This window comes from Nocardia sp. NPDC051929 (assembly GCF_044548645.1).
Classification (GTDB): domain Bacteria; phylum Actinomycetota; class Actinomycetes; order Mycobacteriales; family Mycobacteriaceae; genus Nocardia; species Nocardia sichangensis.
This window is the reverse complement of the sequence record NZ_JBIUCG010000013.1, coordinates 229,977-276,054: the sequence shown is the minus strand read 5'-3', so window position 1 is coordinate 276,054 and position 46,078 is coordinate 229,977. Positions and strand designations below refer to the sequence as shown.

Below are 46,078 nucleotides of genomic sequence, written 5' to 3'. Positions count from 1 at the left end.
AGCCATGTACGGCAGAGCACGATTCGACCTACTCCGGCTCCGTGTCCTGGCCACCTCGTAGCAACCGGACCCATCATCGAAAGTGGGACAGAGCCGTTTTCGGCCAGCGCCATCACGAGTGCGCGGCCAGATAGGTCGCGACCGTGTCGACCACGGCGGTGGGGCTGGCGGCGATGAGAGCCAGTTCGGTGCCGCCGTGGCGGGTGAGGTTCGCGGTCCAGGCGAAGGTGTCGATCACGTCGCTTCTCCGTTCGATCGGTCCGAGTCGCAGTTTTCGGGAAACGGTTCGGTGGGCAACAGCCCGCCGACGAGGTGGATGTCGCGGGGCGAGGCGAGGGGGTGTTGTTGTGGTCCGCGATCAGGGTCACGACGCTTTGGGTCGGGCCGGTCCGGGGTGTTGTTCGCCGAAGGCAGTGATGGGGCGGCCCGAGCGCCAGTTGGTCCAGGCGTCGGCGATGTTGGGGCGGGATCCGCCCGCGGCCACGAGCACGGCGTAGGCGTGGGCGAAATCGACCGCCTCACCGGACCCGACCCCGGCGGCATCACACCAGCCGCGCACATAGCCCAGTGCCTCGGCGCATAGCCAATACGCCGTCCGGTTTCGAAGTGCCGCGTCGTACTCTTCGAATCCCGCCACCCGCTCGTCCGGTGACGGGGCGGGGGCGAGGTTCGCGGTGAGGTCACCGCTCACCCGCCACGCGACCCATGCATGCGCCAGATCGGGCACGAAAACACTCTCGCTGGTGAGGGCATCGGTGACGAGGTCGGCGTAGGCGGCTGCGAACGCTGTGGCGGTCTTCGCCTCGGGGGTGGTGGGGTGCTGGATGTGTAGCACGCCCCATACGAAGCCCTCGGCACGCGCTCGGGCGTTCTCGGCGCGGGCGCGCATGTCGGTGTCGGTGGTGGGCGGGTCGGCGGGCACAGGTGTGGACATGAGGCGATGGCTCCTTCGAAACGAACGACAACGCCGCACCTGGTGCAGGGTGCGGCGGTGTATCGGCCGGTCTGGCAGTGGATTTCGAGACATCCGCACACCGGCACGGTGAGTGCGGACTTATCGGCCCGCCGTCGGTAGTCGTCGGGGGTGTGCGGCGCGATGTCGTGGGGTTCGAGGAGCTCTTATGGTGTTCCGGAACCGCGCAGGTGCAGGGCTTCGACGATCTCGTGGGTGCTGGGACGGTCGGCGCCACGCAGGTCGGCGATGGTGGCTGCGACCGCCAGGGTTCGGTCCGCGCCGCGCGGGGTGATCCGGCCCAGCCGAAGCGCCGCCTCGAGCGGCGCCGCCTGCGACGGCGTCAACGGAAAGTGTTGGCGCAGCAGCGATGCGGGGACGCGCGCGTTGGTGGTGTAGCCGTGCTCGCGCCACCGTCGGGCTGCTGCCGCGCGGGCCGCGGTGACCCGGTGGCGGACCTCGGCGCTGGATTCGCGGGAGTCGTCCCCGAAACCGCCGCGGTCGTCGGGGTTGTCGTGGACGGTGATGTCGGCGCGTTCGGCCAGGACACGACGCAGGCGTTCCCGGTAGCGGTGCTTGGCCGCTGGTGGGCAGGCACACGCGGTGTCGCGTGCGGCGTGGCACAGGCATTCGGCCGAGGTCAGGACCGCGATGGTGTCGCAGGGCAATCGCAGCAGACTGTCCCGGTTGGCCACCACAACCTCGCCGTCGTCCAGCGGGGACCGCAACGCCTCGATCGTGCGATCGTGCAGGTCGGGATAGGACTCCAGATGCAGCACCCCGAGGTGAGCGCGGGCCAGCGCGCCGGGACGCCCCGAGGCGGCGCTGCCCAGCAACGCGCGTGCACTGGCGGAATGATGGACCTCGACATAGGGACGGCCGGTGATCGGTGCCAGCGGCCCCGCGGGCAGGGTGCCCGCCAGTGACGTGATTGCCCGCACTGCCAGCGACTCGGTCTCGGTCAGTCGCGGCAGCAACCCGGGCAGGCGTCGGGCGAGCGCGCCGAGCCCGGCCGAGGGTGGCCCGATCAGGCGCAGGTGGTGTCCCCCGGCGGCGGCGACCTCGAGCGCCCACCGTGCCCGGTAGTGACCACGCACATCGCCCAGTTCCACGCCGGTGAATTCCGGCGATACCGCGACGGCGGCCGAGCCGGTCAAGGAGCGGTCGGCTCCGCCGAGCCAGGCCAGCACAGCGCCCAGGTGCTCGGCGCCGAGAACGGTCATCCCCGGTGCGAGGGCGGCTTCGGCGAGGTTGGCGCGTGGCACGATCACGACGGTGCGCCCGCCCTCGCGGGCGGCTAACACGGCGGGCAGGATTGCGCGCACGGGTCGCAGACGGCCGTCGGGCGCGAGTTCACCGAGCAGCACGACCTCGGCCAGGCGCTGTGCGGGTGCCGTCGCGGTGGCGGCGAGTACCGCCACGGCCAGTGCGAGGTCGTGCATACCTTCGATGACCTATGAGGCCGACGGTGAGATCGTGAGTGTCACCCGCCCCGAGGGCCACGCCCACCCCCCACCGGCGACGGCGGCGCGGACCCGGTCGATGCCCGCGTACGGCTGATGCCCGGACGGACCGGACGCCGTGGTCGAATTCAGTCCCGGCGTGATCTGGGCCGCGATCTCGCTCAGCTGCCCGGTGGGCCCACGCACGATGACCGACCACGCCACCGCGCTCGCTCTCATTGCCAACCTGCCTGGTGGAGGTGGTGGTCGACGGGCAGGGGCGCAGGATCGGTCGAATCGCGGTTGCGGACAGGGGTGGACGGCATGGTGGTCTCCGTTGGTATGGGACGTGAATGGGTAGGAGGCGGGCGGGCAGGCCGGAACCGGTCACCGACAGTCGAACCGGGTCGGCGACGTCGAGCGAGCGGAGGCTGTTGTTGCACAGCGGAGTCGCCGAGAGCATCCGGACCGCGACGCGGCTCGCCCGGTATCGCCTGGGCGGTGTCGACGGGTCAGGAGGCGGGCAGGTAGGTGCGGGCCTCGACCAGGACACGGACCTGGTTGTGGACTTCCTCGGGCCAGCACACCGGCCCGCTGATCGGGAACCCGGTCACCGGGAGTTCGACCGGGTCACCGTGCACGCGCCCGATCGGGCGGCGCTGGGCGCGCAGGCGCAGCGTGCCCGGTTCGGTGATCGGTTCGGGTGGGGTGGCGTACCAGTGGGGCGGATGCGCCCACGTCGCGTGGTACTCGATGCCCTCGACCGTCCAGGACCAGTAATCGGCGTGCGGGCCGAGGTGGTGGTCGATTTTCGTCTTCCCGCCCCGGCGTTTCGGGCGCGGCGGGAGGCTGTTGGCGTCGAGGTCGGCGAAGATGTCGGGAAACCGTTCGCGAGCCTGGGCCTCGGTCATGACGGCGGTGATTTCGTGGAAGCGCACCGGGTGATCGGTGGTGATCCAGCGATGCCCGGTCATCTTCGCGGCGATGGTGTGCACCGCCAACCGGGACAGGGAAAAGTTCACCACCGAGACCGATTTCGGATTCACCCGGGTGATTTGGCGCCACGTCGACCCGCCCGCGCGCACGAAGTCCCCGACCGTGAAGTCCTCCCGGCCCTAGCCCGGGGTCAGCCCTTCATCGATCTGGGACTGGCGGACCTGCTTCCAGTAGGTGATATCGCGCTCGCGCTGGGTCATCCGGTCCAGCACCCGCGCCCGGTACTCGCCGGTCGCCGGCCGGGTGGTGTCGGTCTGATACACGTTGCCGTCGCTGTCGAGGAACCGGCGGGTGTGCCCATCGAGGGCGCGTTGATCGGCGCGCTGTTCGGCTTCCAGGACCTCGATCCGGTTGGCCACCGTCCGCGGGGAATACCGTTGCTCGGTGGTGTGGGTGGCGGCCTCGGCGCGATTGTGGGCGCGGGTGGCATCGCGGTCGGCTTCGACCGATCGTCCCCACGCCTTCCATGACTTGTCGATGGCGTTGCGGTGGCGGCGTTCGGAATGGTGTCCGATCTTGATCGGTTCCCCGCCCGGGGGCAAGGCGTCGTGGGCTCGCTGATGCGCGGCTTCTGCGGCGACGGCTTTCGCGTCTTTGCGGGATGCCTTGCTCTGCAACGCATCGACTCGGTCGGCTTGTCGGAGGGCGCGGTCGGTCTCGGCGTCCTCGGTGGCGCGCACGCTGCGGTCGATGGCGAGCTCGACGGTGTATCCGGCCTCGCGCAACTTCGTTGCGGCGTAGTCGATGTAGTACTGCTTGGGCTGGCGATCGCGGGAGGACACCACGATCCAACACCCCAAACTGCGCGCCCACCGCCAATGCCCGACCGCCTTGCGCACCGCGCACATGACCTCGTAGGTGCCGTCGTCGCGGACGGTACCGGTCAACAGGGTGCCTTCCTCGGCCGTGTGGGAAATCGTCAGCGCGGTCACGAGCATGACCTCCTTCCAAGAGTTGTCGGCATGCGCATCTACGCATATGTCAGCGTTGGGTCCGGCCGTTTTCTGTAGCCGCGGGGCAGTCGCGGCGGGATGCGGTTTCGGGCAGCTGGTAGTCGTGGGGGCCGGTGGGGGTCAGTTCGTCGCGGGTGAAGTCGTCGACGGGGGCGCCGATCCACTCCGCGGTCGGGCCGGGGAAGGTGGCCTCGCCGAGCAACCACGACTCGAGAGTGTCGCCGACCTCGAACAACCTGCCTGTCACGCGGTCGTCGACGCACAGCCGCGCGGCGTCACCGCAGCGCACGCGGATCAACGACAGTCCGGTCGCTTCCTCGATCGCGGCGAACAGGCCACCGATCCGCTCGGCGCTGACCGAGACCAGCGGTGCCGGGCCCAGACGTGTGGTGAACGCCTCGGGATCGGTGAACGCGCGCAGTTCGGCGGTGAGTTCGCGGCGGCGTCTGGCGATGACGGCGAACACCACATCGCCGAGCGAGTCACCGATACTCGAATTCCGGATCGCGGCGCGCACCTTGGGGAGTTCGGTGCGGGTGAGGCTGCCACCGACCATCGCCAGCAAATCCGCCACCGAGATCACCGCCGCCCCCGCCGCGGCACTCGCGCGCGCGGGCTCGACAGCGGTGCCCGACGGCGGTGCGATCTCGGTGTTGTCGTCGCATCCGCCGACCTCGAGATAGGCGCCGGTGAGAAGGTCGTCGTCGCCGACCTCCACCAGGGTGAGGCCCCCTTCGTCGATTCCGACGAAACCGGAGGTATCCAAACCCGACACCCAAGTACGTAGTTCCGGGACGGAGATCATGAGCGTCCTGCCTTTGCTGTTGTCGGAACAGAGTTCGTCGATTCGGCGACCGGGTCGCTCGGCAGCGTCGACCGCGGCGAGTCAGAGGAGGCGACGCGACCGGGATCTGTGCTGCCGATGTTGGAACGGCGTCGCCGCGGCGGTGTTCGCCGGAGCCGCTGCGGGCAGTGCGTGCCCTCTTCATGTCATGGGCTGTCAGAGACGACCCGTGATGAGGTGGAGCAGGCCGTTGGCGATCTCCACGATGTGTTCGAGGTGGAAACGGATTGCCGCGGCCGTCGAGAGTCCACTGTCAGGGAAGAGTATTTCGGTGATTCCGGTGGTCACGGCGACGCTTTCCTGCCCGCCGCTGTAGTTGCGCAACATGAGGGTGAAGCCGGGAAGCTGCGGTGTGTTGTCGTGGTCGACGAGGATTTCCAGCCGAGGGTCGCTGGTGAGAACGTCGGCATTGCGAGCGGCGTCGAGCAGTGCCACCAGGTCGCTGGCGGCTGCTCGTCGTGATTGCACGGGATGTTGCCCGCGATCTGATCCCCTTCCGCCGCGATCCAGCCCGCGAACGCGGCTTCGTCCAGAGCGAACGGGTACGGATCGTGATGGCCGATGACGAAGGCGGTCTCGGGAGAACCGCCCGCCGGTGCGTCGGCGGGGTCGTCGTCGCTGAGCAGCTCGTGTGCACGAGCCAGCAGAATCCTTCTGATACGTACCGGGGTGCACGTTTTGCGCGGACGGCGGTCGACTCCGGGCCGAGCCGGTCGCCGTGCCCGGGGCCCACCTGTGGTCAGCAGGCGTCGCGGTCCCGCATGTTGCAGGCGCTCGGTGTGTCAGTGCGTTCGGCTAGCGTGAGGCACTATGGGGTCTGTTGTCGATCGCGACAATCACCGCAACTGCGTCGGGGGATGCATGCTCACTCTGTCGGCGGCTGCGATTGCCAGGCGGGAGTCCACTTACAAGCTGGACTCGTTCCAGCTTGACGAACTCCTCACACTGGCCGGCGGGCTTTGCATGATCTGCCAGCAATGCCACGCCATGGTCATAGACACGACAACGCGCGCCGAGCAGCAGCGTCCCCGTGGGCTCGTGTGCAGGTTCTGCAAAGATCGAATCGCCACATACGAGGGCTCCTTCGGGGATGAGGTCCCCTTCTTGGCCGGGTGCAGGTGCATGCCTCGCGACGATCCCGAGTGGGAGCCACGGATCGCCGCCGCGACAGCGCAATACCTTCACCGGGCCGCGGCTCTGGACTCGTGCGCGACCAACGCTGAACGGTACGACATGCTGATTGGGGACCTGGCTGTACACGGTCGCGACCCGCACGGAGTCTGGAGCGGCACACCGCTGACCGAACTCCCGCCGCTGCCTGTGCGGAACAGATTTGTGCCCGATGACTACGGCGGGATACCCCCGCTGGCCCGCGACTGGTGCGAGGGCAGTTGCCGTGCTCACGCCGAGCACCTCTACATCGCATGCTTCGACGAGCCGACCATGCTGCGCGATGCCGACACCCGGAAAGCAGTACTGCATTACGTCGGATGGACACGGCAACATCCGCCGCTTCGGCGGGTCAACCAGCACGGCCCAGCGTGTCGCGAGTCTCTGGTGGCGATTTTGCCTGGCACCCTGGCGGAGGAAGCGCACCTCAAAGCCGAGGGGCGCTGCCCGAAATGCGGCCAGCCGCTGCGCTACCACTGACCGGACCCGAACCTGGCACCGCGCAGCGCCAATTCCACAGGACGCGCAAGGTCCGCCGTGCACCGGAACGTCAACTCGGCATTTCCGAGCGTTCCTGAAGCAGCCGCTCGACCCTGACCACATCAGCCTTGAGGCCGGACATCCAACTCTCGCAACCTCAACCGAAGCGTCGACGGCCGATCGACACCCCTGAACGCGGCCTCAGCCGCCAGCAAAGTCTGGGAACCGTCATTGGGGGCATAGCTGTGCGGCGCGGGCATTGCTTCGCTGGTCAACTATCGTTGAGATTGGTCAACTATCGCTGCGAGGCACAATGTTCGAGTGCCAGCAATCGCTCGTCGGCGTGTCCGCCCCAGCGGGTTTCGAACCCTGAACGTTTCTTCGGGTTGATTGTATTCGGGGCCGCGACGAAGAACTCCTCCAAGCGTGGATAGTGCTCGGTGTCGGTGGTCAGCCAAAGGCGGGCGTGCTCACCGTCGGTACGCACAGCGATCCCCAGGCTATCGGCGAGGTCGAAGACGAACCGCTCGGCTCCGGCCCGGTCGGCGCGGTGAGTGACCTCAACCGCGCGCCACGCTTTCGCGCGGGCGCTATAGCAGCGCCGCACCCGATACACCGCCCACTCACACGCATCCATCGCCGCCTCGGCCAGGGCGTGGACCTCGTACGCACCGTCCGCCCGCAGCCTGTCACGCAACGATTTCCCCGGCCCGAACAGCCCGCTGCGGTGGTTGAGCGCCAGCGCGCAGTATTCATCGACCAGATGCTTGGAGGCTTCCTCGGGATAGGCGCGATACCGGGCGAGCTGGTCGGGCCAACTGGGCACACTCACGAAGCAGCATTGGCGGCAGCAACTTTTCGGCCACCATACGCCGAACAGACCGTACAGGTAACCTTGGCTCATCGCGCGGCTCATCCCGGCCGCGTGCAGGGGATAGATCGGGTGGCGGCGCCCACCCATCGTCACCGAGGTGTCGCGGGCGATCCTTCCGGTCTCCTCGGCGGAGAACCCCACGGCGTGGATGTAGGGGCGCGGACCCAAATGTGTTGCCCGCCAGGCATCTAAGGGCTGGCCCTTAGCCTTGGCCGAGCAGGCGCGCCCGTTTAGGGTGGGCATGACCCCGTTGCCGCGATGCTCGGCCGAGAGCGGGTAGAAGCCGTGCTCGTCGGGATCGGGATGCAGACGCGTCGGGGTCCGGGTATCTTGCAGGACAACGATACCGTCGGCGACGCTGGGCCCGGCGCGGGCGACTTCAACGAAGCGCACTCTCCGGGCGGCAAGCAACGGCAGAATATGTTGCGCGACCAGGTCACAGGTCGACGACCACTCGTCCCCCGTCTGAGCGACCATTACCAGCAGATTCGACAGATCATCGAGCAACTGCGGTGGCCGGAAACCCGGGTCGAGCAGGGTACGGGTGACGCCCGCCGCGCTGTCGACACCGAGACCGAAGGACCAGCACACCGGCATCGCCTCGTCATCGAAAAGCGCTGCCAGAGAGAACAATCCCTCGGCATCCTCGACCATAGCGACCATTCCTTTCGGCAGATGACCCGGCCCGGCACTCACGGCCGGAACCGATGCCCCGGGCGCTGATGCGAACGAGCAGACCCCGGGTGCGCTCACGGCCCAGGGATGAAGGGCACTGCGCGCCGAGGGAAGGACTGCCACGACCGAGGGGCCGGAACCGAGGGCAGAGGCCCGTGGTCGGTGGGAGATCCGTGCCTCGGAATGCCGGTCTGTCAGCGGTCGACGGGGCGGCGGGCGTGCAGGAGCACGGTGTCGACTTCGGTGCCGGAGGTGGTGAATGCCCCGGCGGGCACTGTCTCGTAACCGCCGTGGTCGGTGATGAATTCACGCATCGCCCGGTGGTCGCGGTCGGTGCGGTAGGTGTAGTTGTTGGGTGCGAGGGCCAGGAGCTGTCCGCCGTCGTCGAGCAGGTCCCAGGCGGTGTAGAGGTGGTCCATCCACACCGTCGGGCGTCCCGGCAGCGCGAACGGCGGGTTCATCACCACGCCCGCGTACCCGGGTGTCGCTGTCGCGGCGAACTCCTCGAAACTGGCTACCACGATGGTGACCCGCGGGTCGTAGGCGATGGCCGCGGCACGCTCGCGGTCGGGTTCCACGGCGGTGACCTGCACGTTCGGGTTGGTGGCCAGGATCGCCCGCACCAGCGCGCCATCGCCGGCCGACGGCTCGAGCACATGCGCGCCGGGCGCGAGAGCGGCGATGCCGGAGTGCTCACCCGCGACGATGTGGCGGGCCAGCTGCTCGGGTGTGGCGAAGTACGCCTCCAACACTTTTCTGTCGGTGTTGGGGGTCGTGCCGCGCGCCACGGCGGCCGCGATGGTCTCGGTGGGGTCGTCGGGAAAGATGTGGGCTTGTGCGCGGCGGTTCCATTTTCCGCCCATGGATTCGATGACCCTGTTGATCTTGCGGTAGTCGGCTTGGCTCAGCTGCTGGGACAGGAACAGGTTGTTGCCTTCGATTCGTGACTCGGCCAGTATCTCGCGAGCGAACTCGGGCACGGACACCGAGGTTCTCACAGCCATCGATGATCACCTTTCACACAGAATCGACACAGACAGGGACAAGCACGCCCAGCGGCTGGTCCTGCGGGTCCAGGGATTCGAAGTGCGCGCCGTAGTCGGCGAGAATGCCGGTATGCAGAGCCCCCGCATAGGACCACACGTAGCGGCGGGGTTCACCGTGCAGACACCGCACGTGATGGCGGACGTGGACACCGCCAGGACCGACTGCGCGGACTCGGGGGCACCCCCAGCGGGCGGCTGGCGTGGTATGGCGTTGCGCGAACTTGGCGCCGTCGAACCTGGATCTCCGCATCGGTGCCGTTTGGGCAAGTTCGGCCGACCTCATCTCGACCGTCAGCACCCCCGCGGCGTCGCGCTGGCAGTCGATGCTCAGCAGCGGCATGCCGCCATCGCAGAGCACCTGCATACCGCAGTTCGTCGTCGTTTCGCGGTCGGCAGCCGACGTGCAGGCACAGCGTGGTCGCTGCGGCCGGTCATGTGGCGGCTTTTCGGGTGATGTGGGCGAGCAGGCCGCGCAGGCGTCCGCGCCGGGTTCGCATGTTGAGATAGGTCGACAGCTCGACTGCGGCGACGAAGGCGGCGACGAGCTTCTCACCGAGTTGGTCGACGTCACTCTTCTTGTCCAGGAGTTCCTGGACCTGCTCGCTGAGCCGCCTGATCTGTTGTCCGGGTCCTGCCATCCCGACCGGTACGAGATCGCAACCGAACTCGGCGGCCAGCATGTCGAGCAGTTCCCGGCCGCTGGGCATGTTCGCCCGGTCGGCGGCCTCGACCACCGCCAGGCCCTGCTGGGTCGAGCACACCACGCAATCCTGGCGTGGCTGCTCATAGCTGCACTGGGTCCCCCGCACTTCATCGAGCGGTTGGTTCTGGTGGATCGACGCGTCCAGATACCATCGGCCGTCCTCGAACACCAGATACACCTTCACCGCGTTCTCGACCCGATGCTCATCGGGCATGTACGGGTCGAAATCGGGATGATAGGCGTCGATCTCGTCGCCACTCACGATGTTTCCTTTCTGAGAGTTCGGGTGTGGTTATGCGCATATCCAGTCGCGTCCAGCCGTGTCGGGACACGATCGGAAGTCCGTCGGAGCCAGTGGGCTGGGAGAGACCGGGTTCAGTCGAGCCAGTCGGCGACCGGCACGGTGTCGGTATCGGTGGTGGCTTCGGCGATGACCTCCGCCATGGACACGTCCAGGCGGAAGCGGTGCCCGATACGGGCCTCGACCGCCGCGTACTGCGCGGCCAACTCCGGATGCAGGCGCGCGGCCCGCACCAGGCCCGACCTGGGCGAGTAGATGCAGAACACACACGATGCGCGCGGGAATCCTGCCCGGTAGGAAAAATGGGGCCGGGTACCCGCCGCCGCGATCCGCGCCCACACCGTGTCGAGGTCCCAGCCATGAAGCGGCAGCCAGGTGTCGACGATCCGCCGCGAGTTCGAGACGCTGCCGGTGGGCGGAGTCCCGGCGGCGCGGGCGGTACTGCACCGGGGGCACATACACGTCTTGCCGGGCTCGTGGACGAAGGCCGGTCGGCTTGCCCTCTCCGCGGATTCTTGGCCGCGGTGTCCCATGATGTTCAACACCCTCACCGGACGGTCGATGATCCCGGTGGCGCGGGATTCCGCGACGAGCATCGTGATCACCCGCCTGGCCGGTCCACGCTTAAAATCGCTTGTGCACCAACGTCTTCGATGAGAAGGCCATTTTCCGCGTTCGGCGACACGATCGAGTAGGTCGCCGCCGGTCCGGGCCACGACCTCATGGCGCAGCCCATAGTGCTCGGCGTGCTCTCGGGCGAGGGCGGCGGTGTGGGGCCAGTCGGACCGGCCCATGTCGGCATGGACGGTGGTGACCCGGTCCAGCACATCGAGGTGGTGGAACACCTCGACTAGGACATCGACCATTGCCTGGCTGTCTTTGCCGCCGCTTCTTCCGCTAGTGCGAGTGGAGCCGAGGGCTAGCTTGTAGATCGAATTATTGCAGGCCCACTCGGCAGTGTCGGAGCAGGGGTGGCAACAGACCTGTTGCACCAGGATCGCTTCGGGCGGGTGGGGTGATGGTGATGTGGGTGTCGCGGATGAGGCTTCCGATCGTCCATGCTGGCGGTGTTCGAGAACGGGGTCTCCTGCGCTTTGCGCAAGCACACCTTGCTGGGGCAGTTGAGGGGAGACTGGTAAGGATCAATATTGAACCGGTCTGCATCCCAGGGGTACCTCGCTTGATCGCGACCAGTGAGTTCTGAAGCCGTCGTTCCGGTTCGCAATGTGGACGCATGACCGGTTGTGAGGGAAATGGGTCTGCTCGGTCCCCAGACCTGCGGGTACTGTTGGTGAATCCCAGGTTCTCGGCCTTGATCCGGTTACGCTTTGGATGTGCTGTTCTTGCGGGCACTGGGCTCGATCACGGCCGAGGTGGACGGCTGTGTTGTGGATCTTGGCGGGCCGGTACCGCGGCGGTTTCTTGCGGCCTTGTCGATGGCGGTCGGCACACCGGTCTCTGATGCGGTTCTCGCCGAGTTGGTGTGGGGTGACGACCAGCCGCGGCAGCCATCGGGGACGCTGCGAGTCTTGGCCTCCCGGCTGCGTTCGGTGTTCGGTTCGACCGCACGAGAGCTGTTGCAACGCAGCGGGTCCGGGTATCTGCTCGCGGTGCCGCCGGAGCAGACCGATCACGGCCGGTTCACCAGGCTGACTACCGACGGTGTGCGCCTGCTGACCGCTGGCGACCATGTGTCAGCGGCACGATCGCTGAGCGAGGCGCTCGCGCTGTGGCGGGGTGAGCCGTGGCCGGAGTTGGATCAGGATCTCGCTCCGGTCGCGGAACGAACCCGGCTGGTCGAATTGCATGAGGTCGCGGTCGAGGAGCTTGCGGCTGCCAGGCTGGCGTGCGGCGATACCCCGACCGCGGTGGCCGACCTGAGCGAGGCCGTGACGGCCGCACCGTTCCGTGAGCGGCGTTGGGGCCTGCTGGCCCTGGGGTTGTATCGCAGCGGTCGTCAAGTCCAGGCGCTGGCCGAACTGCGGCGTGTGCGCGAACTGTTGGTCGAGGAGCTGGGTGTGGAACCCGGACCGGCGTTGCGGTTGCTCGAACGCCGGATGCTCGACCACGACCCCGGTCTGCTCGTGGAACCGCCGCGCGACCACCCGGTCACCCCGCCTGGACAACATCCGCCGCGGGTGCCGCTGTCGACATTCCTCGGCCGTGATCACGACATGAAGCTGTTGAGCGAGCTACTCGCCGACGAGCGCATGGTGTGCGTGGTGGGGCCCGCCGGTGTCGGCAAGACCCGGCTGGTGATCGAGCACTGCGCGACGGGCGGCGCGCCGGTCGACCGGTGGTTCGTGCGCCTGGGTGACGTGAACGACGGCGACAACGTGGTGACCGCGATCGCGACCGCGCTGTCGCTGGTCCACTACGGCGGTGATCCCCTTCCACTGGTCTGTCGGGCCCTGACGATGCAGCCCGGACTGCTGGTACTCGACAACTGCGAGCACGTGATCGAGCCGGTGGCCCGGCTGGTAGTAAGGTTGCTTGCCGCCTGCCGGGAACTGCGTGTCCTGGCCACCAGCAGACAGCCGCTGGGCGTCGATGGCGAGCATGTGCTGACCCTCGAACCGCTACCGGTGGGCAACGGCGGTGGTGGCGACGGCGCTGCGGTGCGCCTGCTGTTCGATCGGGTACGAGCGGGCCGTCCGGGATGGCATCCCAGCGCGGACGACCGGGCCGCCGCCCACGATATCTGCGCGATGTTGGACGGGCTGCCGTTGGCCATCGAGCTGGCCGCCGCGAGGGAGCGCGCGTTCGGGTTGACGGGGATCGCCACCCATATTCGCGACCGGCGCGACGTGCTCGGCTCCACCCCACGCGGATCGCTGTCGCGGCACCCCGATCTGCACGCGGCCCTCGGATGGAGCATCGACAACCTCGGCGCGACCGATCGTGCCCTGCTACTGCGGCTGTGGCCTTTCGAGGGCGGATTCACCTGGCAGGCCGCCGCGGCAACAGAACCAGACCAGCTGGGGGCGGGTGTGCTCGCCACGCTGGCGTCATTGGTCGACCGGTCCGTGGTCACCATCGACCGCACCGCGGCCGGCACCCGGTATCGCCTACTGGAAACCATCCGCGGCTACTGCCGCGAGGCCGACACCGACCCGCAGGCGAGCCTGGCCGCCCACGCACGGTGGGCACGGACGTTCGCCGCTGAGAAAGCGGTGTTGCTGACCGGGCATCACGCCGGAGACGCCTACCGGGCACTGGCCGACGAACTGCCGAACCTGCGCACCGGCATCGCCTACGATCTCGCGCACCAGCCCCGCGAAGCGCTACGCACGGTGGCGGCGCTGCAATTCGCCTGGAGCGTGCTCGGCATCGTGGCCGTCGGCCGCGCTCTCATCCGTGACGCCCTCGATGCCGCGACCGGCGCGACCGTCACCGAGCAGGCGTTCGGGCTGCTCGGGTTGTCGATCGTGTCGTTTCACGCCGGTGATGCCGACGAAGCGCTGAAATGTGCCGATGCTGCCTTGGCTTTGCTCGGCGGACCGGCCGAGGAACGTGAGTTGTGGCTGTACGCGTTGATGTACCGGGCGCTGGCGCTGACCGCGCTCGGCGACCCTCCCGCCGCGCGCACGGCGGTCGACGAACTGGTGGTCGAGGTCGACAGGCTGCCCACGCCGGATTGGATCCGAGGCTGTGCGCAGTTCGGCCAAGGGACGGTGTCGCTGCTGGAAGGTAGACGCGACGAGGCATTGCGCTGGCTGCGAGCATCGCGAGAACTTAGCGCCGACTGCGGTCACCTGTGGTGCCAGGGCATGGCCGATGTGGTGCTCGCCTGGGCGACCCTGGCAGACCCGGACAACGCCGACAGCGCCACCGAAGCCCTCGTCGCCATCGATCGCGCGCTGGCCGTCTTCGCCCGCCAGTCGAACATCGCCGAAGCGCTGAGCGCCGTCTACGCCGCAGCCTATGCCTTGGTCGTGCGAGGTGCCCCGGACCAGGCGATCCGGCTACGCGCGGCAGCGCTGCACCACTCCGCCCGCATCGGCGCCGACCCGCGCCGCTACACACAGTTCGCCCACCCCGCCGTCGTAGCCCGGATGGATCAACTGCTGGCCACGGACTTGCGTCCAGACGAACAACAAGCCGGTCGCGAGATGAGCTGGACGGCCGTCATCGACCTGGTCGACACAGTCACTCCTACTGATCAGCGAGAGCTCGGGGCCCAAACCTAGCCGTTGTAGCAGGACTGAAACACCGACGAGCGATAGTCGGTTCGAGTCAATCAGTACCGAGGAAGCAGATAAGTGGCGATGCAATGGCGCATTCCCGCCCCGACAACGTCGTCTATCTGCACTCGGAAACGTGGCTCCGCTCTTCTGCAAGTGTGTGCGGTTCGGCGAGGGCGATTCGGATCGAATTAGTCCCGCGATCCGGTCCAACCCGGAAAGAAATCCAAGAGTGTCGGAAACAAAATATCGGAAATAGAAAGGAATCTGGCATGTCCAGAGATGTACGAGGAAATTGGAGTCTGCACCAGAGCAACGGCTTCACTGTGCATGTGGAAGTGGCAGGTGAGGACGGAGATGGCACGTTCAACGGCAAGGGTAATATTCATGGCCAGCCCGGATTCATCGAATTCACTGACACCCGTGCGACGGATGACGAGATTACCTTCCAGATGGGCGATGGACGGTACGTCGGGCGATTCGACTTCCAGGGTCGGCTGACAGGAACAACGTTCGACCTGTCGCATCCACACAGTCACGCCACCTGGTTCGCCGACAAGCTGTTCGGATTTCTCTGAATTCAGCGCTTGTGCTCTCGGATAGTCGAGCAGTCGGCCCTGTTGATCCCCTGGGGTCGCCGATTGGGCAGGATCTACGGGATCCAACACGATCCCGATCGGCGGCCCCTCGGGGCGCGAGCACGAATATCGCAACGAGCAAGGATTTAAGGGATGCTGCCCAGAGATGTAACCGGAACTTGGAATCTTCACCAAGGTAACAGCTTCACTCTCCACGTTGACGTGGTAAGTGAGGACGGTGACGGCACGTTCAACGGCAAGGGTAATATTCATGGCCAGCCCGGATTCATCGAATTAACTGACACCCGTGCGACAGATGATGAGATCACCTTCCAGATGGGTAATGGGCGGTACGTCGGGCGATTCGACTTTCAGGGTCGGCTGACAGGGATGGTATTAGACTTGGCTCATCCGCACAGTCACGCCTTCTGGTTCGTCGACAAGCTGCTCGGATTTCTCTGAATTCAGCCCTTGTTGTGCGAGTGCTTTCGGATAGTCGAGTAGTCGGCCCTGTCGATCTCTGGGTGGGGAGTTGCCGATTGGGTTGTCGGGGCCGGTTCGGTCGACTGGGCCGAGTCGGGTATCGGTGCGTCGCTCGTAAACCAGGTGTCGCGGTATGCGCCACGTGAGCAGTTGAGCAAATGTCGAAATTCGAACAGCTCCGACTGCCCACTGGCTGGCGTGACAGAGGACCACGGCGGCAACGTCGCTCAGGTTCTGTCAGGTTCATTCACCGATTCGTCATTACACGAGGTCAGTGTCCGTGGACTATCCTGGCGCACAACCAACGAGGTGACTGAAGTGTCAGGGATTTGGTCAACGGCCCAGTGCTAACGCTCTGACTTTGGCGGCGTCGGCGTCGCGGCTGGCCAGGGCGGCGTTCTCCAAGGCGAGTTGGTTGAGGGCAACCGCGTATACCTCCAAACGCCTTTCCAGGTCACGGCAGTGGTGGTTCAGTTCAGCGTGTTTGCGTTTGAGGTCTTCGTAATCGTCGGCGGATCGGATGATCGCTGCGTGTTCGGTTTCTAAGTGTGCGATCTCGGCCTGGAACCGGTCTTTGAGGTCGATGTGCTGATGGGTGAGGCGCCACCGTTTGACGTCGGCTTCGACGGCGAGTTGGCAGATGTTCAGTCGCCCTCGAGACCGTTGGGGAGTGCCGGTCAGCATGCGGTTGATGGCGGCGATGATGTCGCGGCGAACCGGATCGGTCTCCCCGGCGAGGGACAGGACGCTCATTGCGGGGCTCCGGATCGGTGGTTGTCGATGATGGTGAGGAGTCGGTCGAGTTCGTGTCGTTCGCGGGCGTGGCGGATGGGTGGGGCCGGGGGATCGTCGACGATCTCGGCCAGCTCTTCGGCTGCCTTCTGCGCGCGGGCGATGTCGCGGTCGGTGCGGGCGATGTTGCGGCAGCGAGGTCGACAGTCGTCGGTGTCCGGGGTGACCATGGGGTCCTCTGCTGTGCCTCGGAGTTGGCAGGCCGCGGTGGTTGGGTCGAAGACGCAGGTGATCGCTTCGCCGTGATGGATCTGGAGCACAGGGTTGCCGAGCAGGTCGCGGGCGTGTCGTTCGCTGTGCAGGACGCGGCCCGCGAACTCGCGGGCGGCGGCGTGGACGCGGTAGCGGTAGGCGTCGGCGGCTGGTCCGCTGACGTGTTCACCGGCGAGGAGGCGCTGTTCGTCCTCGGCGATTCCTTCCATACGGAACAGCCAATCCTCGAAGGCGTAGTCGGCGAGGAATCCGGCCTCATACGAGCCTGCGTAGCCTTGCAGCATTCGGGTGTAGGTGTGTCCGTATTGGATCGAGGCGGCGATCACGCCGCGGGACTTGCGTCGGATGAACCACGCCAACGTGCGCCGGAAACGACTGGCAGCGATCGGCCCGCCCGGGTCGGCCGGGATGAGATCGGTGCGGTTCATGCCACGGCAGTACTCGTTGACCCACGCGGTGAACTCGGCGATATCCGCTGCGATGAGCCGGTCCGAGCGAGCCTCACCTCGCCGTTTGACCTCGTCGCCCATGTTCCTCGGCTTGAGCCGGTTCGGGAACAGCAGATGGCTTTCGTGTAGCCGCTCAAGGACTTCGGTGGCGTGGGCGACGAGTTCGATGACCACCCACGGTTCTTCGCGTATCGCGCCGTGGGGGATCTTGTTTCCGTCCTCGTCCTCGGCGCCTTTGAAATAGAGCCCTTCCATTAGCCACAACCCCGCGGCGGCGTCGAAGCTGACGCAGCCGCGCCGCAGGTTGAGAACCTCTCCGACCCGAGCTCCGGATAGGTAGGCCACGACCACGAAACAGGCGGTTTGCAGGAGCCTGGCCAGCAGGGGGATCTGATCGATGGTGATCCGGGGATGCCACGGGCGCCCGTCCACCTCCGCGGTGATCGTGGTGTCAAGGTAGATGTGTTCACCGATGGGCAGCCTGGATTCGGCGATCATGCGGCCGGAGGGAGTGAGCTGGAACGACGGCGCGCAGTGCAATTGGGCCGCGATGTGCCGCCAGGCTGGCTCCAGACTTCCGTCCTCGCGGCGTCTGCCGGGCAGGGGCTCACCGCGTTCCCGCAGCTGGGCGAGGTAGTCCGCGACCGCCTGTTGGAGCCCGCCGCGCGGGCGCCGGGAGTGCTTGGCGCGAACGTGTTCCGGGCGCAGGGCCAACAATCTTCGGTGCTCGTCCCACGCGGCCACGATGTCGTCGCTGAAGTCCTCGACGAACCGCACCGCCCAGGCCAGCAAAGTTTGCATCGTGTGCTCGCTGATCCGTCGGGTGCGGTTCTCGCGATCCCCGCGGCGTTGTTCGAGGAGGTCCTGGGTGTCCTCGCCATCCCACGGAGGCGCCTGCGGCAGCCGCAGCGCGGGCGGCAGGATCTCCCGGTGCGTCCAGAGCCGCCGGATCTCGGTGATGCGGCGGTAGCGTTGCGCGACCACGACCTGGTCCTGGTCGAGTGCGTCGAGGTAGTCCCACAGCATCTCCTCGGTGACCTCGCAGAACTGGGTGACTCCCTGGTCGGCGAACCAGTTCAGGACGTGCTGCAACGCCCCGTAGAACAGGATCTCGATCGTGTGGATCGCGATGCGACTGCCCGACTGGCGCAGGGTGCGGGCTCGGGGATGATTGATCAGCTGCCAGAGGTAGTGCTTGGCGGCCTGGCGCAGCGGTTCGGCGACGACCTCGAAATTGAGGGACTGCGAGCGTGCGTGGTCCTCGAAGACTGCGGGATTGAGGTCCCACCGGTCATCGGCGAAGCGAGACAGCCGCGCCGGGTCGACGTCTGGCCTGATCTGCCGATTCGCCAGCACCAGCGTGTGCGTGTCAGGCCATATCGTGCCGTCGGGCAGTCCGTGGGCAAGCCCGCTCGCCTCGCCGAGGAGGATGGGTTTCGCGGAGGTCATCGGATGTCGAGCTCCCTGTTCAGTAGGCGGTCCGCGAGGGCGTGTTCGGCCGGTCCCGCGCTGGCGCGGGCGTCCACGACGGCGGCGCGGTCGTGTTGTTCCAACAGATCGGCCAGTTGGGCGTGTGGCCCGGCGAAACGCTGCGCCCAGTGCAGCGCGTTCATCTGCTCACGGCGCTCGGTGAGCCGGTCATGGACGATCACCTGCAACCGAAGATGCCGCGGCAGCGCCCTGGCGCATTCGCAATCCAGGCAGAGCAGAAACGAGGCCCGACACGGTCCATCCGGGGTGTAGGGTCCGTTGTGGTTGTCGGTGCACGCGGCCAGCACCGTATCCAGTTCGCCGGCGAGCATCCGTTCGAGTACGACAGGCTCCAACTGCATCTGTTCGGCGGCCCGCTCGACGTTGTCTCTGGCGTGGGTCACCTGCTCGGTGGTCATCGTGGCGATCCTCGAGCGGGCTCGTGCCTTGGCCACTTCGCTGGTCAGCGTGTCGGCGACGACCTTGCGGTATTCGTTGATGTTGCCGCGGTTGCGGACCAGATAGCCAGTCGCCGCGGTCCGTTCGGTATGGGCGACCGGCTTCTGGTGCAGCTCGATATAGGTCATGCGCAGCGTTTCCAACCGCAGCGGACGCATCGGCACCGGGCGATCGTCCTCGTTCACCTCATCCGACGCCAGATTCCACGTTCTGCCCAGAGCGCTGATCAACGTCCCGTTGAGTGGCATCGCACGCCAGCCACGGCCTTTCAGGCTGCGTCCACCGCCGGCAGACATGTAAGCCACCAGCAAGCGGTCGCTGCCCGCGAACTGCCGGGCCCGCGCCGTCAGGTCGTGGACCAGCACGTAGAGGCCGAACGGCGTGTGCAGAGTGTCGCGGGTCGACACCTCGGTCGGCTGGTCGGGAATGCTGATCCAGTCCGGGACCTCCGACAACGCCAGATCCATGTAGGCGCGGGGCCCGCGGCGCGGTTTGTGCAGACCCACGATCGCCGTACCCGTCCTGGTGCCGCCGTCGGCGCGGTGATGGGTTGCGGTCATCGTGCGGATCACATCCGGGTTCTGCCCTGTCATGACACCGAACAGCACCGCCACGGCGTCGATCTCCTCCGGCATCAGATAGAGCCAGCCGACGATATTCTTGATTCTGCCGCGCAGCATCACCCACACCTCGGGAGCGTTGTAGACGCGTTTCCCGCAATTGCGAACCCGACGCGGGACGTCGCCGAGACGGTCCAGATGCTCGAGAATCTCGAGGCGGCGTCGCAGGTCGAGATCCGTGCTCACGTCGAGGTCCCCGGTCCGGAACCGGTCCAGCAGCTCCCTGTTGGCGCGGATGCGTCGCTCCGCCGAACGTAAAGTAGTTCTCGCGGCTTCGGCGATCCGCTTCAGTTCGGTCCTGGTGTAGCTGTGCGAGGGCTTGCTCGGGGGCAGGCGCGGAAGGGGTTGGGCCAGCCGAGCCGCCAGTGGGGCACTGATGCCGCTCGCGCGCAACAGCAGCCGACGCAGCTCGGCCAGCTGCCACCGAATCGACTTCACGCCCACGGCTTCGCGGTCGTCATGGAATCCGTCGAAATGCTCGGCACCGACCTCGGCCAAGCTCTGCGGGACCACGGCGAGTCCGGCGAGATAGCGATCGAAGGACACCAGCACTCGATAGACGCTCTCGAACGAAGGCCTGGACGTCAGTCCGGCGCCTGGTGCCGTGCGCGCGACAAGCGCCGCGATCATCGCCTCCCGCAAGGGTTCCGGCGTCATCAGCACCGACACGTCGAGGTCTCTGCGGTCCCGGCCGTCCTGGCTGTAGCAGCGCACGATCCGACGTCCGTCCTCGGACACCATGAGCCCATGACGAGTCCGGGCAACCGACGACGGGAGGGCGGCGCGACGTCCGCGGCTCACCGGGTGACCGCGAGCGGGTCGGTGCGAACCCACGGGTGGTCGGCGAAGACGTCGGCCATGAACGCCTTGACCAGAGAGTCGTCGGCGTGGGCCAGCAACGCTTCGACTTCCAGGCTTCGAAATGGTTCGAGGTAGACGTCTCGGGTTGTCTCGACGGTGCGGTGACCCAGCATGGTCTGGACCAGATGCCAGACATCGCCGATCTCCTCACGGAAGTCGCGCTGCTCGTCGGCGGTGAGATGACCCAGCCGCGAATACTTGATCAGCTTGCCCACCGCGAACCACCTCAGCGCAAACGAATGCCGCAGCATATGGGCAGTGCAGCCGAAGTTCTCCAGCCCCAGCGACTCGATCCGCTCATTGGCAGCGGCGAACGTGTGCTCCCACCCTCCCGGGTCACGCGGCAGGCCGTTCTCGTTCAACCACAAGGCCAACGGTTCCAAGCCCTGCGCACTCCGGCGAAACAGACCAAGCCGAGCATCCGGCCCCACATCATTCCAAAGTTCTCGCCGATACCGCCCGCTGGACAATGTCGTCACCGACCGGGTGTCGTGGACCTCCACCACCATGCTCAGGCTCTCGACCCGTTCATAGCGGCCTGCGGCTCGGGCACGACGCACCGCCGCCGCTCTGGCGCCCTCGACATAGTCCAACACGGTCCGCAAGGCCGGGCGAGGGATCCAATACTTGTGCCCGTAACCACCTTTCGCGCATCCATCGGCGAGTTCACAGGTGAAGAAACCACGCCGCCGCTCGTAGGCGGGCAACTCGGGCAATGCCACACTCGCCCACTCCGACACACGCAGACCACTCCCGTACAAGCCATCGACGAACGCTCGATCCCGCTGCTCGTTGCGCCCCCTCCACCACGGATCCGGGCGCCCCGTGAGATCGAACCCCCTGACCCCGACATCACGCCACCGCTCATAACCACCCGGGTCGAGCCACTTCACATCCGCGTGCCTGACGATCCGCGGCGGCTCCACGTCGGCGAACGGGTCGGCGACGCCGAATCGGCGTCCGACCAGCCTGTAGAACTTCTTCAGCCCGGCCAGATCCCGCGCGAAACTCCCCGACCGCACCGGCCGCTCGTTCGCGGGATCGGTGACCCGCCAGAACAAGAGCTCCGTCGCCACCTCGTCATCGACGTCCCACCAGTTCGAGTCGATCGTGGCCAGATAGTTCAACCACACCAGCAGCGAGTACGCGTAATCGCGCTGCGTGGTCCGCGCCATCCTCCGCCACTTTGCCGACCCCAAACACCAATTGACGCGGAGATCAGGCCGGCCATCGGGACCGATCACGAACCGCTGCCCATCCCGCAAACCCGCGTCCGGTAGGCCGCCGAAATTGCTCCGCTGCAACACATTCCCAAGCAACTCGGCCACACCATCGGCCGTGCGACTCCGGGCGTACCTGTACATCTGCCAACGCTCTTCGAGCACCCAGTTCACCTCAATCACGAAGGGTAACAACACCCCTCAGCAACAACACTCACTGGCTACAGAACGCCGCTGAGCGAGATGAGGTATTGGTCGTAGCTGAGCAAATCCGGGCCGGGCGCCAGCGCGAAATCGAGCTCGCCGCGCGGGAGTAGCAGTTCTGAGCACGGAAGAGGCTTTCGCGTCGGCCGGAGCAGATGGTCGGGGGTGGTCACGGAACCGGCTCGTCGCGGCGGTGCTGGATGCCGTAGGGCGCGGAGAGCGAGATCCGGTTCCAGCCTCGGCCGTCGGGACCGCGGGCCGGAGCTTCGCGGGCGGGCAGGTAGATAGGCACGAGCTTGACCTCTCTAAATGAGGAATTTCGCAGCCGCAGCGCGGGGTGAGGGTGCGCCGTGGCGCGCGAGCCACCGGTCACATGCAGTGCTGTTGTCAGGACGTCGGCTCACCGATGCCGATGCCGAGTTTCGCTGCGGCGGACACGCCGAGTCCGGCCAGGCGCCGAAGCTTTTCCGGTGCCACCCCAGCGTTCAGGGCTGCCCGCAGTGCCATGGCGGTAGCGTGGCGGGAATTCGTGGCCAGCGCCGTTTCCAATGCGACGGCGGCGAGGGTGCCCTCGCCGCGCAGGTAGGCGCTGTAGGCCAGCAACGTCGCGGATTCGGCTGCCGCCGCGCCGGGTAGGCAGCGTACGAGCAGTGTCCACAGCTGTTCGGCGGCGGCCGCGTCCTTGCTGATGGCGGTGGCGGGCAGGCAGTCGAGGACGGCTCGTTCACCCAGCGTCACCGCCAGCGCCGCCAACTGCGTTGGCACTGGAATGTCTCCGGCGGCGATGTCGGCGATCCGCCACAACACCGACTCCAGACAACGCCGGTGATAGCCGGTCAGATCATGGTGCAGCACGGCGCGGCGGCACTGCTGCCGGGCGCGTGCACTGGCTGCGGGCAGCAGCATCTCGATCTGCGCGGTGAGCGCCGGATCTGGGGCGAGGGTGTCGCGCAGTGCTTGGCGCGAGGGGTACACCGGCTGACCGGCAACCAGCCGGTCGAGTGCGATCGGCGACCGCGCCGGATAGATGAGAACACCGCGACCGGTGGAACCGATCAGCGCCCACCACGGTGACTCCGCGGCGATCTCCCGGGTTGCCCACCCGCCGATCAGAGGTGCGGAACTGTCGGCGAGGCGGTGAGCGAGCTCGTCGACCAAACGACGCCCAGCCGCGGGTAGGGCCGGTCCGAAGTCGGGGTCGCTGAGCCGGTCATCGACGATCACGGCCAAGGTCGCGGATGCGTCGATGCTTGCCGCAGTGCTACGCGCTCGCGCCGCCACGTCGCGGATCGGCATCGTCAGACTGCACGCCGCCACAACCGAACGCACCACGAGGTGGGCGGGCTCGGTGTCGCGGTCGGTGGTGACCTTGAGCATGGTCAGCACCAGTTGTCGGTGCGGGATGTAGCCGAGCCAGGCGGGTATGGAGGTGATCACTTGGGTCGGGTCGCGGACAATGTCGGTGAGCGAGTACACGTGAATGTCCTTTCTGATCAGTGGATTGAAAGGCGAGTTGGCGGGGACGCGGCGGCGAGACGCACCGCGAGCCACAGTCCGGGCGAGTACGATCGAGCGGGGAGAATCAGCAGGCGGGCCCAGAATTCAGGAGGCCGGCCATGTCGTCGCGTCGCCCGCCGCGCTCCCCGCGCGCGGCTCGATCCCCCGAAGTCGTTGTACGACTGGAACGCTCACGCGCCCGCAGCAAACAACGCCGTGAACTGGCACGCCAGCGCGAGCGCGCCATCCATGAGGCGGTGAAGCGGTACCTCACCGACTGGGCGGCGATCACCGCGTGCGAAACCACGCGCGATCAACACATCGCGGCGCTGCACAAGCAGATCAGCGACGTCGAGGCAGCCGCCGCGCAGGAGATCGCCCGTCACCGCGCCGACCAAGCCGAGGCCGCCGCCGTAATCCGTGACCACGGCGCCTCCGACGACGAGCTCGCGGACCTCCTTGAGATCAGCACCAAGCAAGCCCGGCAACTGATCACCACGGCCCGCGCCCACCGCGACACCACCTCACCGGAGGAAGCACCAGCCCCGACGGTCGCATCAACCGGGCGGCTCGAGCGTGCTCGCCACGGCATTACGGATTCCGGTCACTCGACAGAGCAGATCATCGAAGCAGTCGACACCGTCGAGTCTCCCGCGCCAGATGACTCGACAAACAACGGTGAGCACGCGAGGTGATCTGGCGGTGTGGCCGGGCTGGGAAGGTGAGCGTGCGCTGCTACGGATGTTCGGCGGGCACGGCGTAGGTGAGATCGGTCAGGAATGGATAGGTCTCGGGAGTGTTGGCGACCGCTTGCACGATCCGAGTTGGGTGTCGGCTAACCGGGTGGTGGCCGACAGCCGCACCCCGAGTGGGTTGGCGTGGCCGCAGCGTCGAGGGGGTGTAGCCGACACGGAAAGACACGTGTGACGTGAGGTTTCATGCACGACGGTGGGATATCGATCTAGCATTTCCGCCGTCTCGGGCGCTGCGTCCGTGCCCCGCGACCCGCATGAGGACGGAACTGTCCGGCAGCGATGCGTAGTAAGCACAGCCGCCGGGCGCGACCGACCAGCGCACCCCGTGATCCACATATCTCCACGGTGATGGCAGGCCCGCCTATCCAGAGCGAACCCTTCCGGGGCGGGTCTTCACACCTTTTCCGCGCCTACGCCGCCAGGTCGTCCCAGCTCAGCACTCGCCTGAGCATCCCCCATGAACCTCCGGTCGCACATTCGCAGCAAGCGAAGAGGTGTTACTGGCTGGTAGGGCTGGGTAACGCCGGCAGTGGTGCACCTTTGCGCCGACCCGATGCTGTCGACACCGGAGGGACGAGATCCGCAATGAGCACTCCAGACACCACGACTTTGCTCGCGCAACTCCGCGCTGTGCTGTCGCTGACCAACACCGAGATCCAGGTCGCCGAGACCCGCATCGCTCAGGCCCGCACCGAAGCGGTGCGCCGAGAGTTGTCGGAGAACGCCGACAACGCCCGCGCCCGCGCCGAGGCCATCGAGGCCACCATTCGCGAGCTGGGTGATGTGCCGGAACTGGTTGGTCCGTTCCTTGGCCAGGCTGCCGCCGCGGTCAAGTCGATGGTCGAGCAGGCTTTGCCGTTCGACGAGGCCCTGCTCGGTGACCTGGCTCTCGAACACCAACTGGTCGATCGCGCCCGCTACATCAAGGCTCTGGCCACCGCCGCGCAGCTGCCGGAGGTGGTGGTGTTGGCGCAGCGGCTGATCACCGCGCATTCGGCGACCGTCGACTGGCTGACCACCGTCTTGGCCGAGGACGCTCTTGGTGGGCCGGCGGCGCTCCGCCGCACCCCCTTGCAGGCCGCTGCCGGGACGGCGGTGAAGCTGTTCAACCTCCCGGTCACCTGGTCGACCCGCGGGCTGGACCGGGCGCTGGACACCGTGCGCGCCACCCCACCCGCCCTGGGCGGGTTGCTTGCCCAGGGGGCACGTGCCGGGGATGTCGCTGTCAAGACACTGTCGGCTTCCCGCGATGCGGCGTTGGAGACCGCTGAGCAGGTCACTCGCCGCGAAGGCGCCGACATAGCCGCCGACGCGCTGCGGTCGATCCGCAGCAGCACCGGCGTGCTCGAGCCCGGCGAGCTGCCCGTCGACGATTACGAATACCTCAATGTTTCCCAAGCCGTCGCCGCGGTCAAGGAACTCACCGACCCCGCCGACATCCGCGCGATCGTCGCCTACGAGGAAGCCCACAAAAACCGGCACGGCGTCGTGTCCGCCGCCCAAACCCGGCTCGCGGCCATCGCCCAAGAAGTCGCCGGACTCACCTGAGCATCGTGTGGCACGAGCGGCGGAGCAGGCCGGTAGTAGACAGAAGACATCGACGGCGGATCTGATGCGCGAATGGCCCTTGCGCGGCTAGGGCTGTCCGGCGGGCACAGCGTGAGTCAGATCAGTCGTCCATGGGTAGGTTCCGGGGGAGTCATCGACGGCTTGAACGAGAGCCTTGGTTGGGTCACCGTCGACGCCGATCTCAACGATGCGGAACACACTCATCCCACCAGCGACCAGGTGGATCAGGGAGTTTTCCTCGAACTGCACGAGTCGGAGACTAGCGAACAATCCCACCGAGTCGATATTTGCCACAGATATGCTGCTTGGTGTGTCCGTGCCTGCCCCGATGCTGGCGACGCCTGGTCGGCCGCCCGATGCGCCAGGCCGTTGGGCGATCGAGATGAAGTGGGATGGGATGCGTGCGGTGTGCCGCGTGTACGGCTACCGCTCTGAGATGTTCGCATCCGGCAGTTCTGAAGCTGTCATGGCTGGCTGCCGGTTCTGCGACGCGACCGTCGCCGACCCCCGGAGATCAGGCGTTGGCGTAGCCACCGGCATTCCACACCAACCAGCGGAAGTGCTGCGGGGCGAATGCCTGGCGAGCGGGAACACCCGGTGCCGGAGAATGAGGCCAAAACGCCACACCGCACCGATGGCAGTAGAAACCGGCCTGCCAGACCGCATGCGCGTCACGACGTCCCCGAACGATTCTACCGTTGCGGCGAATACGGCACACAGCGACAGTGAGCAGGACAGCGCCAGGCGCCGCCAACGCCCCGAAGAAGACGACCGTGGCTAGGGCGGCAATCACGTGCGAGACCCCGGGCACGGGATGGGCGATACCGTAGATCCCCGGAACGAGATATGACATGGCTGGCAAGAGCAGCACCAGCGAGAAGAAGGTCAGCCACCCAGCAGGGGTACGGGCAGGCTCGCGGGCAAGGCTGTGGGCGAGTGCGGTGGTGTGTGTCCGTTCGACGGCGGCAGTGCCGAACACCGGCACCAAGCCAGTCGAGGCGACTCCGACGCCGGAGTAGACGTTCGTGCCGAAGCTGGTCGAGACGCCGTCGGCTTTCAAGGCGGGCACACTCTGCACCAAGTCGAGTTGGTGGCAGTGCGGACACGTCAGATCGACATCGTCCATACGCGGAACCCCCTCCCAGGCCGTTGCGCTGTAGCGGCGCGTCTGTGGTGTTGGTACCTGCAACGAAAACTCTGTGGGGTATCCAACACCCTCGGAGACCTGCTGTCGAGAGCTAATCACGAGCTTCTTCACCGACGAGTCCTTCCTTTCAGGCTGGTGAGTCAATTCCCGTCTCATGGCCAGCCGCAGTTCGCACTCATCAGCGCGGAACCCACTTCCCGTGCCGTTGCGCCTCTGCTTGACCAGGCGGGGGCTCGCCAACGGCGAGCTGTTGCGGCTGAGCAGCGGGGTCACTCAGTCGGCTGGACCCGACCAGATCGGGGCAGGAAGCATGTCTGCCACAGCTGAGAGGCCCGCCTTCGTGGGGCAATCGCGACTTAAGAGACGCGGGAGATACCCGGTGACGCGGTCACCGATCCGCAATCCCGGGCCATCATTTCGCCTGGTGACGGCGTCACCAAGAACGTGTATGTTTACGTATCGAAACGTATCCAAACGCCGTGGGATGAGGTTCAAACCCGCTGGCAGAGCCAAGTTTCGACGCCTTGACCAGCAGTTTCGGCGGTCGGGGGGTGCGGAGGTTCAAGTCCTCCTAGGCCCACCTCCCTCAGTGCCAGGTCAGGCGCCATTCCGGTCCTCTCGAGCCGATCTACCGTTGCGTCATCAACCGGCCGTCCGCCGTTCAGCGAACTTCGCCGCGTTCCCTGTAGACCCGGCGCGTCCGCTGCCTCACCCCGCGCTCCAGGGGCCGATACCGCACCGCCTACTCGGCGCTGATGCGTCAAGGACTTCTACGCCGATTGGCTGATGAAGCACCACAAGGCGAGGGCGGGGTGTGCGTCACAAAGCCCGCCAGCGACGGAGTCGGTCGGTGCCGGGGTGAAGGCCTCGAGCGGAAGGGGTTCGGCCGTGGCGGCGCCGGCGCCGACGAGGGTCGCGGCACTGATCAGCGCGCCGACGAGGATTCCACGCAGTGTGGACATCTGAAACTCCTGAAACGTTGGGTGGTAGCGATTCATGTGAGAGCGGGGTCATGTCGCCTGGGCGAGACCGCCGGGGGCACCGTCGTCCGGCAATCGCCGGTGCCCTGCGCACATGCCGGTCGGTCGTCGAAATCCCGGTCGCGCTCTCGGGGTTCTACTGGCAGAACTGGGGGCCCTGGTTCATGAGCATCAGCTTGATGATGGTGCAAAGGATTCCCGACGACGAACCGCTCGCCGAGCCGCTGTCGCCGGCGGCGATCGATGACACAGACGGAGTGGGCTGCGAAGTCTCCGCCTGCGCGGTTGCGGCAGGTGCCAGCACAGCCACGGTCAAAAGCGCGCCGATGGTGAGCCGAGTGATTCGAGTCATGTCGAATCTGCCTTTCTCTCTTGGGTTTTCGGTCCGCTCAGGCGTACCGCCAAGTCCATCGGCGGCTCCACTTCCGCCGTTACAGCGGTGTTATCCAACGACCGTTCGCCCTCCGAACGCTGCGCCGGCCCAGAATGATCTCCTGCGGGACGGTGTTCTGGGCCTGGGCGATTTCCTGGAGGGCTCGCGCGTGCCCGAGATGTCTCCGCGTATCGGCACTTGCTGTTCAGACCGGAGACTCCCGCTGGACGCACCCCTGTAACACCACGGGCGGTCGGTCCGACATATCTGACAACAGTTGAGGGACAAGAACATTCGTCGCGCTGCGATGCCGCAACGCGTCGCTTCGGCGCGCCGGTGATCGCGGCCCGAACGAATATCGAAACCGAAGCTCGGTCAGCAATTTCGAGGGGTGCGCAATGAACGTCAGACTATCGGCTGTGCTGTCGATCGCGGCCACCGTTGTGGTCGCAACCGCCGCGTGCGGGACCGACTCGAGCACATCGGCCGGGTCCGCGACGTCGGCGGGAAGTACGACCACCGCGTCATCGGCGGGTCCGGCGGCGACGCGGACAACAGCGATCGGCGAACAACCGGGGGCGGCGCCACAACCGGGAGGGTTACCACAAGCGGGAGGGGCGCCGCAGCCGGCGACGGCGCAACAACCGGCTCCCGGGGCCACCGCGGTCCCGGAACCATCCGTTGCGGCGACCTCGTCTCCCGCTACGCAGTCGGCGCCGGAAGGTAGCGGCCACGGCCTGTGCTTCGACGTCAACTCGGCGCTCGCGGCGTCCTCGGTCGCCACGTTGGCCGCGCCGACCGGTGGCGGGTCGTGGACGATCCAAGGGGCGAGCGAGGATCCCATCGCGGCAGGATGTTCCGGGGTGCTGTCGTGGATGACTGTGGAATGGCCGGGAATTCATCCCGGCACACACGTTCTCTTCTTCACCGGCGGGAAGTATCTCGGGACCGCGAGCGCGCGGCCATACGGGTACACAACAGTTCTGGGCAAGACCCGCGACACCGTGTCCGTGCAGTACCGCTGGCCGTTGAAGGACGACGCGCTGTGCTGCCCGCAAGGAGGACCGAGCGTCGTGACATTCACCCTGAACGGCACCACCGTGCAGGCGAACGGGCAGTTCCCGCCGGAGAACTGAACGGTACACACCGGAACCACACGAAAAAGGCTCACGCTCCTCGAGCATGAGCCTTCGACGAGTGGAGCCTAGGGGAATCGAACCCCTAACCCCTGCCTTGCAAAGGCAGTGCTCTGCCAATTGAGCTAAGGCCCCGCGCGTACATACGCCTGCAAAACGTTACCTTCTCACCGCTGAGATGGTCAAAACGGCAGGTTGTCGCGTCAACCGAGCGCCGTCGGCCGCGCCCCGGGTGACGCCCGGTCAGGCGGCGCGCTCGAGCACCTCGGCGAGGGAAGGCAGGTGGCGTGAGCAGATCTCGTCCGCCTCGTCGGCCAGAACGCCGAACATCCGAAGCAGGTCTTCGATAACCTGATCGGTGGCGGCGGCGTCGTCACGGTCGGGGTGATCGGGCAATAACTGGCCGAGACACAGAGCGGCTCCGGCCACGATCGTCATGGCTCATTGTTCAGTCTTGACGAATCCATCAGAGATCCGGCTCGGGTCTTTCTGGGCGGGCTTCGGGCACCGCAGTAGGGTGGAAACCATGAAACTTCTTCTCACCGCCGGTGTCGTGGTTCTGGTTCTCTTCGGCATCTCCAAGCTGCGCCAGCGCAGCGACGCGGACATGTGGCACGAGGTGACCACCCGCTGATCCCGGGAGGGGCCTTAGCTCAATTGGCAGAGCACTGCCTTTGCAAGGCAGGGGTTAGGGGTTCGATTCCCCTAGGCTCCACTGATGACCTGAAACGCTTCGTTCCGGTGCGGCGGCCTACCGCTGGTGCGTTGGTGTACGCACCCGAGCTTCGAGGCCGATACGGATAACGGGCGTCCCCCCCGACGAATTTCGAGTCGGCAGCAGCGGGAACACGGGCTCGCCGTCCCGGCGGGGTGGTGAAATTTCCGGCCGGATAGCCGGAACCTTTGTGTCCAATTGGACACAGAGCGGCAGCGGCACAGCCGCGACAAGGCGCCGCAATCAGACGATATTCGTCGATACTGTGCCAGACTGGCCCGGCACAGTAATACACTCCTCACCCTCGGAGGAACGTCAATGACGAATTCTGTTGCGCCACTCGAATTGCCCGAACCTCTGGTCATCACGCTGGGGAATCTCAAGGGCGGTGTCGGCAAAACGACATCAGCGTTCTTCTTGGCGAGCTACTTCGCTTCTGTTCACGAACTGCGGGTGCTGGTGATCGACGCCGACCCGCTCAGCCAGACCGGCTACTCCTGGTACCGGCGGCTGGTCAAGGGGGGGATCGAAGTGCCGTTCCATCTGGTCGCGTTCCCGTCGCGGCATGTCGGCGACTGCATAACGGACAATGCCGCCGATTTCGACGTCATCATCGTGGATGCCGGGGGTGAGTCGGCCGATATCTTCAAGGCCGCTGTTCCGGAGAGCGACGAGCTGTTGCTGTTGACGAGTGTGAGCCCGTCGGAAGTCAAACGCGTGCCGAGTACGTTCAAAGCCGCTGAGGAGGCGGCGGCCGACACCGACCGGGAAATCCGGGTGCGGGTGCTGATGACCAAAGTCCCGGTGATCATGAAGAAAGGCGTCAATGTCTCGACCGAATACCGTGCGCAGCGGGGCCATTTGGAAAGCGCGGGCTACGACGTATTCGATTCCTATTTGAGCGCCTGGAAATGGTATCGGGAGGCGGCCGACGGGGAGGTGGGGGAGGGCGCCGAGAATCCGATCGAGGATTTGGGCGAGTACCGCAAGGTGGGCGACGAGCTGCTGAGCGCGTATCGCGCCCTGCTGGAGGTGCCTGCCTGATGCCTCCACAACGCAGGAAGGGTTCGATCGGCGGGGCGAATCCGCTATCCGACGGCGCCGAGCACACGCCACCGGTGTCCCCGCTGCGCGACGCCGAATGGCGGCGGTCGAAGCCGGCCGTGAGCCCGAATGTCTTGACCATGCCGGTGCCGGACGCGGGTGACGGACCCCTGAGCGACCGAGAACGGGCGCAGTTGACGGCGTGCGAGTCGTCGATCGACACGCTGCGGATCGCATTCTGGGCCGCCGGGCGTGCGCTGCAGATCGTGCGGGACGGCAGGCTCTACCGCGACAGCCACGAGACGTTCGACGACTACGTGGAACAGCGGTGGGATATGCAGCGGTCGTACGCGCACAAGCTGATTCGCGCTTGGCCGCTCGCCGCGCGGCTGCAGCCGGTCGCGCCCGCGATCAACGAGGGCCAGGTCCGCGAACTGCTGCCGGTGGCGGCCGAATACGGGGAAGACGCTGCGGTCACCATCTACACCACCGTGGCGGCGGGTGCCGACGTGAAGGTCACCGCGGGAAAGCTCCGGCAGGCGGTGGCGCTGCTGCCCGAACGCTATGACGAAGAAGTGGTGGTCGAGCGTCTCCAAGCGTGGCTGCGCGGCGAACTGCCGGGCGACCCGACCGATCGCTCCGCCGACATCTTCACCGCCATGGAATCCCGGCTCGCGGCGCTGACGAAACGCGTGGTCAAAGGATCCAGCGACGACCCACGCGCGGCGCGCGAGTTCGCGGCCAAGCTCCGTACAATCGCCGAGCAGATCGAGGAACAGATCACCGCGTGAAATCCCAGTCGGCGACGGCCCCGCAGCGGAATGTTTTCCCTGCGGGGTCATTGCGTATAGGGGAACGAATTGCGAGACGCGGAATTATCGTTGCGGGTGCCGGAACGAGTTATTATTTCGTTATGGAAATAAAGGTGTGTTGTGCTTTACGTGATGCAAACTATGCCGAAAGGTGAATACTCGGATCGGATCCGCTGGACTGACGAAGCACCGTGATGGTTTTCGAATCAATTCGAGGTCTTTGGTGAAGTCCGTCGCGCCACGCATGGCGGCGTCGTATGGCTCCGCCGGAGGCCGGCGATATGAGCATCGGAGGACCGCATCATGGCATCATCGACCGACGACCGATATATCCGCTACCTGCGACGTGCTGTGCTCTGGGCACTCGCCACCGGAGCGGCCGCATTCATCGGCGTGTTGTGCAACGCAGGGGAGGCATCGGCCCAGCCGGTGACCATTCCGGGCGTGGGAACGTTCGAGATTTCCGACTACATTCCCCTGAACAACGCCATACTCCCCGTCACCGAATCTCCGGTGACCGCGGGGTTCTCGGATATCGAGAACATCGCGAGTACCCCGGTTCCGCAGATCGAGATCGCGCCTGCCACGCTCGGCCCGGCGATCGAGTCCCCGGTTTCGGTGAAGATTCCCGTAATCGAGCTGCCGTTACCGACGACTGTGCCCGCGATCGAGATCCCACTGATCGGCGTGCTTCCGGAGATCGAGATCCCTTTCCTCGGTGACCTCCCGCAGATCATGCCTCGGGCGCCCACTCCGCCCGCCGCGGTGATTCCGCAGAGGACCGCCGGTGAGATGGCCGTCGACGCGGCACGAACCAAACTCGGTTCCGATTACAGCTATGGCGCCGTCGGCCCAGACTCCTTCGATTGCTCCGGGCTTGTGCAGTGGTCCTACGAGCAGGCCGGCGTGGAGCTGCCACGCACCAGCTACGACCAGCTCGCCGCCGGAACGCCGGTACCGCTCGACGAACTGCGTCCCGGCGACATGGTCTCGTTCTACGGCGGAAGCCACTCCGCCCTCTACGCAGGCGACGGCAAAGTCATCCACGCATCGACATACGGCACGGGCGTGACCACTTCCCCCCTCTCCTCGATGCCGGTGACAGGCGCCCGCCGATTCTGATTCCCTCTGGTGCAGCCGCACCGCAGTTCGCAGGTCAGGGAGAGACCGCCGCCCCTTCCAGTGCGGCCAGCGTCTCGGCATCCGGCCAGTGGCGGATTTCGTAGCGGCGAGGTGAGAGATCCGGGACCGGAGTGAGGCCGGTCAGTCCCACGACAGCATCGAACGGGACCTCGAAAAGACGCTCCAATTCACCTCGGTCGTCACGGCAGAAGGCGACGTAGTCGGCCTCCGGGAGCAAGTAGTCGACACCCTCCCCTCAGACGGTGATCGTGAAGGGACCGTTGTCGCCATGGCCGTACATGACCGAACCGACATAGGCGGACTCGAGGTCATAGGGCGTGAATTCCAGATCGCGCTCGACGATCTCATTGAGAATCTGAGCCTGCGCGTCGTATTCGGTGACCGCCAAACCGCATCGGGCCCGCTGCACGGCGGGCAGGTGGCGGTGCGCGGGCGAACGATCGAGCGGAATGACCGCGCCACTGTCGTCCACGGTGTACCCCTGTGGCGAGACCGGCCGGGACGCGTCACGGTACTGCTCTTCCACCACCTCGAAGATCGGCTCGAGATCGTCCGCACCAGTCGCGAGGATGAGCGTGTCGACATCGGGCATGAAGGCGACAGGTGGTCGGGTTCCGAAGCCGGAACCGGCTAGCCAGCCGGGGAACAGCGGCCATGATGTGCAGTAGCCGTCGCCGTCGTCGACGAATTGCAGGATGCCGTCTTCCTCTATGTCGGTGAAACTCACTATCGCGCCGAGGTTCTCGCGCGCCGCCGCGAAAACCTCCTCGGGACTCACATCCCATTCGCGCAACGACGCGTAGGTGACGATCGATCGGGTGTGGGGCAAATCGATGGCCACCATCTCGTCCACGAATGGAAACGCGGAGCGAGCGATCGGCCGCGACTCCGGTTCGACGCCTGCGCCGAAGCTGTTGGGACGCAATACCGGCCGCAGCATGGACCGCACCGAAGGCCAACCCGGCGCGGGGGCGCGTAGCTCACGCACGGCGTCGCAGTGCTGTGCGACCCGGGCATCGCGCTCCGTGGCATCGAGCTCACGCGTTTCGCGAAAGATGTTGTGCAGGTCGAGAAACAGATCGCCGACGTGTATCGCGAACTCGTCCGGTTCGTATTCGACATCGGTTTCGCCCAGCGCCGCCAGATGCTGCATGACGAGCGCGGCGAAGGCGGCGGCTTCGTCTTCGATATTCTGCACGCGGCCACGGTAGTCGCGAAGTCCCGCGGTCACCCGGCAGTGGCTTACCGCGGGAGGGGACCGTGCCGATCCAGGTGCAGATAGGTGTAGCCGGTGACGAGCAGGCACACGACTGTCGCGGTGATCAGCATGGCCCAGCCGGCGACCACCAGGCTCAGCAGCCCGCCGAGCAGCGCGCCGAGCGAGAAACCGGCATAGAGCAGGAAGTACCCGAGCCAGTCCGCGTAGTCGCCACCGCTTAGGTGGCGTTCGACACCTTGCCCCAGCTTGACGAGCGTCCCGGTGACGTAGCTGAGCGGTATGGAGACCTCACCGTTGCGGACGAACGATGTGTTGAGCGCGCCGACACCGAAGGCGACGAACAAGATCGGCAGCAGACCGATCGGCTTGCTGGACGTCTGGTATTCGAGCAGGTCGACGGCCGAGGCCAGCGCCAGGCAGACAGTGGTGAGCAGAGTGGGCCCGTGCGGGTGCCCGGACCAGTAGCGTCTGCGGCACCATGAGGCCACCACGACACCGGACAGGAAGGACATCAGCAATCCGGCGGCCGCCAAACCCATGTCCGATTCGTCGTGAAAGTACCCGAGGACGGCCCGTTCGGTATTGCCCGTCATGAAAGTGACGAAATAGCCGGCGGTATGCATGAACGCCGCCGCACCGATCAACCCGGCGAGTGCCGCCAGCACCCAGGACAGTCTGGCTTCGGAGTCGAAAAGTGCCTTCTTGCGATCTTCTTCCAGTTCCGGCACAGGTCGAACTCCTTCCGGTACGGCGCGGCAGTTCAGTCAAGCAGGCTCGTCGACGGAATCGGCCCACGCAGGGCCGACCGTTGCTCACAGATCGCCGGCATTCCGGGCACGTTCCGTCGACGCATGCTCCCACGCGATATCGAAGCGCCGTTTCACCCTGGTCGGCGGGCCGTCGTCCGCACCGAGCCCTCTCGAGCGAGTCGCTGCTCGGTTACCGTGCTGAGGTGGATACTCTGCTCGACTTCCTGCTGACCGAGCCGGTGGCGGCCGCGCCGCTCGATGACGTCGCCGCGGCGTGGACGCGACATCGTGTGGCGGCGAATCGTTTCGAGCAGCCGGTGGAGGTGTCGATCGCGGGCGGCTTCGGAGCCGACCGGCTCGGGTTCGCCTTCCTGTCCGGTTATCAGGAAGCGCTGCGGACGCTGATTCCCGACCTGCCGGACGACGAACTGGTCGCGATGTGCGCCACCGAGGAAGGCGGCGGTCACCCCGCCGCGATCCGCACCAAGCTCACCGAGCGGGACGGTGTCTGGCTGCTCGACGGCACCAAGTCGTTCGCGACCATGGGCTCTTACGCCCGACAGCTGGTGGTGATCGCCAGTGTCGGCACGGCGCCGGACGGGCGGAACCGGTTGCGCGCCTGCACGGTCGAGACGGGGGAACCAGGCGTGCGCCTGACCGATCATCCCGCGCTGTCGTTCGCGCCCGAGGTCCCGCACGCGTCGGTCGTGCTGACCGGCGTGCCGGCGCTGCCGCTTCCCGGTGACGGATATCTGGACTACCTCAAGCCGTTCCGGACGATCGAGGACATCCACGTGCTGGCCGCCACGCTGGGCTGGCTGGTGCGGGTGGCTCGGGTGTCGCAGTGGCCGCGCGCGAGTCGGCAACGACTGTTGACACTGGTGGCCGCCGTGCGCGGCCTGGACATCGATGCGCCGGGTGCTGCCGGGGTGCACATCGCCCTCGGCGGGGTCTTCGATTCGTTCGGTGACGTGCTGGCCGAGCTCGAGCCTTTGTGGCAGTCCGCCGACCCCGTGACACGGCAGCGGTGGGAGCGTGACCGGCCGCTGCTCGCCACCGCCGGGCGCGTGCGCGCGCAACGCCTCGCCGCCGCGTGGCGGGCGGTGGAACCGGGCGACCACCAAGCGGGAACAGGGGTCTGACCTGGTCTGAAATGGGGAGCGGGCCTCGGCGAAGGGGGGGAGTTAGCCGAGGCCCGCGTAGGGTCGGCCCGGGGGGGAGGGGCCGACGAGAACGATGCTACTCGATGATGTGTGTTTGTGTGTGCGGGGGGACGGCCGCGCTCCAAGTTTTTTTGGGTGGGCTTACTTTCTGGATGCCGCATGGCAGTTGTCCCTGGCCCCTCGGTCGCCAACGCCATTCCCGCCTGTTGGCTTAGTGTTTGCCAAAAGTGTTGTAAAGCAAGCGTTTCCATGGCTGTACGGCAGCATGACCTGCTGCGGATACGCGTTGTGCACAACATGCCGACCGGTCGCCGAAGAAAGGAATCCACGAGAACGTTCGGGCGTGTCTGCCATTCCGGGCGTGGTGCCGCCCGCGCGCATGGACCGAATGTGTCGTACCCCGATGCGAACATGTGTTCGTGATCACCGACTGGACCGTTCGCGTGGAGCGCCCCCGCTCGCCGCGACAACGCGCATGCGAATTTCCGTCATCCGAGTACGGGTCCTCGGCGATTCGGGTAGTCCGCTACGCGCGCTCGGGTACCCGTGCGCGCGGGATCATCGAACCGGTCGCATTCCGATCCGGTACCCCCGAGCACCGACCGGATCGGAATGCGGCCTTCTCGCGTTGCACGAGTCGTCCTTCCGGGGCAGACAGGTCTCCGGAAACAAATCGGATGAAATTGTCGGCGAGCGGGACGATACTGTGCCGGGTATCGGCCGGTGATCCGATCCAGCGAATTGATCGGCGCCCGGGGCTCCTGGGGTCGCACTCATTCGCATCGAACTCGTCAACTTCAGGAGAATCATGCCCGACGCAATAGTCGCCGAGGGTCTGGTCAAACGATACGGCCAGCTGGTGGCCCTCGACGGACTCGATCTGCGAGTCCCGGAAGGCACCGTCACCGCACTGCTCGGACCCAATGGCGCAGGCAAGACCACCACCGTCCGCGTGTTCACCACTCTGCTGGTGCCGGATGCCGGACGCGCGACGGTCGCCGGAATCGATGTGCTGCGCGATCCGCAGACGTTGCGTTCCCGCATCGGGGCGTCGGGACAGTATGCCGCGGTCGACGAATACCTCACCGGTTTCGAGAATTTGGAAATGGTGGGACGTCTTTATCACATGGGGGTGCAGCGAAGTAAGGAACGCGCGCGCGAATTGCTCGAACGATTCCGGCTCACCGACGCCGCGGACCGTCCGGTCAAGGGTTACTCCGGCGGCATGCGCCGTCGCCTCGATCTGGCGGGCGCGTTGGTCGCGAACCCTCCCGTGCTGTTCCTCGACGAGCCCACCACCGGACTGGACCCTCGTGCGCGCCTGGATCTTTGGGACGTGATCGAGGAATTGGTCGCGGGTGGGACAACGTTGCTGCTCACCACCCAGTACATGGAGGAGGCGGATCGGCTCGCCGATTCGATCGCGGTGATCGACCACGGCAAGGTGATCGCCAAGGGCACCGCGGACGAACTCAAGACCATGGTCGGCGGCGACCGCATCGAGTTGACCGTCGATCGCGTGGACAATCTCGCGACGGCCGAGGCCGCGCTGAAGAGTTTGGCGGACGGGGAGATTCATCTGGAACCAGGGTTGCGCCGGATCATCGTCCCGGTCTCCGACGGGTCGCAGGCACTGGTGGAGGCAGTGGGGCGGCTGGCCGAGCACAGCGTGCAGATCCACGACGTAGGTCTGCGCCGCCCGTCGCTGGACGACGTCTTCCTCACCCTCACCGGTCATGAGGCGGAGGCGATCGCCGCCGGTGACGCGGCGAACGACGAGCTGGGAGCTACGGAAGGAACGATCCGATGACCGCCACCGCCCCGGTCCTGGGCAGGCCCTCGCTGGGCGCGCGACTGTCCATTGTGGTCAGCGACAGTGTGACCATCGCGAAACGCAACGTCATCAAGATCAAGCGGGTCCCCGACGTCCTGATCTTCTCCACGCTCTCGCCGATCATGTTCGTGCTGCTGTTCGCCTATGTCTTCGGCGCGGCCATCGACGTCCCAGGCCTCTCCGGCGGATATCGCGAGTTCCTCATCGCGGGCATCTTCGCGCAGACCGTAGTGTTCGGTGCGACCTTCACCGGCGCCGGGCTGGCCGAGGACATGCAGAAGGGCATCATCGACCGATTCCGCTCGCTGCCGATGGCCTCGTCGGCGGTGCTGGTCGGCCGCACGATCAGCGATGTGGTGATCAACGTGGTCAGCCTGACCGTCATGTCGCTGACCGGTCTGCTCGTGGGTTGGCGCATCCGCGGTTCGTTCCTGGACGCGGTGCTGGCCTACATCCTGTTGCTGCTGTTCGCCTACGCGGTGTCCTGGATCATGGCCGTGGTCGGGCTGCTGGTGCGTGCGCCGGAGGTGTTCAACAACGCCAGCTTCATGGTGATCTTCCCGCTCACGTTCATCGCCAACACGTTCGTCCCCAGCGAGAAACTGCCCACCGTCCTGCGGGTGATCGCGGAATGGAACCCGGTGTCCGCGTTGACCCAGGCGACGCGTGAGCTGTTCGGGAACACGAGTCCGCTCGCGCCGACGCCGGATGCCTGGTCGTTGCAGCACCCGGTGATCACTTCGCTGGCCTGGGTGGTGGTGATCCTGGTGGTGTTCGTGCCGCTGGCCCTGCGCCAGTACAAGAAGACGGTCAGTCGCTGATCCGCCGCTGTCTCGTCAGTGCTCGGTCTCCACGCCGGTCTCCGCCAATGGAGTCGGCGTGGAGCCGTTGCGGGAGTATCCGATGCGCGGCGGCGCGGGCGCGGGTTCCGGCGGCTGCGGCCGCCGGGTGCGGGCCAGATAGGCCACGCCACCCGCCAGCGCGACGGCGGCGGCGAGAAGGAGCCGATTACGTGAACGCGACGAGACATGCAGGCGCCCAGAGGTCATTGGACCACTCTATGCACAGCCCGGTGATTCGCGCAGGAGGCCCAGCTCACAGCACGGTCCGGCCCAGTTCCGCGGCCGCGTCGCCGACCGTGGCACGATGGGCGGCGTGACCTCACCGAATCAGACATCCGTGGCAACGCTGCACACGAATCACGGCGATATCAAGCTCGCGCTTTTCGGTAACCACGCGCCCAAGACGGTCCGCAACTTCCTAGGTCTCGCCGACGGTTCTGCTCCCTACACCACCGCGAACGCCAGCGGAGGCAACAGCGGCCCGTTCTATGACGGCGCCCTGTTCCATCGCGTGATGGCCGGTTTCATGATTCAGGGTGGCGATCCCACCGGGACCGGTCGCGGCGGCCCCGGATACGAATTCGGTGACGAGTTCCACCCCGAGCTGCGGTTCGACCGTGGCTACCTGTTGGCGATGGCCAACGCGGGGCCCGGCACCAACGGCTCCCAGTTCTTCATCACCGTTCGACCGCAGCCGCACCTCAACCGCAAGCACACCATCTTCGGTGAAGTCGTGGACCCGGAATCCCGGAAGGTCGTCGACGCCATCGCGACCACCAGGACCGATCGCAACGACCGGCCCGTGGAGCCCGTCGTCATCACCAAGATCACGATCGAATGAGACTATGAACCCCCAGCCGCCCGCACCCACCTGCGTCCGCCATCCGAATCGCCCGACCGGCCTGGCCTGCACGCGGTGCGGGCGGCCGTCCTGTGCGGAGTGCCTGCGACCCGCGGCCGTCGGTCAGCACTGTGTCGACTGTCTGCGCGCGGATCAGCGCGACGTCGCGCCGGTGCGGACGGTCTCGGGCGCGGCAGCGCCCCGGATGTCCGCACCTTATGTGACCTATGCGCTGATCGCGATCAACGTGGTGATCTACGCGATCACCGCGGCGCAGGCCAAGAGCCTGATGGACAACCAGCGTGGCTCCGCGCTGTTCTTCGATTGGGTGCTGTTCGCACCGGCGGTCGCGGACGGCGAATGGTGGCGGGTGCTCGGTTCCGGGTTCCTGCACTACGGCCCCATCCACCTGCTGCTGAACATGTTCGCGCTGTATGTGGTGGGCCGGGATGCCGAATTGGTGCTGGGCCGGCTGCGCTACCTGGCGGTGTACCTGGTCTCGTTGCTCGGCGGGGCCGCCGGGGTCATGCTGTTGTCCCAGAACAGTCTCACGGCGGGTGCGTCGGGCGCGGTGTACGGCCTGTTCGGTGCGATCACGATCATTCTGCTCCGGTTGCGGCAGAACCCGAATCAGATGCTGATCATCATCGGCATCAACGTCTTCATCAGCCTCTCACTGCCCGGCATCTCGCTCTGGGGTCATCTCGGCGGTCTGGCCGCGGGCACCGTCGCCACGCTCGGCATTCTGTTCCTGCCGGGTTGGCTGCGAGTGCGCACTCCGCAAGCGGCACGGACGGTCGGCTGGATCGCGGTGGCGCTCGTCGCGTTCGCGGCGCTGGGGCTGGTGGCTGTGGGCGCGATCACTTCGACTGCCTGACAGCGGGATTCGCTTCACGTGAAACATTCGCGGCCGGGTTTGCCGAATGTCCCGGCCGCAGCGTCGTCAGCGGGTCTTGTCCTGGGTGAGCCGCAGGGCTTCGACCAGGTCTTGATATACGAACTCGGGATTGGCGCCCAGATCCCAGCGGCCGAAGATCAGCAGCCGGTCCACTCCGTCGTGCTGGACGTCGAGTTCCAGCATCGGCATCTTCCGCCCGAGACGGCGGTAGCTCACCACACGGGCGCGCACGATTTGCTCGGGGGTGTATTCGTCAGGTCCCGTCAGAGTGCGGACGACCATGCGTGGTTGTGCGCCGGGCACCACGGACAGTCGCGGGCGTTGCCGGAACCCGAGCGCGGCGAGGGCGAGCAATCCGGCCGCTGCCAGTCCTACGAGCAGGCGGCTCGCCGCCTCGTTGGTGACCACCGCCGCGACGGCCAACGCGACGCCGCCCGCGGCGACCGCGACGAGCGCGGAGGTCGGCGTTGTCCAGACCAGGCCCGGCTCGTCATGGTCCGGCGAGCCGGGGACCGCGGACTCCGAACTCACGGCACTCCCCAATCGCTCCTCGAGTTGTCCACAGGCTCATCCACAGGTGTGCATGAATGACACGTCTGTAATCTGCGCGACGTCGCCGCTCAGCGCCAGCGCATCGTCATGATCAGGCCCACCACCATCAGACCGAAGCCGATCAGGAAGTTCCAGGCGTTGAGATCGTTCATCCAGCTGATCTGCTCGGCCGCCAAGTAGTAGACGAGCAGCCAGGCCAGCCCAGCGAGCATGAATCCGAGCATGATGGCGACATACCAGACCGGCGACGGCCCGGCCTTCACCTTCACCGGCGTCCGGCTGGCGGGGTTGATCGTATAGTCGGTCTTCTTACGGACCTTCGACTTGGGCATGACGTCCTCGTATTCGGCGTGCAGGTCGTGGTCTCTAGGCTATCCCAACAGGTAATGGATGCGACGCGGTGCCGTGCGGGCACGTAATCTCGATGCCATGCGTGTTCTGGTCGTCGACAATTACGACAGCTTCGTCTTCAACCTGGTGCAGTACCTCGGTCAACTGGGTGTCGACGCGGTCGTCTGGCGTAACGACGATCCGAATCTGGCCGACGTCGCGGCGGTGGTCCGTGACTTCGACGGCATTCTGATCAGTCCAGGCCCCGGCACTCCGGACCGTGCGGGCGCCAGTATCCCGTTGGTGCGCGCCTGCGCGGAAGAAAATGTCCCGCTGCTGGGCGTGTGCCTCGGCCATCAGGCGATCGGCGAGGCCTTCGGCGCCACCGTCACCAGGGCTCCCGAGTTGCTGCACGGGAAGACGAGCGAGGTCTTCCACATCGGCGCCGGCGTGCTGGCCGGTCTTTCCGACCCGTTCACCGCCACGCGGTACCACTCCCTCACCGTGCTCGAGGACACCCTGCCGGAGGAGATCGAGGTGCTCGGGCGCACCGAGAGCGGGATCGTGATGGCGATGCGGCATCGCACCTTGCCCATCCACGGTGTGCAGTTCCACCCGGAATCGGTGCTCACCCAGGGCGGGCACCGAATGCTGGCGAACTGGTTGGGCGTGTGCGGTGAGCGTCCCGCCGAAGGGTTGGTGCAGACGCTGGAGGCGGAGGTCGCCGCGCTGGTGCTGCAGTGACCCGTCCGCATGTGCTCCTGTCGGTCGCGACGAGTATCGACGGGTACATCGACGACGCGAGCCCCGAGCGGCTGCACTTGTCCGACGCGGCGGACTTCGATCGGGTCGACCAAGTCCGCGCGGACTCCGACGCCATTCTGATCGGAGCGCAGACCCTGCGCAGCGACAATCCGCGACTGCTCGTCGGCAGCGCCGAGCGCAGGGCGGCCCGCCTCGCCGCGGGCAAGCCGGAGTATCCGTTGAAGGTCACGGTCTCCGCGAGCGGCGAGCTCGATCCCGAACTGCGGTTCTGGCACCACGGCGGCGGCAAGCTCGTCTACACCACCGCGGCGGGTGCGGCGAAGCTCACCACCCGGCTGAGCGGACTGGCCGATGTGGTGGATCTCGGCACCGAACTCGACTTCGGTGCGCTGTTGGACGATCTGGGCCGCCGGGGCGTCGACCGTCTCATGGTGGAGGGCGGCACCCGCATCCATACCGCGTTCCTCGCCGCCGATCTGGCCGACGAACTGCACCTTGCGGTGGCCCCGATCCTGGTGGGTGACGTCGCGGCTCCGCGCTTCCTCGACCCGGCCGATTTCCCGGGGGCGCCCCACCGCAGGATGCGGCTGGCGGGTGTGACGCAAGTCGGCGATGTCGCCGTGCTGCGGTATCTGCCGAAGGCCGACCGGATCTGACGGCGGGTCGTGCCACGACAAAGGGGCGACGCACCGCGGACGACGGTCCGTCGTCCGCGGCCGGGCGTCGGCTCACACCACACCTCGACCGGATTGTGCTGCCCGCCCTAACTCCCTCGAGTTCGCATAGCCGGACGGCAGACCGTTGTCGAAGTGCACAGGTCGATCCGAGAGGGCGGTGGGATACCGCCCTCCGCACCGGTTCGAAAGCTACGGACGCCCGTAGACGGCGGTCACGAACTCGCCGAGCTGGTTATCGTCCAGATGCCTGGCCAGGTCCGCTTCGCTGATCATGCCGACCAGCCGCTTGTCCTCGATGACGGGCATGCGCTTGACCCGGTTGCTCTCCATTTCATCGAGGACTTCCTCGATGTCGGCGTTGGCATCGACCCACCGCGGCGTCGCTTCGCACAGTTCCTCGACCCGGCAGTTCGCGGGGATCTTGCCCTGAGCGATGCACTTCACCACGATGTCGCGGTCGGTGACGATGCCGCACATCCGTTCGTTGTCGTCCGAGACGATCAGCGACCCGACGTTGAGTTCGGCCATGGTGCGCGCGGCCTGCTCGATAGTCGTGTCCTTGGAGATCCACTGAACGCCGGGTTTCATGATGTCCCTGGCAGTGGTCATGAGCTACCTCCTCGTGCTCAGCTGCGCTGATTGGGATGGAGCAGCATCATTCTCCCGCAATTCACACCGGTTGGTCTCGTTTTCTGGATACCGGTGACCACGCCCGATCACGGCGGACCCAGTACCCCCACACCGACCAGGATGGCGCTGTTCTTCTGGATCGAACTGCCCGCGGACGGCTGCTGACTGAGTATGCGTCCGACATTGCCCGCGTCGAAGGTTCCCTGCGGTGACTGGCTGATCTGGCTGGTGCTGCCGGTCCAACCTTCCGCGCGCAGCTTCTCCACCGCCTGCGAGACGGTAAGACCGACCAGCGACGGCATCTTCAGATCGCCCGCGGACACCTGGACGGTAACCGTGGAGCCCTTCTCCGCGTTGCTGCCGCCGGCCGGGCTGGAGGCGACCACCTCACCCTTCGGCTTCGAGGACTGCACCTCTTGCACGACGACCTTGAAACCGTTGCCCTCGATATTCGGCTGAGCCACGTCGATCGTCTGGCCGACGACGTAGGGGACGCGAACCGCTTCCGGGCCGGTGCCGATCGTGACGACGACTTCCCAGTCTACGTCGACCTTCGAACCCGGCGACGGATTCTGCTCGATCACCTGATCCTTCTCGGCGGTGCTCGACGGTTTGCGCTCGATGTTCGAGTTGATCCGCAGGCCTTTGGAATTCAACACCTGCTCGGCCTGCTCCTGGGTCAGCCCCGTGAGCTTCGGCACCTGCACTTGGGCGGGCCCGGAGGACACCTGAACCGTGACGGTGCTTCCCTCGTCGATCCGCGAGCCGCCCAAGGGTTGGGTCGCGATGACGTTGCCCGTGGCGACCTTGCCGTCGGGCTTCTGCTGGATCGCCACCGTGAAGCCGAGCTTCTGCAGCGCGTCCTGCGCCTGTTGCGAGGACTTGTTGGACAGATCGGGAACGGCTACCTGGTCCGGCCTGCTGCCAGGCCCGAGCAGCACCCAGAACAAAGCGAAAGCCACGGCGACGGCCGCGACTGCGCCGAGCGCGATGTAGGCGGTTCGGCGCTGGCCGTTCGGTTCGGCCGGATCCTGCTCTGCGGTGTCGTCGTGGCGTTCGACGGTGCGGTAGTTCCGCGGCGGAGGCTCGTCCGCACTCATGAAGGTGGTGCGGTCCTCGTCGGTCATCACCATGGGGGCGCTGGGCTTCTGGCCGCCGAGTACCCGGATCAGGTCGGCGCGCATCTCGGCGGCGGACTGGTACCGGTTGGCCGGGTTCTTGCTCATCGCCTTGAGCACGACCGAGTCCAGCTCGCGGGGCACCCCCGCGTGCACGTGCGATGGCAGCCGCGGATCTTCCCGGACGTGCTGGTAGGCGACGGCGACCGGGGAGTCACCCGTGAAAGGCGGCTCCCCGGTGAGGATTTCGAACAGCACACAACCCACGGAGTAGACGTCCGAGCGGGCGTCCACCGTCTCTCCGCGCGCCTGTTCCGGCGAGAGGTACTGCGCGGTGCCGATCACCGCCGCGGTCTGCGTCATCGGGTTGGAGCTGTCGGCGATCGCGCGCGCGATGCCGAAGTCCATCACCTTCACCGCGCCGGACCGATTGATCATGATGTTGGCGGGCTTCATGTCGCGGTGCACGATCCCGGCCTTGTGGCTGAAATCCAAGGCGGCGCAGACGTCAGCGACGACTTCCATCGCTCGGCGCGGCGGCAGCGGCCCCTTGCCGCGCACGATGTCACGCAGTGTGTCGCCGTCGACGTACTCCATCACGATGTACGGCAGCGGGCCGCCGTCCACCTCGGCCTCACCGGTGTCGTAGACCGCGACGATGGCCGGATGATTCAGTGCGGCGGCATTCTGTGCTTCGCGCTTGAACCGCAGGTAGAACGTGGGATCGCGGGCGAGGTCCGCCCGCAGCACCTTGATCGCCACGTCGCGGCTCAGCCGGATGTCGCGGGCCTTGTGCACCTCGGACATACCGCCGAACCCGATGATCTCGCCCAGCTCGTAGCGAGACGAGAGATTCTTCGGGGTCGTCATGGCAGTCCTTGCGAAGAAGTGGCGGATCCGCTGCGAGTGGCCGAGGGCCCCCGGGCACCGGGAATCTCCGGGAATGGTAGGTCGAGAGTCGGGATGCGCGGGCGCGTTGCGGTGGCAGTGGGCGCGGTGGTCGTCGGCTTCGTCGTGCTCGGTGCCGTGGTGGTGGGCGGCGCGGTGGTCGTCGTCGGCTCCGGTGTCGTGGTCTTCGGCTCGGTGGTGGTCGGTTCGTACGTCTCGGTTTCCACCGGCGCGGGCGCGGGCTTGGGGGTGGTCGTGGTGGCCACCGGCGGGACCGGCTTCGGGTTCGGTGCGACCGTCGCGGTCGGCGACGGCGTGGAATCCGGATTGGTGTCGCCACCGAAGAGCAGGTAGGCCGTGAGCGCGGCGAGCAGGACGGCGCCGATGCCGAGCCCGGTCAGCCATTTCTGGGCAGTGGTGAACCGCTTGTCG

General features: G+C 66.4%; 48 protein-coding genes, 2 tRNA genes and 1 pseudogene (1 of these 51 running past the window's edge). 18 read left to right on the top strand and 33 right to left on the bottom strand.

Going from position 1 to position 46,078, the window contains the following annotated elements; translation table 11 throughout:
- Window positions 1-112: 112 nt before the first annotated feature.
- The 8 genes from ACIHAX_RS19585 to ACIHAX_RS19550 form a co-directional block, all read right to left on the bottom strand.
- Window positions 113-238: a hypothetical protein gene (locus tag ACIHAX_RS19585; protein WP_364434251.1), complete on the bottom strand. Its 126-nt coding sequence runs from the start codon at window positions 236-238 to the stop codon at window positions 113-115.
- Between the two features lie 126 nt (window positions 239-364).
- Window positions 365-934, bottom strand: a complete 570-nt coding sequence (locus tag ACIHAX_RS19580) for a hypothetical protein (RefSeq protein ID WP_157227642.1) — start codon at window positions 932-934, stop codon at window positions 365-367.
- 185 nt (window positions 935-1,119) lie between these two features.
- Window positions 1,120-2,394, bottom strand: a complete 1,275-nt coding sequence (locus tag ACIHAX_RS19575; RefSeq protein WP_364434246.1) for an ATP-binding protein — start codon at window positions 2,392-2,394, stop codon at window positions 1,120-1,122.
- A gap of 12 nt (window positions 2,395-2,406) precedes the next feature.
- A complete protein-coding gene (locus ACIHAX_RS19570) occupies window positions 2,407-2,634 on the bottom strand; it encodes a hypothetical protein (RefSeq protein ID WP_364434243.1) in 228 nt (75 codons plus the stop codon).
- A 272-nt stretch (window positions 2,635-2,906) separates the two neighbouring features.
- On the bottom strand, window positions 2,907-3,440 hold the full coding sequence (locus ACIHAX_RS19565; RefSeq protein WP_397278843.1) for a hypothetical protein: 534 nt from the start codon (window positions 3,438-3,440) through the stop codon (window positions 2,907-2,909).
- A 69-nt stretch (window positions 3,441-3,509) separates the two neighbouring features.
- Window positions 3,510-4,322: a DUF3560 domain-containing protein gene (locus ACIHAX_RS19560; RefSeq protein WP_397278841.1), complete on the bottom strand. Its 813-nt coding sequence runs from the start codon at window positions 4,320-4,322 to the stop codon at window positions 3,510-3,512.
- Between the two features lie 49 nt (window positions 4,323-4,371).
- Complete coding sequence (locus tag ACIHAX_RS19555) at window positions 4,372-5,148, bottom strand: hypothetical protein (protein ID WP_043736928.1); 777 nt, start codon at window positions 5,146-5,148, stop codon at window positions 4,372-4,374.
- A 195-nt stretch (window positions 5,149-5,343) separates the two neighbouring features.
- Window positions 5,344-5,655: a hypothetical protein gene (locus ACIHAX_RS19550; protein ID WP_397278839.1), complete on the bottom strand. Its 312-nt coding sequence runs from the start codon at window positions 5,653-5,655 to the stop codon at window positions 5,344-5,346.
- Between the two features lie 342 nt (window positions 5,656-5,997).
- Here ACIHAX_RS19550 and ACIHAX_RS19545 point away from each other — a divergent pair, with 342 nt between their 5' ends.
- Window positions 5,998-6,837: a hypothetical protein gene (locus ACIHAX_RS19545; RefSeq protein ID WP_364434234.1), complete on the top strand. Its 840-nt coding sequence runs from the start codon at window positions 5,998-6,000 to the stop codon at window positions 6,835-6,837.
- 295 nt (window positions 6,838-7,132) lie between these two features.
- On the opposite strand, the gene ACIHAX_RS19540 is transcribed toward ACIHAX_RS19545, so the two are convergent.
- From ACIHAX_RS19540 to ACIHAX_RS19525, 4 genes are all read right to left on the bottom strand, one after another.
- Window positions 7,133-8,365, bottom strand: coding sequence for a hypothetical protein (locus tag ACIHAX_RS19540; RefSeq protein ID WP_364434231.1), 1,233 nt, complete (start codon window positions 8,363-8,365; stop codon window positions 7,133-7,135).
- A gap of 215 nt (window positions 8,366-8,580) precedes the next feature.
- Window positions 8,581-9,390, bottom strand: coding sequence for a class I SAM-dependent methyltransferase (locus ACIHAX_RS19535; RefSeq protein ID WP_364434228.1), 810 nt, complete (start codon window positions 9,388-9,390; stop codon window positions 8,581-8,583).
- Window positions 9,391-9,863: 473 nt separating this feature from the next.
- Window positions 9,864-10,397, bottom strand: coding sequence for a hypothetical protein (locus tag ACIHAX_RS19530; RefSeq protein WP_364434224.1), 534 nt, complete (start codon window positions 10,395-10,397; stop codon window positions 9,864-9,866).
- A gap of 113 nt (window positions 10,398-10,510) precedes the next feature.
- Window positions 10,511-11,428, bottom strand: coding sequence for a phosphoadenosine phosphosulfate reductase family protein (locus ACIHAX_RS19525; RefSeq protein ID WP_364434221.1), 918 nt, complete (start codon window positions 11,426-11,428; stop codon window positions 10,511-10,513).
- A gap of 342 nt (window positions 11,429-11,770) precedes the next feature.
- On the opposite strand from ACIHAX_RS19525, the gene ACIHAX_RS19520 reads away from it, so the two are divergent.
- From ACIHAX_RS19520 to ACIHAX_RS19510, 3 genes are all read left to right on the top strand, one after another.
- Window positions 11,771-14,626: a BTAD domain-containing putative transcriptional regulator gene (locus ACIHAX_RS19520; RefSeq protein WP_364434218.1), complete on the top strand. Its 2,856-nt coding sequence runs from the start codon at window positions 11,771-11,773 to the stop codon at window positions 14,624-14,626.
- A 266-nt stretch (window positions 14,627-14,892) separates the two neighbouring features.
- Window positions 14,893-15,198: a hypothetical protein gene (locus ACIHAX_RS19515; RefSeq protein WP_364434215.1), complete on the top strand. Its 306-nt coding sequence runs from the start codon at window positions 14,893-14,895 to the stop codon at window positions 15,196-15,198.
- A 153-nt stretch (window positions 15,199-15,351) separates the two neighbouring features.
- Window positions 15,352-15,660 carry a hypothetical protein gene (locus ACIHAX_RS19510; RefSeq protein WP_364434212.1) on the top strand — a complete coding sequence of 103 codons (309 nt, stop codon included), beginning with the start codon at window positions 15,352-15,354 and terminating at the stop codon, window positions 15,658-15,660.
- 354 nt (window positions 15,661-16,014) lie between these two features.
- On the opposite strand, the gene ACIHAX_RS19505 is transcribed toward ACIHAX_RS19510, so the two are convergent.
- From ACIHAX_RS19505 to ACIHAX_RS19475, 7 genes are all read right to left on the bottom strand, one after another.
- Window positions 16,015-16,434, bottom strand: a complete 420-nt coding sequence (locus ACIHAX_RS19505; protein WP_364434209.1) for a hypothetical protein — start codon at window positions 16,432-16,434, stop codon at window positions 16,015-16,017.
- Window positions 16,431-18,584 (bottom strand): hypothetical protein, encoded by a 2,154-nt coding sequence (locus ACIHAX_RS19500; protein ID WP_364434206.1) that lies wholly within the window; start codon window positions 18,582-18,584, stop codon window positions 16,431-16,433. Before ACIHAX_RS19500 ends, ACIHAX_RS19505 begins: the two co-directional genes overlap by 4 nt.
- A complete protein-coding gene (locus tag ACIHAX_RS19495; protein WP_364434203.1) occupies window positions 18,581-20,425 on the bottom strand; it encodes a hypothetical protein in 1,845 nt (614 codons plus the stop codon). The genes ACIHAX_RS19500 and ACIHAX_RS19495 overlap by 4 nt, the downstream gene beginning before the upstream one ends.
- Before the next feature lie 56 nt (window positions 20,426-20,481).
- Window positions 20,482-21,720 carry a hypothetical protein gene (locus tag ACIHAX_RS19490; protein WP_364434200.1) on the bottom strand — a complete coding sequence of 413 codons (1,239 nt, stop codon included), beginning with the start codon at window positions 21,718-21,720 and terminating at the stop codon, window positions 20,482-20,484.
- Between the two features lie 266 nt (window positions 21,721-21,986).
- Window positions 21,987-22,142 (bottom strand): hypothetical protein, encoded by a 156-nt coding sequence (locus ACIHAX_RS19485; RefSeq protein ID WP_364434197.1) that lies wholly within the window; start codon window positions 22,140-22,142, stop codon window positions 21,987-21,989.
- Entirely contained in the window at window positions 22,139-22,261 is a 123-nt protein-coding gene (locus tag ACIHAX_RS19480; RefSeq protein WP_364434194.1) for a hypothetical protein, read from the bottom strand. The genes ACIHAX_RS19485 and ACIHAX_RS19480 overlap by 4 nt, the downstream gene beginning before the upstream one ends.
- Window positions 22,262-22,356: 95 nt before the next feature.
- Window positions 22,357-23,445: a DUF4192 domain-containing protein gene (locus tag ACIHAX_RS19475; protein WP_364434191.1), complete on the bottom strand. Its 1,089-nt coding sequence runs from the start codon at window positions 23,443-23,445 to the stop codon at window positions 22,357-22,359.
- Window positions 23,446-23,585: 140 nt separating this feature from the next.
- Between ACIHAX_RS19475 and ACIHAX_RS19470 the strand changes: the two genes are divergently transcribed.
- Complete coding sequence (locus ACIHAX_RS19470) at window positions 23,586-24,161, top strand: hypothetical protein (RefSeq protein ID WP_364434188.1); 576 nt, start codon at window positions 23,586-23,588, stop codon at window positions 24,159-24,161.
- A 645-nt stretch (window positions 24,162-24,806) separates the two neighbouring features.
- Window positions 24,807-25,769, top strand: coding sequence for a ferritin-like domain-containing protein (locus ACIHAX_RS19465; RefSeq protein ID WP_364434185.1), 963 nt, complete (start codon window positions 24,807-24,809; stop codon window positions 25,767-25,769).
- A gap of 87 nt (window positions 25,770-25,856) precedes the next feature.
- Here the strand turns inward: ACIHAX_RS19465 and ACIHAX_RS19460 are convergent, their stop codons facing one another.
- The 3 genes from ACIHAX_RS19460 to ACIHAX_RS19450 all read right to left on the bottom strand — a co-directional run bounded on the left by ACIHAX_RS19460 (window position 25,857) and on the right by ACIHAX_RS19450 (window position 27,899).
- A complete protein-coding gene (locus tag ACIHAX_RS19460) occupies window positions 25,857-26,039 on the bottom strand; it encodes a hypothetical protein (RefSeq protein ID WP_364434182.1) in 183 nt (60 codons plus the stop codon).
- Window positions 26,040-26,304: 265 nt separating this feature from the next.
- Entirely contained in the window at window positions 26,305-27,048 is a 744-nt protein-coding gene (locus ACIHAX_RS19455) for a hypothetical protein (protein ID WP_364434256.1), read from the bottom strand.
- Between the two features lie 659 nt (window positions 27,049-27,707).
- Window positions 27,708-27,899, bottom strand: a complete 192-nt coding sequence (locus tag ACIHAX_RS19450) for a hypothetical protein (protein WP_355073417.1) — start codon at window positions 27,897-27,899, stop codon at window positions 27,708-27,710.
- Window positions 27,900-29,165: 1,266 nt separating this feature from the next.
- Between ACIHAX_RS19450 and ACIHAX_RS19445 the strand changes: the two genes are divergently transcribed.
- The gene (locus ACIHAX_RS19445) at window positions 29,166-29,426 is read left to right on the top strand and encodes an LppP/LprE family lipoprotein (RefSeq protein WP_355073414.1); all 261 of its coding nucleotides are present in this window, start codon (window positions 29,166-29,168) and stop codon (window positions 29,424-29,426) included.
- A gap of 62 nt (window positions 29,427-29,488) precedes the next feature.
- Here ACIHAX_RS19445 and ACIHAX_RS19440 read toward each other — a convergent pair.
- Window positions 29,489-29,561: transfer RNA gene (locus ACIHAX_RS19440), tRNA-Ala, on the bottom strand.
- A 108-nt stretch (window positions 29,562-29,669) separates the two neighbouring features.
- Window positions 29,670-29,867 (bottom strand): annotated as a pseudogene (locus ACIHAX_RS19435) (TetR/AcrR family transcriptional regulator); the annotation flags it as partial.
- Window positions 29,868-30,068: 201 nt separating this feature from the next.
- Here ACIHAX_RS19435 and ACIHAX_RS19430 point away from each other — a divergent pair.
- From ACIHAX_RS19430 to ACIHAX_RS19415, 4 genes are all read left to right on the top strand, one after another.
- A tRNA-Ala gene (locus ACIHAX_RS19430) sits at window positions 30,069-30,141 on the top strand.
- A 318-nt stretch (window positions 30,142-30,459) separates the two neighbouring features.
- Window positions 30,460-31,185: a ParA family protein gene (locus tag ACIHAX_RS19425; RefSeq protein WP_397278830.1), complete on the top strand. Its 726-nt coding sequence runs from the start codon at window positions 30,460-30,462 to the stop codon at window positions 31,183-31,185.
- Complete coding sequence (locus ACIHAX_RS19420) at window positions 31,185-31,976, top strand: hypothetical protein (RefSeq protein WP_355073410.1); 792 nt, start codon at window positions 31,185-31,187, stop codon at window positions 31,974-31,976. Before ACIHAX_RS19425 ends, ACIHAX_RS19420 begins: the two co-directional genes overlap by 1 nt.
- A gap of 621 nt (window positions 31,977-32,597) precedes the next feature.
- A complete protein-coding gene (locus ACIHAX_RS19415) occupies window positions 32,598-33,119 on the top strand; it encodes a C40 family peptidase (protein WP_397077020.1) in 522 nt (173 codons plus the stop codon).
- A gap of 34 nt (window positions 33,120-33,153) precedes the next feature.
- On the opposite strand, the gene ACIHAX_RS19410 is transcribed toward ACIHAX_RS19415, so the two are convergent.
- From ACIHAX_RS19410 to ACIHAX_RS19400, 3 genes are read right to left on the bottom strand one after another with little or no spacing between them, the layout of a single operon-like run.
- Entirely contained in the window at window positions 33,154-33,357 is a 204-nt protein-coding gene (locus tag ACIHAX_RS19410; RefSeq protein ID WP_397278828.1) for a hypothetical protein, read from the bottom strand.
- Between the two features lie 18 nt (window positions 33,358-33,375).
- Window positions 33,376-34,338, bottom strand: coding sequence for a hypothetical protein (locus ACIHAX_RS19405; protein ID WP_397278826.1), 963 nt, complete (start codon window positions 34,336-34,338; stop codon window positions 33,376-33,378).
- Between the two features lie 44 nt (window positions 34,339-34,382).
- Window positions 34,383-35,087, bottom strand: a complete 705-nt coding sequence (locus ACIHAX_RS19400) for a YoaK family protein (RefSeq protein ID WP_397278824.1) — start codon at window positions 35,085-35,087, stop codon at window positions 34,383-34,385.
- Window positions 35,088-35,311: 224 nt separating this feature from the next.
- Between ACIHAX_RS19400 and ACIHAX_RS19395 the strand changes: the two genes are divergently transcribed.
- The 3 genes from ACIHAX_RS19395 (at window position 35,312) to ACIHAX_RS19385 (ending at window position 38,926) form a co-directional block, all read left to right on the top strand.
- Entirely contained in the window at window positions 35,312-36,250 is a 939-nt protein-coding gene (locus tag ACIHAX_RS19395) for an acyl-CoA dehydrogenase family protein (protein ID WP_397278822.1), read from the top strand.
- A gap of 829 nt (window positions 36,251-37,079) precedes the next feature.
- On the top strand, window positions 37,080-38,081 hold the full coding sequence (locus tag ACIHAX_RS19390; RefSeq protein ID WP_355073403.1) for an ATP-binding cassette domain-containing protein: 1,002 nt from the start codon (window positions 37,080-37,082) through the stop codon (window positions 38,079-38,081).
- Window positions 38,078-38,926: an ABC transporter permease gene (locus ACIHAX_RS19385; RefSeq protein ID WP_355073401.1), complete on the top strand. Its 849-nt coding sequence runs from the start codon at window positions 38,078-38,080 to the stop codon at window positions 38,924-38,926. Before ACIHAX_RS19390 ends, ACIHAX_RS19385 begins: the two co-directional genes overlap by 4 nt.
- Before the next feature lie 15 nt (window positions 38,927-38,941).
- Here ACIHAX_RS19385 and ACIHAX_RS19380 read toward each other — a convergent pair whose 3' ends face one another.
- On the bottom strand, window positions 38,942-39,154 hold the full coding sequence (locus ACIHAX_RS19380) for a hypothetical protein (RefSeq protein ID WP_355073399.1): 213 nt from the start codon (window positions 39,152-39,154) through the stop codon (window positions 38,942-38,944).
- Window positions 39,155-39,260: 106 nt separating this feature from the next.
- Here ACIHAX_RS19380 and ACIHAX_RS19375 point away from each other — a divergent pair, with 106 nt between their 5' ends.
- Complete coding sequence (locus tag ACIHAX_RS19375; RefSeq protein ID WP_356963240.1) at window positions 39,261-39,788, top strand: peptidylprolyl isomerase; 528 nt, start codon at window positions 39,261-39,263, stop codon at window positions 39,786-39,788.
- A 4-nt stretch (window positions 39,789-39,792) separates the two neighbouring features.
- Window positions 39,793-40,665, top strand: a complete 873-nt coding sequence (locus tag ACIHAX_RS19370; RefSeq protein WP_356963241.1) for a rhomboid family intramembrane serine protease — start codon at window positions 39,793-39,795, stop codon at window positions 40,663-40,665.
- Window positions 40,666-40,731: 66 nt separating this feature from the next.
- On the opposite strand, the gene ACIHAX_RS19365 is transcribed toward ACIHAX_RS19370, so the two are convergent.
- Window positions 40,732-41,217 carry a PH domain-containing protein gene (locus ACIHAX_RS19365; RefSeq protein ID WP_355073394.1) on the bottom strand — a complete coding sequence of 162 codons (486 nt, stop codon included), beginning with the start codon at window positions 41,215-41,217 and terminating at the stop codon, window positions 40,732-40,734.
- A gap of 89 nt (window positions 41,218-41,306) precedes the next feature.
- On the bottom strand, window positions 41,307-41,570 hold the full coding sequence (gene crgA, locus ACIHAX_RS19360; protein WP_039803465.1) for a cell division protein CrgA: 264 nt from the start codon (window positions 41,568-41,570) through the stop codon (window positions 41,307-41,309).
- A 97-nt stretch (window positions 41,571-41,667) separates the two neighbouring features.
- Between crgA and ACIHAX_RS19355 the strand changes: the two genes are divergently transcribed.
- Both ACIHAX_RS19355 and ACIHAX_RS19350 read left to right on the top strand, forming a co-directional pair.
- Window positions 41,668-42,312 (top strand): aminodeoxychorismate/anthranilate synthase component II, encoded by a 645-nt coding sequence (locus ACIHAX_RS19355; RefSeq protein WP_355073392.1) that lies wholly within the window; start codon window positions 41,668-41,670, stop codon window positions 42,310-42,312.
- Entirely contained in the window at window positions 42,309-42,989 is a 681-nt protein-coding gene (locus ACIHAX_RS19350) for a dihydrofolate reductase family protein (RefSeq protein WP_355073390.1), read from the top strand. Before ACIHAX_RS19355 ends, ACIHAX_RS19350 begins: the two co-directional genes overlap by 4 nt.
- Before the next feature lie 210 nt (window positions 42,990-43,199).
- Here the strand turns inward: ACIHAX_RS19350 and ACIHAX_RS19345 are convergent, their stop codons facing one another.
- The 3 genes from ACIHAX_RS19345 to ACIHAX_RS19335 form a co-directional block, all read right to left on the bottom strand.
- Window positions 43,200-43,619, bottom strand: a complete 420-nt coding sequence (locus tag ACIHAX_RS19345; RefSeq protein ID WP_355073389.1) for a CBS domain-containing protein — start codon at window positions 43,617-43,619, stop codon at window positions 43,200-43,202.
- Window positions 43,620-43,726: 107 nt separating this feature from the next.
- Entirely contained in the window at window positions 43,727-45,628 is a 1,902-nt protein-coding gene (pknB, locus tag ACIHAX_RS19340) for a Stk1 family PASTA domain-containing Ser/Thr kinase (protein ID WP_355073387.1), read from the bottom strand.
- Window positions 45,625-46,078, bottom strand: the 3' end of a protein-coding gene (locus ACIHAX_RS19335) for a protein kinase (RefSeq protein ID WP_364434152.1). The gene runs 1,067 nt beyond the window's last position; only the last 454 of its 1,521 coding nucleotides appear in the window; the start codon falls outside the window, past its right edge; its stop codon occupies window positions 45,625-45,627. The genes pknB and ACIHAX_RS19335 overlap by 4 nt, the downstream gene beginning before the upstream one ends.

Excerpts from the sequence above, each read along its gene's own strand:
- ACIHAX_RS19425 (WP_397278830.1), top strand. The coding sequence starts at position 30,460 with ATGACGAATTCTGTTGCGCCACTCGAATTGCCCGAACCTCTGGTCATC.
- ACIHAX_RS19575 (WP_364434246.1), bottom strand. The coding sequence starts at position 2,394 with ATGCACGACCTCGCACTGGCCGTGGCGGTACTCGCCGCCACCGCGACG.
- ACIHAX_RS19540 (WP_364434231.1), bottom strand. The coding sequence starts at position 8,365 with ATGGTCGAGGATGCCGAGGGATTGTTCTCTCTGGCAGCGCTTTTCGAT.
- ACIHAX_RS19355 (WP_355073392.1), top strand. The coding sequence starts at position 41,668 with ATGCGTGTTCTGGTCGTCGACAATTACGACAGCTTCGTCTTCAACCTG.
- ACIHAX_RS19515 (WP_364434215.1), top strand. The coding sequence starts at position 14,893 with ATGTCCAGAGATGTACGAGGAAATTGGAGTCTGCACCAGAGCAACGGC.
- ACIHAX_RS19495 (WP_364434203.1), bottom strand. The coding sequence starts at position 20,425 with ATGGTGTCCGAGGACGGACGTCGGATCGTGCGCTGCTACAGCCAGGAC.
- pknB (WP_355073387.1), bottom strand. The coding sequence starts at position 45,628 with ATGACGACCCCGAAGAATCTCTCGTCTCGCTACGAGCTGGGCGAGATC.
- crgA (WP_039803465.1), bottom strand. The coding sequence starts at position 41,570 with ATGCCCAAGTCGAAGGTCCGTAAGAAGACCGACTATACGATCAACCCC.
- ACIHAX_RS19445 (WP_355073414.1), top strand. The coding sequence starts at position 29,166 with ATGACTGTGGAATGGCCGGGAATTCATCCCGGCACACACGTTCTCTTC.
- ACIHAX_RS19500 (WP_364434206.1), bottom strand. The coding sequence starts at position 18,584 with ATGACCTCCGCGAAACCCATCCTCCTCGGCGAGGCGAGCGGGCTTGCC.
- ACIHAX_RS19490 (WP_364434200.1), bottom strand. The coding sequence starts at position 21,720 with ATGGCGCGGACCACGCAGCGCGATTACGCGTACTCGCTGCTGGTGTGG.
- ACIHAX_RS19555 (WP_043736928.1), bottom strand. The coding sequence starts at position 5,148 with ATGATCTCCGTCCCGGAACTACGTACTTGGGTGTCGGGTTTGGATACC.
- ACIHAX_RS19390 (WP_355073403.1), top strand. The coding sequence starts at position 37,080 with ATGCCCGACGCAATAGTCGCCGAGGGTCTGGTCAAACGATACGGCCAG.
- ACIHAX_RS19385 (WP_355073401.1), top strand. The coding sequence starts at position 38,078 with ATGACCGCCACCGCCCCGGTCCTGGGCAGGCCCTCGCTGGGCGCGCGA.
- ACIHAX_RS19535 (WP_364434228.1), bottom strand. The coding sequence starts at position 9,390 with ATGGCTGTGAGAACCTCGGTGTCCGTGCCCGAGTTCGCTCGCGAGATA.
- ACIHAX_RS19380 (WP_355073399.1), bottom strand. The coding sequence starts at position 39,154 with ATGACCTCTGGGCGCCTGCATGTCTCGTCGCGTTCACGTAATCGGCTC.
- ACIHAX_RS19545 (WP_364434234.1), top strand. The coding sequence starts at position 5,998 with ATGGGGTCTGTTGTCGATCGCGACAATCACCGCAACTGCGTCGGGGGA.
- ACIHAX_RS19465 (WP_364434185.1), top strand. The coding sequence starts at position 24,807 with ATGAGCACTCCAGACACCACGACTTTGCTCGCGCAACTCCGCGCTGTG.
- ACIHAX_RS19570 (WP_364434243.1), bottom strand. The coding sequence starts at position 2,634 with ATGAGAGCGAGCGCGGTGGCGTGGTCGGTCATCGTGCGTGGGCCCACC.
- ACIHAX_RS19370 (WP_356963241.1), top strand. The coding sequence starts at position 39,793 with ATGAACCCCCAGCCGCCCGCACCCACCTGCGTCCGCCATCCGAATCGC.
- ACIHAX_RS19345 (WP_355073389.1), bottom strand. The coding sequence starts at position 43,619 with ATGACCACTGCCAGGGACATCATGAAACCCGGCGTTCAGTGGATCTCC.
- ACIHAX_RS19470 (WP_364434188.1), top strand. The coding sequence starts at position 23,586 with ATGTCGTCGCGTCGCCCGCCGCGCTCCCCGCGCGCGGCTCGATCCCCC.
- ACIHAX_RS19580 (WP_157227642.1), bottom strand. The coding sequence starts at position 934 with ATGTCCACACCTGTGCCCGCCGACCCGCCCACCACCGACACCGACATG.
- ACIHAX_RS19450 (WP_355073417.1), bottom strand. The coding sequence starts at position 27,899 with ATGTCCACACTGCGTGGAATCCTCGTCGGCGCGCTGATCAGTGCCGCG.
- ACIHAX_RS19420 (WP_355073410.1), top strand. The coding sequence starts at position 31,185 with ATGCCTCCACAACGCAGGAAGGGTTCGATCGGCGGGGCGAATCCGCTA.
- ACIHAX_RS19505 (WP_364434209.1), bottom strand. The coding sequence starts at position 16,434 with ATGAGCGTCCTGTCCCTCGCCGGGGAGACCGATCCGGTTCGCCGCGAC.
- ACIHAX_RS19510 (WP_364434212.1), top strand. The coding sequence starts at position 15,352 with ATGCTGCCCAGAGATGTAACCGGAACTTGGAATCTTCACCAAGGTAAC.